This is a genomic window from Pseudomonas sp. RIT288, from assembly GCF_000631985.1.
In the GTDB taxonomy this organism is placed as follows: domain Bacteria; phylum Pseudomonadota; class Gammaproteobacteria; order Pseudomonadales; family Pseudomonadaceae; genus Aquipseudomonas.
Genome location: NZ_JFYN01000008.1, coordinates 1 through 55,603 on the forward strand (window position 1 = coordinate 1; position 55,603 = coordinate 55,603).

Annotated in this window: 58 protein-coding genes and 1 pseudogene (1 of these 59 cut by a window edge); 33 read left to right on the forward strand and 26 right to left on the reverse strand. The window is 56.2% G+C overall.

What is annotated here, in order from left to right:
* Nucleotides 1-310 precede the first annotated feature (310 nt).
* Nucleotides 311-778 (reverse strand): anti-virulence regulator CigR family protein, encoded by a 468-nt coding sequence (locus tag BW33_RS09020; protein ID WP_047598444.1) that lies wholly within the window; start codon nt 776-778, stop codon nt 311-313.
* 139 nt (nt 779-917) lie between these two features.
* Here BW33_RS09020 and BW33_RS30135 point away from each other — a divergent pair.
* A pseudogene (locus tag BW33_RS30135) lies at nt 918-1,070 on the forward strand (site-specific integrase); the annotation flags it as partial.
* A gap of 814 nt (nt 1,071-1,884) precedes the next feature.
* On the opposite strand, the gene BW33_RS09030 reads toward BW33_RS30135, so the two are convergent.
* Nucleotides 1,885-2,190: a hypothetical protein gene (locus tag BW33_RS09030; RefSeq protein WP_047598449.1), complete on the reverse strand. Its 306-nt coding sequence runs from the start codon at nt 2,188-2,190 to the stop codon at nt 1,885-1,887.
* Nucleotides 2,191-2,589: 399 nt separating this feature from the next.
* On the opposite strand from BW33_RS09030, the gene BW33_RS30075 reads away from it, so the two are divergent.
* Both BW33_RS30075 and BW33_RS30080 read left to right on the forward strand, forming a co-directional pair.
* Nucleotides 2,590-3,990: a hypothetical protein gene (locus BW33_RS30075; RefSeq protein WP_052032695.1), complete on the forward strand. Its 1,401-nt coding sequence runs from the start codon at nt 2,590-2,592 to the stop codon at nt 3,988-3,990.
* 104 nt (nt 3,991-4,094) lie between these two features.
* The gene (locus BW33_RS30080; protein ID WP_052032696.1) at nt 4,095-4,769 is read left to right on the forward strand and encodes a hypothetical protein; all 675 of its coding nucleotides are present in this window, start codon (nt 4,095-4,097) and stop codon (nt 4,767-4,769) included.
* Nucleotides 4,770-4,898: 129 nt separating this feature from the next.
* On the opposite strand, the gene BW33_RS09040 is transcribed toward BW33_RS30080, so the two are convergent.
* The 5 genes from BW33_RS09040 to BW33_RS09060 all read right to left on the reverse strand — a co-directional run bounded on the left by BW33_RS09040 (nt 4,899) and on the right by BW33_RS09060 (nt 8,493).
* The gene (locus tag BW33_RS09040; protein WP_047598450.1) at nt 4,899-5,117 is read right to left on the reverse strand and encodes a hypothetical protein; all 219 of its coding nucleotides are present in this window, start codon (nt 5,115-5,117) and stop codon (nt 4,899-4,901) included.
* 469 nt (nt 5,118-5,586) lie between these two features.
* On the reverse strand, nt 5,587-6,324 hold the full coding sequence (locus BW33_RS09045; RefSeq protein WP_047598452.1) for a hypothetical protein: 738 nt from the start codon (nt 6,322-6,324) through the stop codon (nt 5,587-5,589).
* Complete coding sequence (locus BW33_RS09050; protein ID WP_047598453.1) at nt 6,317-7,141, reverse strand: hypothetical protein; 825 nt, start codon at nt 7,139-7,141, stop codon at nt 6,317-6,319. The genes BW33_RS09045 and BW33_RS09050 overlap by 8 nt, the downstream gene beginning before the upstream one ends.
* A gap of 379 nt (nt 7,142-7,520) precedes the next feature.
* The gene (locus BW33_RS09055) at nt 7,521-7,937 is read right to left on the reverse strand and encodes a hypothetical protein (protein ID WP_047598456.1); all 417 of its coding nucleotides are present in this window, start codon (nt 7,935-7,937) and stop codon (nt 7,521-7,523) included.
* Nucleotide 7,938: 1 nt separating this feature from the next.
* On the reverse strand, nt 7,939-8,493 hold the full coding sequence (locus BW33_RS09060) for a Panacea domain-containing protein (protein ID WP_047598457.1): 555 nt from the start codon (nt 8,491-8,493) through the stop codon (nt 7,939-7,941).
* A 620-nt stretch (nt 8,494-9,113) separates the two neighbouring features.
* Between BW33_RS09060 and BW33_RS09065 the strand changes: the two genes are divergently transcribed.
* Nucleotides 9,114-10,073 carry a hypothetical protein gene (locus BW33_RS09065; RefSeq protein ID WP_047598458.1) on the forward strand — a complete coding sequence of 320 codons (960 nt, stop codon included), beginning with the start codon at nt 9,114-9,116 and terminating at the stop codon, nt 10,071-10,073.
* 152 nt (nt 10,074-10,225) lie between these two features.
* On the opposite strand, the gene BW33_RS09070 is transcribed toward BW33_RS09065, so the two are convergent.
* A complete protein-coding gene (locus tag BW33_RS09070; RefSeq protein WP_047598465.1) occupies nt 10,226-10,636 on the reverse strand; it encodes a hypothetical protein in 411 nt (136 codons plus the stop codon).
* Between the two features lie 382 nt (nt 10,637-11,018).
* Here BW33_RS09070 and BW33_RS09075 point away from each other — a divergent pair, with 382 nt between their 5' ends.
* The gene (locus BW33_RS09075; protein ID WP_047598468.1) at nt 11,019-11,333 is read left to right on the forward strand and encodes a hypothetical protein; all 315 of its coding nucleotides are present in this window, start codon (nt 11,019-11,021) and stop codon (nt 11,331-11,333) included.
* Nucleotides 11,334-11,506: 173 nt separating this feature from the next.
* The gene (locus tag BW33_RS09080) at nt 11,507-12,385 is read left to right on the forward strand and encodes a DUF2971 domain-containing protein (RefSeq protein ID WP_047598471.1); all 879 of its coding nucleotides are present in this window, start codon (nt 11,507-11,509) and stop codon (nt 12,383-12,385) included.
* Nucleotides 12,386-12,759: 374 nt separating this feature from the next.
* Here the strand turns inward: BW33_RS09080 and BW33_RS09085 are convergent, their stop codons facing one another.
* Nucleotides 12,760-13,191, reverse strand: coding sequence for a GFA family protein (locus tag BW33_RS09085; protein ID WP_047598473.1), 432 nt, complete (start codon nt 13,189-13,191; stop codon nt 12,760-12,762).
* A 104-nt stretch (nt 13,192-13,295) separates the two neighbouring features.
* Here BW33_RS09085 and BW33_RS09090 point away from each other — a divergent pair, with 104 nt between their 5' ends.
* The gene (locus tag BW33_RS09090; protein WP_047598474.1) at nt 13,296-14,186 is read left to right on the forward strand and encodes a LysR family transcriptional regulator; all 891 of its coding nucleotides are present in this window, start codon (nt 13,296-13,298) and stop codon (nt 14,184-14,186) included.
* Between the two features lie 132 nt (nt 14,187-14,318).
* A complete protein-coding gene (locus BW33_RS09095; protein WP_052032697.1) occupies nt 14,319-14,990 on the forward strand; it encodes a LysR substrate-binding domain-containing protein in 672 nt (223 codons plus the stop codon).
* Here the strand turns inward: BW33_RS09095 and BW33_RS09100 are convergent.
* Entirely contained in the window at nt 14,987-15,382 is a 396-nt protein-coding gene (locus BW33_RS09100) for a MerR family transcriptional regulator (RefSeq protein ID WP_047598476.1), read from the reverse strand. The two genes, BW33_RS09095 and BW33_RS09100, sit on opposite strands and share 4 nt — an antisense overlap.
* 72 nt (nt 15,383-15,454) lie before the next feature.
* Between BW33_RS09100 and BW33_RS09105 the strand changes: the two genes are divergently transcribed.
* Nucleotides 15,455-16,429, forward strand: coding sequence for an aldo/keto reductase (locus tag BW33_RS09105; protein WP_047598640.1), 975 nt, complete (start codon nt 15,455-15,457; stop codon nt 16,427-16,429).
* Between the two features lie 240 nt (nt 16,430-16,669).
* On the opposite strand, the gene BW33_RS09110 is transcribed toward BW33_RS09105, so the two are convergent.
* Complete coding sequence (locus BW33_RS09110) at nt 16,670-17,566, reverse strand: LysR family transcriptional regulator (RefSeq protein WP_047598641.1); 897 nt, start codon at nt 17,564-17,566, stop codon at nt 16,670-16,672.
* 135 nt (nt 17,567-17,701) lie between these two features.
* Between BW33_RS09110 and BW33_RS09115 the strand changes: the two genes are divergently transcribed.
* Nucleotides 17,702-18,448, forward strand: a complete 747-nt coding sequence (locus BW33_RS09115) for an SDR family oxidoreductase (RefSeq protein ID WP_047598477.1) — start codon at nt 17,702-17,704, stop codon at nt 18,446-18,448.
* 80 nt (nt 18,449-18,528) lie between these two features.
* Nucleotides 18,529-19,203, forward strand: a complete 675-nt coding sequence (locus tag BW33_RS09120; protein WP_047598478.1) for a glutathione S-transferase family protein — start codon at nt 18,529-18,531, stop codon at nt 19,201-19,203.
* Nucleotides 19,204-19,529: 326 nt separating this feature from the next.
* Here the strand turns inward: BW33_RS09120 and BW33_RS09125 are convergent, their stop codons facing one another.
* The 6 genes from BW33_RS09125 to BW33_RS09150 all read right to left on the reverse strand — a co-directional run bounded on the left by BW33_RS09125 (nt 19,530) and on the right by BW33_RS09150 (nt 29,805).
* Nucleotides 19,530-19,793, reverse strand: a complete 264-nt coding sequence (locus BW33_RS09125) for a PAAR domain-containing protein (protein WP_047598480.1) — start codon at nt 19,791-19,793, stop codon at nt 19,530-19,532.
* A 284-nt stretch (nt 19,794-20,077) separates the two neighbouring features.
* Nucleotides 20,078-20,539, reverse strand: a complete 462-nt coding sequence (locus BW33_RS09130; protein ID WP_047598481.1) for a hypothetical protein — start codon at nt 20,537-20,539, stop codon at nt 20,078-20,080.
* On the reverse strand, nt 20,536-25,230 hold the full coding sequence (locus BW33_RS09135) for an RHS repeat-associated core domain-containing protein (protein WP_052032698.1): 4,695 nt from the start codon (nt 25,228-25,230) through the stop codon (nt 20,536-20,538). Before BW33_RS09135 ends, BW33_RS09130 begins: the two co-directional genes overlap by 4 nt.
* Complete coding sequence (locus BW33_RS09140) at nt 25,227-28,133, reverse strand: type VI secretion system Vgr family protein (RefSeq protein ID WP_047598483.1); 2,907 nt, start codon at nt 28,131-28,133, stop codon at nt 25,227-25,229. Before BW33_RS09140 ends, BW33_RS09135 begins: the two co-directional genes overlap by 4 nt.
* A 126-nt stretch (nt 28,134-28,259) precedes the next feature.
* Entirely contained in the window at nt 28,260-28,775 is a 516-nt protein-coding gene (locus BW33_RS09145) for an Hcp family type VI secretion system effector (RefSeq protein ID WP_007949952.1), read from the reverse strand.
* 427 nt (nt 28,776-29,202) lie between these two features.
* Nucleotides 29,203-29,805, reverse strand: a complete 603-nt coding sequence (locus tag BW33_RS09150) for a hypothetical protein (protein ID WP_047598487.1) — start codon at nt 29,803-29,805, stop codon at nt 29,203-29,205.
* 221 nt (nt 29,806-30,026) lie between these two features.
* Between BW33_RS09150 and BW33_RS09155 the strand changes: the two genes are divergently transcribed.
* The gene (locus BW33_RS09155; protein WP_047598489.1) at nt 30,027-30,227 is read left to right on the forward strand and encodes a KTSC domain-containing protein; all 201 of its coding nucleotides are present in this window, start codon (nt 30,027-30,029) and stop codon (nt 30,225-30,227) included.
* 137 nt (nt 30,228-30,364) lie between these two features.
* Here the strand turns inward: BW33_RS09155 and BW33_RS09160 are convergent, their stop codons facing one another.
* From BW33_RS09160 to BW33_RS09180, 5 genes are all read right to left on the reverse strand, one after another.
* Entirely contained in the window at nt 30,365-30,697 is a 333-nt protein-coding gene (locus tag BW33_RS09160; protein ID WP_047598490.1) for a phage holin family protein, read from the reverse strand.
* Nucleotides 30,698-31,236: 539 nt separating this feature from the next.
* Nucleotides 31,237-31,596 carry a PA0613 family protein gene (locus tag BW33_RS09165; RefSeq protein WP_047598492.1) on the reverse strand — a complete coding sequence of 120 codons (360 nt, stop codon included), beginning with the start codon at nt 31,594-31,596 and terminating at the stop codon, nt 31,237-31,239.
* The gene (locus BW33_RS09170; RefSeq protein WP_047598494.1) at nt 31,589-33,808 is read right to left on the reverse strand and encodes a VapE domain-containing protein; all 2,220 of its coding nucleotides are present in this window, start codon (nt 33,806-33,808) and stop codon (nt 31,589-31,591) included. The genes BW33_RS09165 and BW33_RS09170 overlap by 8 nt, the downstream gene beginning before the upstream one ends.
* Complete coding sequence (locus tag BW33_RS09175) at nt 33,798-34,022, reverse strand: TraR/DksA family transcriptional regulator (protein ID WP_008080171.1); 225 nt, start codon at nt 34,020-34,022, stop codon at nt 33,798-33,800. The genes BW33_RS09170 and BW33_RS09175 overlap by 11 nt, the downstream gene beginning before the upstream one ends.
* Nucleotides 34,015-34,533: a phage regulatory CII family protein gene (locus BW33_RS09180; protein WP_047598496.1), complete on the reverse strand. Its 519-nt coding sequence runs from the start codon at nt 34,531-34,533 to the stop codon at nt 34,015-34,017. The genes BW33_RS09175 and BW33_RS09180 overlap by 8 nt, the downstream gene beginning before the upstream one ends.
* A gap of 661 nt (nt 34,534-35,194) precedes the next feature.
* Between BW33_RS09180 and BW33_RS09185 the strand changes: the two genes are divergently transcribed.
* The 10 genes from BW33_RS09185 (at nt 35,195) to BW33_RS09220 (ending at nt 42,694) form a co-directional block, all read left to right on the forward strand.
* Nucleotides 35,195-35,977: a S24 family peptidase gene (locus BW33_RS09185; protein WP_047598497.1), complete on the forward strand. Its 783-nt coding sequence runs from the start codon at nt 35,195-35,197 to the stop codon at nt 35,975-35,977.
* A gap of 78 nt (nt 35,978-36,055) precedes the next feature.
* Entirely contained in the window at nt 36,056-36,235 is a 180-nt protein-coding gene (locus BW33_RS28385) for a hypothetical protein (protein ID WP_081794195.1), read from the forward strand.
* Nucleotides 36,232-36,822: a hypothetical protein gene (locus BW33_RS09190; protein ID WP_047598499.1), complete on the forward strand. Its 591-nt coding sequence runs from the start codon at nt 36,232-36,234 to the stop codon at nt 36,820-36,822. Before BW33_RS28385 ends, BW33_RS09190 begins: the two co-directional genes overlap by 4 nt.
* A 9-nt stretch (nt 36,823-36,831) precedes the next feature.
* The gene (locus BW33_RS09195) at nt 36,832-37,113 is read left to right on the forward strand and encodes a phage antirepressor KilAC domain-containing protein (RefSeq protein WP_047598500.1); all 282 of its coding nucleotides are present in this window, start codon (nt 36,832-36,834) and stop codon (nt 37,111-37,113) included.
* The gene (locus BW33_RS28390; RefSeq protein WP_122707920.1) at nt 37,100-37,279 is read left to right on the forward strand and encodes a hypothetical protein; all 180 of its coding nucleotides are present in this window, start codon (nt 37,100-37,102) and stop codon (nt 37,277-37,279) included. Before BW33_RS09195 ends, BW33_RS28390 begins: the two co-directional genes overlap by 14 nt.
* Nucleotides 37,272-37,652: a pyocin activator PrtN family protein gene (locus tag BW33_RS09200; RefSeq protein ID WP_047598501.1), complete on the forward strand. Its 381-nt coding sequence runs from the start codon at nt 37,272-37,274 to the stop codon at nt 37,650-37,652. The genes BW33_RS28390 and BW33_RS09200 overlap by 8 nt, the downstream gene beginning before the upstream one ends.
* Nucleotides 37,649-38,116, forward strand: a complete 468-nt coding sequence (locus BW33_RS09205; RefSeq protein ID WP_047598502.1) for a hypothetical protein — start codon at nt 37,649-37,651, stop codon at nt 38,114-38,116. Before BW33_RS09200 ends, BW33_RS09205 begins: the two co-directional genes overlap by 4 nt.
* A 284-nt stretch (nt 38,117-38,400) precedes the next feature.
* Nucleotides 38,401-39,594: a tyrosine-type recombinase/integrase gene (locus BW33_RS09210; RefSeq protein WP_047598504.1), complete on the forward strand. Its 1,194-nt coding sequence runs from the start codon at nt 38,401-38,403 to the stop codon at nt 39,592-39,594.
* 20 nt (nt 39,595-39,614) lie between these two features.
* Nucleotides 39,615-41,201, forward strand: coding sequence for an ABC-F family ATPase (locus tag BW33_RS09215; RefSeq protein WP_027612713.1), 1,587 nt, complete (start codon nt 39,615-39,617; stop codon nt 41,199-41,201).
* A gap of 305 nt (nt 41,202-41,506) precedes the next feature.
* Nucleotides 41,507-42,694: an MFS transporter gene (locus BW33_RS09220; protein WP_047598507.1), complete on the forward strand. Its 1,188-nt coding sequence runs from the start codon at nt 41,507-41,509 to the stop codon at nt 42,692-42,694.
* 92 nt (nt 42,695-42,786) lie between these two features.
* Here BW33_RS09220 and BW33_RS09225 read toward each other — a convergent pair whose 3' ends face one another.
* Together BW33_RS09225 and BW33_RS09230 are read right to left on the reverse strand one after the other, a co-directional pair.
* On the reverse strand, nt 42,787-43,824 hold the full coding sequence (locus tag BW33_RS09225; protein ID WP_047598508.1) for an alpha/beta hydrolase family protein: 1,038 nt from the start codon (nt 43,822-43,824) through the stop codon (nt 42,787-42,789).
* A gap of 238 nt (nt 43,825-44,062) precedes the next feature.
* Nucleotides 44,063-44,674 carry an FMN-dependent NADH-azoreductase gene (locus BW33_RS09230; protein WP_047598509.1) on the reverse strand — a complete coding sequence of 204 codons (612 nt, stop codon included), beginning with the start codon at nt 44,672-44,674 and terminating at the stop codon, nt 44,063-44,065.
* A 125-nt stretch (nt 44,675-44,799) separates the two neighbouring features.
* On the opposite strand from BW33_RS09230, the gene BW33_RS09235 reads away from it, so the two are divergent.
* The gene (locus BW33_RS09235; RefSeq protein ID WP_047598510.1) at nt 44,800-45,708 is read left to right on the forward strand and encodes a LysR substrate-binding domain-containing protein; all 909 of its coding nucleotides are present in this window, start codon (nt 44,800-44,802) and stop codon (nt 45,706-45,708) included.
* Nucleotides 45,705-46,064, forward strand: coding sequence for an MmcQ/YjbR family DNA-binding protein (locus BW33_RS09240; protein ID WP_047598512.1), 360 nt, complete (start codon nt 45,705-45,707; stop codon nt 46,062-46,064). The genes BW33_RS09235 and BW33_RS09240 overlap by 4 nt, the downstream gene beginning before the upstream one ends.
* Nucleotides 46,065-46,135: 71 nt before the next feature.
* Here BW33_RS09240 and BW33_RS09245 read toward each other — a convergent pair whose 3' ends face one another.
* Both BW33_RS09245 and BW33_RS09250 read right to left on the reverse strand, forming a co-directional pair.
* Entirely contained in the window at nt 46,136-46,564 is a 429-nt protein-coding gene (locus BW33_RS09245) for a DUF1294 domain-containing protein (RefSeq protein WP_047598513.1), read from the reverse strand.
* Nucleotides 46,561-47,391 (reverse strand): undecaprenyl-diphosphate phosphatase, encoded by an 831-nt coding sequence (locus BW33_RS09250; RefSeq protein WP_047598514.1) that lies wholly within the window; start codon nt 47,389-47,391, stop codon nt 46,561-46,563. Before BW33_RS09250 ends, BW33_RS09245 begins: the two co-directional genes overlap by 4 nt.
* 304 nt (nt 47,392-47,695) lie before the next feature.
* On the opposite strand from BW33_RS09250, the gene BW33_RS09255 reads away from it, so the two are divergent.
* From BW33_RS09255 to BW33_RS09295, 9 genes are all read left to right on the forward strand, one after another.
* The gene (locus tag BW33_RS09255) at nt 47,696-49,330 is read left to right on the forward strand and encodes a methyl-accepting chemotaxis protein (RefSeq protein WP_047598515.1); all 1,635 of its coding nucleotides are present in this window, start codon (nt 47,696-47,698) and stop codon (nt 49,328-49,330) included.
* A 149-nt stretch (nt 49,331-49,479) separates the two neighbouring features.
* Nucleotides 49,480-50,043, forward strand: coding sequence for a nicotinamide riboside transporter PnuC (gene pnuC / locus BW33_RS09260; RefSeq protein ID WP_047598516.1), 564 nt, complete (start codon nt 49,480-49,482; stop codon nt 50,041-50,043).
* Nucleotides 50,040-50,564, forward strand: a complete 525-nt coding sequence (locus BW33_RS09265; RefSeq protein ID WP_047598517.1) for an AAA family ATPase — start codon at nt 50,040-50,042, stop codon at nt 50,562-50,564. The genes pnuC and BW33_RS09265 overlap by 4 nt, the downstream gene beginning before the upstream one ends.
* A gap of 335 nt (nt 50,565-50,899) precedes the next feature.
* Nucleotides 50,900-51,349, forward strand: a complete 450-nt coding sequence (locus BW33_RS09270) for a hypothetical protein (protein ID WP_047598518.1) — start codon at nt 50,900-50,902, stop codon at nt 51,347-51,349.
* A 1-nt stretch (nt 51,350) separates the two neighbouring features.
* A complete protein-coding gene (locus tag BW33_RS09275; RefSeq protein WP_047598519.1) occupies nt 51,351-51,923 on the forward strand; it encodes a hypothetical protein in 573 nt (190 codons plus the stop codon).
* A 73-nt stretch (nt 51,924-51,996) separates the two neighbouring features.
* Nucleotides 51,997-52,980, forward strand: a complete 984-nt coding sequence (locus BW33_RS09280) for a hypothetical protein (RefSeq protein ID WP_047598520.1) — start codon at nt 51,997-51,999, stop codon at nt 52,978-52,980.
* 63 nt (nt 52,981-53,043) lie between these two features.
* The gene (locus tag BW33_RS09285; RefSeq protein WP_047598521.1) at nt 53,044-53,724 is read left to right on the forward strand and encodes a C39 family peptidase; all 681 of its coding nucleotides are present in this window, start codon (nt 53,044-53,046) and stop codon (nt 53,722-53,724) included.
* 44 nt (nt 53,725-53,768) lie between these two features.
* Nucleotides 53,769-54,515 carry a hypothetical protein gene (locus BW33_RS09290; RefSeq protein WP_047598522.1) on the forward strand — a complete coding sequence of 249 codons (747 nt, stop codon included), beginning with the start codon at nt 53,769-53,771 and terminating at the stop codon, nt 54,513-54,515.
* 45 nt (nt 54,516-54,560) lie between these two features.
* Nucleotides 54,561-55,603, forward strand: partial view of a transporter gene (locus tag BW33_RS09295; RefSeq protein WP_047598523.1) — the 5' portion only. 280 nt of this gene lie beyond the right edge of the window; 1,043 of the gene's 1,323 nt are visible here — the first part of the coding sequence; the start codon lies at nt 54,561-54,563; the stop codon falls past the right edge of the window.

A 55,603-nucleotide genomic window follows, 5' to 3' on the forward strand; every position in this document is an offset into this window, starting at 1 on the left:
CCACCACCACCACCACCACCACCACCACCATCCTTGGCGTAGGCAGAGCCCATGATGGACAGTTCAGCAGGCAGTAACGGCGCAGCCGCAAACATCATTACGCAAGATACGGCAACAACGAGGTTCTTCTTTTTACAACGCATGATGGCATCCACAAGGTCTGGTTGTACTGCCATCTAAGACGCGCCTGGCTGGATCTGGTTCAACCACAAGCGACTGGCGGAAGCGAAAGAGCTCACATTTAAAGTGAGTGCGAATGTATTGCTTTTACTACCGATGAAATGCTCGAAAACGAGCGCTCCGAAACAGGCTAATCCAAAGCGCCATTGAGCACTTCGTAGATGATCCCGCTCGCGATAGCCACCAGAATCAAGTCTCCTCCCGCCTGCTGCCACTCATATCCGTCGTAGTGCGGCAGCCGCCCCAATAGTCGGCTATCCAGCTTTTTGGCGATGCCCGGCGGAAGAGGCTTTCCACGCGCCAGGTTCTTCTGAATGCCGGGAGGTAGCGAAGGACCTGGGCTCCAGTAGTCTCTATAGCCATTGACCACCCCCAGGACACCACTTCGGTCAATAACGGGGGCGTGGTCCCAGCTGCCCGCGCTGGATCCCTTGTTTTTACCACCTTGATTGCCATGCCCCTGACTGTTCTGTGGCCCACCCTTCCCGTTTCCTTTGCCATTGCCGTTGCCATTACCGGGATCGGCCAATGAGGGCACCGAACTCAACGCCAGAGCAAGGCAAGTAACAGACGCTACAAACAAGCGAGCTTTAAACATGATCGTTCTCTCGATATGGGCAATGCTTTTTGTAATGTAGACGGCATTGCTGGATTTAGCTCTATCAACGGCTCGCCTCGTTCCCGAACTGATGACCGTGTGCGGCGCCTGACAGACAGCTCCCTCGTACTGGCAGCGGGTTCGTTATCCTCCGCCATACAACTGCCGCATAACTTATGCGACAATGCGCGCAATGTCTGGCATGAATCCCGCCTTTATTGCCCAACAGCTTGGACACCGCGTCCAGAGGCTGCTCTCGACCCATGCCTGCTGGCTCTACGCCAACAGTGACCGGGCCCGGGAAGAAAACGCTTCAAAATGCCCCAATAATGGCCCAAGCGCCAAATGTGCGGCTCGCAACCCATTGATAGGTAAAGCAATTGATCTCCACAGCTAACATCACGATGCGATCTTAGATGCATCGCGATGCGGCAAAAAGCGCAATTAAATCAATCAGTTAGCGCGCATGAGATCGCACCAGAATACGCCTTCTAGCAGCTGATGGTATCAAAATTGGTATCAGCTTTAGCCCTGCAAGCTTGCCATATGCCGGCTGCTGGATAGGACGCAGGTCTGTAAAAATGGCCTAGAAACTGTTACCGGTTGCAGCTCGACACTGAATCCACTCAAGCCCACCCCTTCAGCGAAACGCCCTACGTCGGTCAGGCGGTCCAGGTGCGTCACGACTCACGTCGTGAGCGCACCGGCACCCAGCGGGCGCCTCTGCCGCCCACGCGAATCGACAACCACCAGTCGGGGCCACCCTCGACTCTGGCCACCAGGCATTCGCGCACCGCGTGTTGCTAGACCAGGCGCGCAACACCCTTTCATGAATGTCCTCGCCGATGACTGTTTGTGCTCCTGACGCCGCGCCGTGGCAGCAATGTCGAAGACTTCATACAACGCCCGATGCCCACCGCGTCCAACGCCTCGACCGTCTCCAGTCCCAGGACAAAACCTTCGGCGCGATCACTGGCGCGGAACAGATCGTCTGCCGTGTGCGCCAGGGCAATCTGCTGCAGGAGTTTCAGGGTTGTAATTTGCACAGCCTGTGGCAGGTCTAGCGCGGCCAACTCTTTCTCAGGGCTATCTGTTTGCGAATCGGGCTAGGCCGCCAGCGGCGCAAACTTCAGATCGCCGGGTTCGACGTCGATCAGCAACCAGCCGCCCAACGGTGCGTTGCAGCCATCAATGATCGGGCCTTGCACCATCCGCCCTTCGGGCAGGATGACCCGTAAGACGTTGGCATCCTTGGGGCCTTCCAAATAGCGCGCGAGTTCGACGCGGGTGCGATCCGTGCCGGCCGTTTCCAACCGTACCGGACATTCGAGTGTCGTCAACTCGGCCTGTGGCTTCCCCGCATAGCGGGCAATCACGGTGACAGTGGCCAGGCCTTCAAAGACGTGAGACATGAGTCGGGTTCCTAAGCGAGTCAGTAGACGTCGAGGAGAAAACCAGGGGAGGCATTAATGGTAGACCAGCCTTGGGAGGCCTGGTTTCCACGGCCGGGACAAAAGGCCCCCACACCGGGTTCAGGTGTGGGGGCCGATTGAACATAGGGCGGAATTATGTAAAGGCCGTCTAAAGCCGTAATCGGCCCAAAGCACATCATGGAAATTCGAGTCATCCAATTTGGCTAACCACAGCAATGACGACACTCCGCACGTCTTAATGTGCGGTAGTGGAGCCAAAAATAAAAGTTCAAGGTTGAGTTTCTTAGACTACGCTGGTCAACAGACTAACAAAAAAGATAAACATTTAAGTTAAAGATCGCGTCATCAATCATCACTAAATGATTCCAAGGACGTATCATGAAAAAACTTAAAATAAGCCTGACCAATTGTTATGGAATCCAATCCTTAGAATATGATTTCGATTTTGATACAACCAAAATCAAATCAAAGGCCTACGCAATATATGCGCCGAACGGCTCTATGAAAACTTCCTTTTCAAAAACCTTTGAAGATATCGCACAAGGTAAAAAACCAATAGAAGAAAGGTATGGACGCGAATCGCTCTATGTAATTGAGTCTGACGGCGAAGCGATTCAACAGGACTCCATATATGTTCTAAAATCCGAGATAGATATCAGAGAAGACAGCTCAGCCATAACAGACATCCTTATTAACCCCGAGAGCAAATCCAGATACGACGAACTTCTTGTAAACCTTGACAAACTAAAAGCCAACCTAACCAAATCCCTTCAAAAAAAATCAAAGATAAAACAAACAGACATTGAACAAACACTATTAAGAGACTTCAATGAAAAAAACCTCTCATCATGCATAGAACAAATAAACAAACTACCAATTGAAAGCGACTTATCCTCCTATGAATACGCTACAATTTTCGACTCAAAAGTGATGGATGTTTTAAAAAACGAAGACTTTATCTCTAAGGCCAACGAGTTCAGCAAACGCTATCAGGACTTATTCGATCAACCTGGAACAATATACGAAAAAGGTGTTTTCAACCCTATTAAAGCAGAATTATCCTTTGGAACTTTGAGCAAGCAAGGTTTTTTTGCGGGCGGTCATCGCGTTCATTTGAGAGGTGATGAAACCTCAATAGACAAAGATGAATTAGACAAAAAAATTCAAGAAATTCACGCACGCATTGACGAAGACAAAACACTAAAAACCCTGCAAAACAACCTTGCAAAAAACGCACAAACACAGGCTTTAATTGAACTTATTGAAAACCAGTCAGCATCGCAAACTGAGTTACTTCTCGGCAAACTACGACCAGAAAACCAAGAGCAACTGCGGAAGGATCTTTGGATTAACTATATCCAGAACAACACCGACGCCACTGCTTACTATGATTCGTATGCAGGTAGCAAATCTGAAATTGATTACATTGAAGCAATTGCAGCAGAGGACGCCCCTAGATGGACGCTCGCTGTAGACCTCTTCAATGATCGTTTCGTGGATATGCCTTTCACACTGTCGGTGGCGAACCAAGCAAAGGCTGCTTTAGGAAAAGAGAAAGCCCGGCTAAAGTTAACGTTCAAAGAAGGAACGGATAAGGTAGAGTGGTCGCGCCAAGAAGTAAAAACTCTGAGCCAAGGTGAAAGACGTGCACTTTATCTTCTTAACTTTATATTTGATGTTGAAGCAAGGAAAACCTCCCAAAAAGACACCCTATTCATTATCGATGACGTTGCAGATTCTTTCGACTACAAAACAAACATGCAATCATCCAATACTTAGAAGACCTAAACAAAACCCACAGCTTTCATCAGATAATCCTGACACATAACTTCGACTTTTTTCGAACACTTTCGACCAATTTCGTTCACCGCGATAGATGCCTAATGGCTAACCGCAACAAATCTTCTATCTGCCTTACCAAAGCCGAAGGGATAAATAATTATTTCATTGGCAAGTGGAAGAGAAAAGTTGCGACTGACAACTTCATTCTTTGCGCCACCATCCCATTCACCCGAAACTTGATTGAATACACAAAGGAAGATTCTGATAGCGATTACTTAACACTCACAAGCCTGCTTCACTGGAAGTGCGACACGGCCAAAATCACAATCGGTAATTATTACGACATCTATAACAGGCTATTTGGTACGACCCATGACGCCACCAACACTTCACTTGTAATAGATCTACTTTTTAAGAGCGCTGATGAGATTTGTAATTTTGCTGAGCACGACGGATTAAATCTTGAAAACAAAGTTCTGTTATCTATCGCCATACGAATTCAGGCGGAAATTTTCTTGACCTCTGAGATTCGGAGAATCAAAAATGATGAAAACTATTGGAATGAATCTAACAGTCAGTTTGGCGCATTAATTAATGAGCATTCAGATTTAGGCGCGACAGGTTCCGCTATACGCGTACTGGAGAAGGTGAGTATCACGGTCAGCTCAAACATTCACCTCAACTCGTTCATGTACGAGCCTATATTAGATCTAACAATAGAGCACCTTATATTACTTTATAAAGAGGTTCATGCTTTAAACTGCAAGGCCACCTAACGCGCGACAATACAATTTTTCTTTATGGGAGATATGTGGTCGTGCCAGCTCCCCTTCTGAGAACAAAGGCCAAGGGCGTGGAGTTGTAAGCGATAGCTTCTGGCCCATTGCTCTCAGAGGGAGACTGCCCTAGAACTGCCGTAGCCGCGTAATCGCCTCCGTAATCGCTTTCGCGTTTGTATCCAGGGTTTCCATGGCCACGACCGCGTTTTCTGCAACCGTCTCTACACCATTTTCTGAAAGCCACTTGGTGACCTCCTCTATCGCAGCCGCCAAGGCATGCTGGTTGTGCAGAAGCAGTGTCAGAGCATCTGCCGCGGCAATATTGGAATCTGAGTCAGATGGCATGGAAGTCGTCCTTAGAGTTCGGTTCGCAAAAGCCTAGCTCATCGTATCGCCGGCGAAGGTCTGTCAGCCACTGGGCGGCCTCTATTTGCGCACCAAAATAGCGCACCAGTCCCATCTCAGTCCCATATGGCCTTTTTTCGGACGCCAAAAACCACAAACCCCCGACTTTCTCTAGGAAAATCAGGGGTTTGCGCTTTCAGAATTTGGCGGTGAAGGAGAGATTCGAACTCCAAACCCCTAGCGACTATCGATATTCATCAGAACACCTTGGCAACGGCGGCTTTCGGCCATTAGCGGACGCTCACAAGCGACCGCTACCGGCCATAAGCGGCCCCTCACGAGAGCCCCCTTTCGGTCGAAGTCATTCATTCCAAGAATCTATGAAAGCGGCGTGATTAAAACAACGCGAAAAAACTCTAACCTATATAGCAAGGCTTTCACATAAACATGAGGACAAGGAGCGTGCGCATCAGTAAAGATTGTAATTAAGACCAGTTTCGATTAGGACAGCATTGAATTCTTTGTTTGATTTCAAGTAATCAGTGGATGGGAACTGCATAAATTGCGCACTCATCATTACTAGTCGCAATAGCGCGAAATCTGTGAAATTTATAAGAGTGAGATAATGAGAGGCCCTGTCTTCCAAGGAAAACCCATTAGAATCACTTAATTTCTCAGAAATCATTTTCACCATATTATAAAACACTCTGGTAACTCCGAATATTTGATCGGTAGCATCAGCATTTTCTAAGTATTCGATTGCACTATTAACCTCAGGCGAATTTTTTCTTAAAAACTCAATATCATCTTCAATTTTAATAATGGCATCAGCTCCGTACATTATCTCTAATGAACCCTCATTTTCGAATTCAATTTTTAATGTATGCAGCGAGGCCCGCTGAGAATCAATCATGTTAAAAAGCTGTACCTCGAAGGAGCGCAGTCTTTCAGATTTTCTTGTGTTGCTTATTTCATTTCTGAGGTCTTGGTTAGCTTGATTTTGCAACGTCAATGATTTGATGAGAAGCACAAGAGAGATAAAACTAAGCATGGGGTTTAGGAGACCACCAAAGTAGTCTCCCAGCTGTCCCCAGACAGCCGGGTCGTTGGATACCCCGTACCCTAGCTTAAAATGAAATTGAAGGAGGTACGAGGCGAAAACACCAAAAAGCAATAATGCCGCCGCCGCTGCGTATCTGTTAATCATTATAAAAACCTGTGACAATATATTTTACAATCTTTCCGTCTCGAAGCTTTATGGGTCTAGCAATGATTTTTAAATTCTTCCACTTGGAACTATCTATTCCATTGTTGTGATCTAGGTTTTCAGAGAACTTTTTCTTGGCCTCTAACCTAACTTCTTTATACTCAATTCCAAAACCAAAAGCCACTGTTTCGTCCGCTCCTTCAAGAAGAAGCCTGCCGTTCCCAGTGTTTATATTCAGCCTAGTAATGCTGGCAGTAATATCTGTACTCTTATCAGACTCCGTAGCCTGTAGCGCTAAAACAGTTGACTTGTTGAAACTGGCTATAACCACTTTTTCATTCAGGCTTTTTCTGTATCTAATTTTTACATCATGATCAAATTTTGTTGAAACTTTATGAAGGTTTTCCATTGAGGAAACACGCAATTTTTTTATTAAGGCTTCGGCCGAGTCGCCTAAATTATCTACGATTTTCTGAGCTTTTGCTGAGAGGTCGGCAGACTCAAGATAAAGAGACTCCTTCATAAAGTAAGACATTAACTCGACAAATGTTGTATTGCCAATCTTCTTGTATTCTCTTTGTAATTCCTCATCAGAGATTTCAACGGCGAAAACCTGCCCATAAGAACCTTTGAAGGTTCTTTTTAGTATTGTTCTCACACTGCTAACGCCTCTATGCCTTAAGGCGACTTTTCCAGTCACAAGAGTTTCTACAATGCTCAAGGTTGCCTCGGAAGCTCCTTGTAAGGTTTCTAGGCCTGCCTTCATGTCAACTTCGTAATCTACTGTTTCAATGACAATATCAAGATTTAGCGGCATATGTATCCCTGCTTACACCATTAATTTAATAGTAACCATTTCATAGAAGCAGTGACTATCAAGCGAAAAAACACCCAAACCAAGTGGCAATAGGCCATGCAAATATTTATACCCTACTGGACGTTCAGGTGCACGTGGTAAAAACTTGAGGTCAAAAAGTGCCGAAATCAGAAGCGACAAAAGAATGGCAGTGGTCAAAAATTGTAACCACAGCAGCGTAGATTGCTAATTAGCGGCTAGAGAATAGTCGGGGCAGATCACCTATCTGTGTTGCTGACCGCTAACCTTGGACCTGCATCGATCCTTCCGACCTGTCGCTTCTCACTGAACGGCTACAAACGTAGTCTCAAGCGGATCGTGCCAAGTGAGCTATGGTTGATCACGGTTGAGCCAAACTGCCGTCGATCATAGACTCTTGAGCCACGCTGATGTCATCTGAGCCCTTAGCGCAGAACTGTACATCCCGTGTGAAAGTCTCTCCCAGGTGACCGATCCTAAAAACGCCGCCGGTAGCTAACCCTTGAGTCAGATGATTCTCACTCAGCTCATAAAACTCACTCAAGCAAATCCAAGTATTCTTCTGAAAGCATTTTGAACTGGCGGGAAAGAAGAAAGCGGCAAACCTGTTGCCGCTTTGGCAGCCAAAGTCATTGCGGTAGTGGTGTCCCTGAGATGTGGTTTTGGCCACTAGGACAATCCCATTTTTCAAGTTTCCCAGCACAACCAAGTACTTGTCTTTGGCTGTGCCGTCAGAAAACACGAAATCTTTATGGAGATAGATCGTCCCTGGGGTCACATTATTTCCTTAACGTAGCGACCATATCTGCTCGATCGGCGGCGAGCCCCATAACGGCGTCCTCCTCTTGTTTACGCACAGCCATTCGGTATGGGATTTTGTGTTGCTTTCGCCCCTGAACTTCATAGATCTGATGCCAAGGCAGATTTTCTAGGTGGGTTTCCTCCACCATTTGCTCTGCATCAGAGTTTTTAAACTGATCCGCCAGGCTTTGCATAATGCGAAGCTCACGCTTCGAAAAATGCGAAGGATCGAATTTGCTTAAAGCCTCAACTCGAAACATCTGCCCCTTTGCTATTGGAATAAATTCGAATGAGCAATTACCCCCCCAATCTTGCTGAGGAGTTTTTAGCTCCTCGAAAAGCTCGGTGGGCACCGGCCCCATTGGCCACGCAAAATACTCAAGCCCGGTGACAGGTCGTCCGGTATCTCGAAAATGAGAAAAATCAAGGAAATACAGGAGCTTAAATAGCTTCGTCTTTCCCAGCTTTCGTGTGTTTTGAGCAAAAAACTTGACCGCTTCGATCAGTTTTTCACGTTCATGGTCTATTAGCATGGGTACAAGGATAGCTCACTGCGAGTTCTCGACTCCACTACGCCGGACAATTGGTTCTGCAACCGACTATCAATGCGAATAATGGTCGAGGTGCAGTCGCATTGGAGAAGCGATGAAAGCATAATTTTGGGGACGTAAGGGTGCCAATTCGGCGTATCGCAGTCTGGCATGCGTTCGTAAATGTCGTTCTGAGCCAATTCAGCTGTGATTGCCTTGTGATGATATGGAACCGATTTCGAGACAAACAAATTCTGCCAGTCACTGACAGCCTTCAGGGTCCTTTATAGGTCGAAAGCTCCCGAACCCGAACGCCTGCTGGCTCAAAACCGTTGTTCACGTACGGCATTAATAGACCCAAAGCCGCCTCTCGCAGATGGCAGGATTTATCCAGGTAGACATCACGAACGGACGCGTTAAGCTATTTTCAGTCATAGACACACTGCCGGTGTTTTTGTAGGCTCGGGCAAGGTCACGTCGCTTGTTTTATTCTGATCATGCGGCGTTTCTACCTCTTGACGCAATTGGCTCAAGAGGTTCCGACAATTAAAATTACGCGACACAGATGGCTGATAACATCACGCCTTCTTTTCGCTCACCGATTGTTAGAGCGTCTCTAGTTTATGGATATTATTGCGACCCTTCGAGGAAAGATCGATCAAGCTGGTGCGGGTGATCATACGCTTGGACTGATGGCGATGCTCGCGCACGTAGAAGTTGCTTATAAACATTTGAAGAGGGGGCAAAGGGATACCGATGATTCGGCATTCACCGATGCAGTGTATAGAACAAATCAAGCATTCGAAGGTGGCCTCAAAGAGGCTTATGGTGTTCTAGCCAAGAAAAACCTTGATAAGGCGCGAATATTTGATATTGAGCAATTCTTTAGCAAATCCAATGTATTCAGGAAGAGAGTACTGGATCAATTTACAAACTACAGACAGGAGTGGAGAAACCCATCTACTCATGATCATAAATTGGACTTCAGCGAGAGTGAAGCGTTCCTCGCCATCGTGTCGGTAACAGCGTTCTCTTGCCTTCTTGTTGACGAGATGGCCTTACAGCTGGCACGCGACCGAGAAGAGGAAGCCGCAAAGCTATTGGCGCGAACGATAAAAAGCAAGTTCAATTTTGCGGAGGGGGATCTTTTGGGGCGTGTTACTGAGGCCCTTAAATCATATTTTACTCTCCGTTCCGTGGAGGAGTTGGAAAGCAACTCGTACCCTCAGTGGCTAGGGTCGGTAGCGGGTTTTTTGTCCGCTATCTTTCCTGATGCAGAAGTGTTGTCTGAAGCTCAAATTGGCGGGGAAAAAAGGAAGCTTGTTGCAGACGTCCTAGTGAAGAGTATTGGTCAGTCAGTAGTTGTGGAGATCAAGAATAGAGTAAATATTCGCACATACGAATCGATGCTAATTCAGCTTGAGAGCGTGATCGCCAGTTCCGGGCATCGAGACGGAATCGTTTTCTATCTCCCAACAATGGTTACTTCTGGGCAGGTATTTGAACAAGATAGACTTTTCAACGGCGGAGAAGGCCGTCTTAAAGTGCTCAGCGCGGTCCCCCTAAAAACGCGTTTCGAGTGACATGTATTTTGCATCAGAACGTCGCCATTACATGCCACAAATCGATAAAAATTCATATATGTGTTAATCGAAAAGCGGCCTTACGGAGCGGCCGCTTTTGGCCGTGAGCAGCCGCTCAGGAACGTCCGCTTTTGGCCGAAAGCAGGCGGGTATTACCTTGTTTCAGCTTCGTCAGGAGGCCAGCTCTCATAGAAAGAGCCGCCTACAGGGATCGGGTTGCCATCCATATGGTATGCGGCCCATGCCAGTACGTGTGCCATGCGTTCGGCAGCAACTGGCGACAGTCCGCAAGATTCTCTGACTTCGTCTAGCCGTACTCGGCAAACATCGAGGTGGCGTCGAACCCCGGAAAATCCACCAAGATAGAGAAAGAACTCGTCGAGAAGGATACCCACGCCTGGAACACCATAGGTGCCGGCCACACCTGGTGCCTCCTCATATATGGCCTTCACATCATGGCCTTCCAAGGCCGCGATAGCGGTGAGTACCTCGCAAAAAGTATCTTTCATGCTGTTGCTGACCCAGAGGTCATAGCTGTTGCCGATAATGATGGGCGCGCCCATGAGTCTTACTCTGATGTCGATAATGGAATGCTGAAGAAGAGGCGTATTCAGCCATGTAGCCAATTTTCAATAGGCCGTCTCCGCTCCGATTATTATCTTTTGGGGCTGGAAAAGGCCATGCGTGGACGGCTGCTTTTGGCCGGTTGCTGCCGTTGCGGCTTAGGGCAAAATTAGGGCATATGGGAGGCCGCTTGAGCCCACTGTACGCCAACGGCGAAGCGCGAAAGCGCCGTTTTTGGTGGGCTAAAGCGGCCTGCAAGGAATCCAGAAGGGGTTCGAATCCCTATCCTTCGTCGTGGCCCTAGCAGTGGGAGAATAGAAAGTATCCACTGTTGTCTGTCCTGATCTACGCTAATCGGCCTCAACCCTAGGAAGTGCCTACATGTCCCTGCCGCAAACCCCGACCTACCAGCAGCGCCTCGCCGAACTACCCCTCGACGTGGCTGTACTTACCTCCGATATCGCCGCCGCCTTGCGCCCGGAACAGCAACCGCTACCCCCGGAGGATCTGGAACGTGTGCTGTTCGAGCATGCGAATGCCGTAGCGCAGAAAATCCCTTCCTGTGCCACCCGTCTAGCCGTCTGGCTCAACATCCTGGCCGATGCCAAGTTACAGGCCCTGGAGCCCCGCGAGGTGGCAGCCTTCGTTAACACGGCGGCGACATTGGGCGGTCCGTCCAGCGTGGCGCCGGCATAGGCGTCCGATACGCTAACATAGCGCCTTGAAGTTTTGCCTATGTTGCACTAACCCTGCACATGCCTTGGATTACCAGGTGTGACCGAAAGTTAGAACTGCATGGATGTCAGAAGCGCTAGACGACTTGATAGTGGTGAGCTGTTTTTGTGTGTGTGATTTCAGGAGAATCGACTGTGCCTGACGCTTTCTATAAATATATGAGTTTAAGTACGGCAAAAATCGTTCTCGAGAATCAAACTCTCCGCTGGACGACCCCCGCGACTCTAAATGATCCTTATGATATCCAATTTGATTTAAGGGTGGATTTTAATAGAGATAAGGTGATGCAGGACGCGCTAGAAAAAACTTGGAAGGTTTATACGGGAGAGTATGTAGGTGCGGAGGGCAACGGCATGAACGCCGTAATTCAAGCGTTTCGCGAAGTCTGCCCAGGCATGACGAAAAATTTTTTTATTACGGGGTTGGCCGAAGGTATCGCAGAATCCTTTAAAGTTTTGGATGAGGGGATCACTGAAGTAAATAACTTTGCCCGACGCTGTCTCTCTACTTCTAAAATATTATGCTTGACTGATTCGCCGAAAAATCAACTTATGTGGGCCTACTACGCAGACAGCAACAAGGGCGTTGTACTCAAGTTCGAGCAAGAGCATGGCGCCGATAGTCCGTACTCCACAGCGAAGCCTGTCAAATATCGAGAGGAAATTCCGAGTCTGTTCAGTGAAGATGAACTCTCAGACTTTTTAGCTGGGATGATAAGATTCGACCAGCAAAGAAGAGTCGATGACCTGATTTATACTAAGTCTGATGCTTGGGCTCATGAAAGGGAGTGGCGTATTTATTCGGGGGATGGGCGTGATAAATTGGCGCCGCACGAAGATGTTAAGTTTGGGAGTAAGGAGTTGACTGCCGTTATACTCGGTTGCCGAATGCCAGAGGCTGATCGTGTCGATTTAGCTGGTTTAGTAAAACGCTCGTATCCTCACGCCGAAATTTTACAGGCAGCCACCATGAATCATAAATATCAGCTTGAACTTAAAAAAACCGAGTACTGATCTCTTCAAAATAGGGTCGAAATTGCGCAAGTAATCACCACGCATGGCGTCGGCTCCTATCGAGAAAAAGTATAAGCCATAGTACCGGCAGTGCCCGCGTCAGGCAGTGATTGCAGCTTGCTTAGAAATTGCTACAAAGCGAAGAGGTTACAGCGGGATAGCCAAGCAGATTGGCACCTTGGTGGATGGCTACGCCCAATCCATCATCGGAGCCAGCCAGCGTCCGCTTTCGGCCAAAAGCGGACGTTCTGGAGCGACCGCTGTCGGCCAAAAGCAGCAGCTCGGGAGCGTGGTCTTTCGACCAAAAGCAGACATAGTCAACTTCACAAGCAGCCTAGCGGATGGCTACATTACTGACGAAGAAACAGGATCTATTACCCTAGTGCGGCGGCAAATGCTTCGGGCGTCGGGCTCTCATCCCATTGCGCGACAGTCCCCGACAGCACCAGCCATGGTTGCTTGCGCTTTGTCCAAATATGCGCAATCGGTTCGAAACCTTCAGAGCCTGCCAAGATGCCGGCCCGCAACACGCGCATGTCGGGCGCTGCCGTGGTCTCGTTGAACAACCGAGTGTGACAGGTACCGCAGGCGTGTTGGGTGGACGATTGAGCATGGTGTTCATGTTCAAAGGTCGCTGTTTCGCCCGTCACCTGAACAGCTGAAGCTGCTGTCAGCATGTGCAGACCGAACGCACTGCCACTCCAACGCTGGCAGTTCAAACAGTGGCAGGCATACAGTGGCGGGAACTGCTCAGCTACGATCTCAATGGTGACTTTCCCACATCGGCACTGCCCGGTGAATCTCATGTGTTGGCTCCTTATAATGACACCCGGAAAAATGTGGGCGAATGATCCCTTTTCACGGGCTCGAGCAGAAGAGCAAATTAGGAGCAACAGTTGGTTAAGAATGTATGAGCGGCATTGAATGGGAAAGTCAGCGTGTATTTCTCGCCGTGCTGCGCTCTGGCAGCCTAAGCGGCGCGGCGAAGTTGCTTGGTATCGCCCAGGCCACGGCGCGCCGACGCCTCGACCATCTAGAACACGCTCTCGGTGTGAGTCTATTCACCCGCACACCTCTTGGTCTGACGCCTACTGGCGGAGCACAACGTCTGATTGAACATGTGGAGGCCATGGATCTGGCCGCGCAGACTTTCAACCGCATGGCCAGCTCAGAAGCGTCGTTGGATCACGGTACGATTCGGCTGACCTGTGGCGAGTTGCTTGGCGTCCAAGTCCTACCCGATCTGCTCCGTTCTTTCCATTACGACCACCCGGGGCTCAGACTCGAATTGAGCATAGGCGATGCCCTTGAAGACATCGCCAGGCTGCAATCGGATATTGCAGTGCGGCTCACGCGGCCCAATGAAGCTGATATCACTGTGCGGCGTCTTGGCAGTTTGCAGATTGGCATTTATGCCAGTGCCGGGTGCTTGGAGCACTACGGTACTCCCGCTAATTTGCTAGCGTTGCGTCAGCGGCCGATGATCGGACCGGACAGGCGCTTAGCAGATTTGCGTCGGTTGGTCGACGCAGGTCTGTGTGATGCAGACCAGCATTTCACCATCGCCTCTGATAATCACCTTGCTCAGCTGGCAGCTCTGAAAGCCGGCCTAGGCTTCGGACTATGCCCAACGCAAATAGCAAGATCCCACGGCTTGTTACATGTGCTGCCACTCGACTTTGGCTTCGAGGTCGATGTGTGGATCGCAATGCATAACGACCTGCGCAAAATTAACAAGTTCGTTCAGGCTTATGAGGTGCTTGGAGAACATTTGCATCAGTATCTGTGCTTGGTCGATTAGTAGTAAGCGTGGCACCCCTTGGTTAGCCTCAACGGCAGCTATCGGCCAGAAACAGACGGTTAAAGCAAATTGGCGGGCCATTTTGCACCCGCTCGGTAACAGTGAAAAACTATTTGCCCATCTGTGGATGTCATGGACAACGCCGCCCGCGCGTTCAACCGACGCGCCAGCACGGGCGCTGGCAGCGTGCGCATCACCAGCAGTGAGCTTCTGGGTGTGGAAGTGCTGCCGCCGCTGTTGGCGGGCGTGCGCCAGGCGTTACCGCAGTTGCGCCTTGAGCTGAGCATCAGTGATCGTCTGGAGGCTCTTGCGCGGCAAGAGTCGGATATCGCCGTGCGCCTGCAGCGCCCCTCCGAGGCCAATGTTGTCACCCGTCGGGTGGGCGCATTGCGGGTGGGCCTTTACGCGACCCCGGCATGCATCAAGTGCCATGGCTTGCCGCCCTCGCTGGTCGCGCTGAAGGACATGCCGGTGATTGGCCCGGACCGCCGTCTGGTGCAAGAAGGTGCGTTCACAGCGGAGCAAACCTTCCTCATTTGTAGCGATAGCCACCTGGCGCAGTACGCCGCGTTGCGTGCTGGCCTGGGTTTCGGCCTGTGTCCGCAACAGCTGGCTGAGCCGGCGGGCCTGGTTCAGGTACTGGCGGGCGAGGTGGAAATGGAAGTTGATATATGGATTGCCATGCACCATGACCTGCGCCGGGTAAAGCGTGCGGCGACCGTGTTCGATGTGCTGTCGGGGGCGCTGGAAGACTTCCTTGCCGGCGCCGTGCGCCAGCCGCCACGCCCGGTGCATTCGCCTTAGCACGGTAGCTCGGCAAACTGCGGTGCATCGTCGGGCTGCCCATTTTCGATCCACTCCACCTTGCCTCGCAGAAACACCAATGCCGCGTCGATGGCCGTGCGTTTTTCTTCCAGGCGGGCAATCTGCTGGTTGAGGACTTCGCAGGTTCGCGCCGCCGAGCGTGCGCTGTCGCGGTATTCGGCTTGCAGCTCAGCGATCTCGCGCAAGGAATAACCCAGTGATTGCTGCAGGCGAATCATGCGGGCGGTGGTGAGGTCGGTAGCGGAAAACCGCTGGTAAGTATTTTCCCCAACCTGTTGCCCCCGTGTTGGTGCCAGCAAGCCCTTTTTGATGTAGAACCGGATGGTTTCGACGGGCAAGCCTGAGGCCCTGGAAAATTGAGAAATCAGCATGCTTGGGCTCCTTGACCCTGGAGTAAGGTCCGGTGTTAGAACGTCACCTCCAAACTGTGGGGGTAACCAATGATGCCTGCTGTTATTGCGATGACGCACCTGGGAAATCGGGGGCCGCTGGTCGGCGTGCAAGGGCTGGGTTGCATGGGCATGAGCGAGTTCTATGGGGCAACGGACGAGGCGCAGGCGCAGTCCACGCTCGAGCGCGCCTTGGAACTGGGGATCAACCTGTTCGACACCGCCGACATGTACGGCTGTGGTGCCAACGAAAAACTGTTGGCGACCTTTATCAATAAACACCGTGACCAGGCGGTGGTGGCCACCAAGTTCGGCTATGTGCGCAGTACCGCCAACCCGGATGACTGGAGCCTGAGTAACGAGCCCCATTACATCCGTGCAGCCGTTGACCGTTCGCTGCTGCGCCTTGGCCTCGACTGCATCGATCTGTATTACATGCATCGGCGCGTCAGCGATGTACCACTGGCTGACTCTGTAGGGGCGATGTCTGACCTGGTTGCCGAAGGCAAAGTGCGCTGGCTGGGTTTGAGTGAAGTCAGCGCCGAGGAACTACGCGCCGCCCACGCGGTGCATCCGATTACGGCCTTGCAGTCTGAGTGGTCGCTGTTTACCCGCCAATTAGAAAACTCGGTCATTGCGGCGGCCTCCGAACTTGGCGTGGCCCTCGTACCCTACGCACCGCTGGGCCGGGGCCTGCTCACCAGCAGCACGTTCGCCAACGGCTTATCCGAGCAGGACTCACGACTGAACTTCCCACGCTTTACAGCGGCGAACCAAACGACCAACCAGGCGCTGGTCGAACAGGTGGAGCGACTGGCGGCACAGCGTGGCATCACTGCCGCGCAACTGGCCCTGGCCTGGCTTTACAGTCGAGCGGAACAACTGCACGTTACTGCGGTGCCGATTCCCGGCACGCGCAGCCGTCATCGTCTTGAGCAAAACGCGGCTGCCTCGGGCATGCGATTGAGTGCGGCGGATATGCAGTTGCTGGATTCGATTGCGACCCACGTACAAGGCGTGGCTATTTAGGCAGTCAATACTGAAGCGCGGCAGGTGACCAGAGGGTCTCTAATTCCCCCTAACTCCAAAGAGGCTGCTTTTTCAGTATTCAAAGTCTGCACATGCAAGCGACCGCTTCTGGCCGATAGCAGTCGTTCGTGAACGACTGCTATCGGCGAAGAGCGATCGAATGGTGAGTGTTCTGCTATTTTGCCCTGGGGAGACCATGCTGGTGGTTCTCGGTTCGCATACAGGCCGTGGTCTTGGAGACTATTTAGCACGGTCATGGAATGCAGAACTCTTTGCAAATACATCCGCCATAAAATCCATGAAAACGATGGCTCGCTGGGGCAGCAGCCTATTCGCGAGGTATACGAATTGGATCGGGACAGGTGGCGCTACGTAGTCTTCAAGCAGCAATTGAAGATTGCCACTTTTCAGTCCTTCCTCGTAAAGCCATTGAGGCCCCTGCGCGATTCCCAATCCTGCGTTGACGTACTCACGTATCGCCTCAGGCGAGTTGACACGCAGTCGCCCGGAAATCGGGACATCGACATCCTTGAACCGCCAGTTGGTTCCAGTGGATAGGAGGGTATAAACAAGACAGTCGTGTTCTTTCAGGTCATCAGGTGAAGAGGGAGAACCACGTTTCTCCAGGTACGCACGGCTGGCAACGCACACACGCTCGAACCACGCCAGTGGCCGGGCTCGCATTGCACTGTCCTCCAGGTGCCCAATACGAATCGCAAGTTCTGCGCCCTCGTCGACGAGATTTACATAGCGATCATTGATTTGAAGATCAAGTGACAAATCGGGATAGTGCCCTAGAAAGCTCGCGACGTGCGGTACGATGAAGGTGTGGGCCAAGGCGGTCGGGCAAGCCACGCGCAGTAGTCCAGACGGCACTACGTTTCCTCTCAGTGAAGACTCTGACTGTTCTACTGAGTCTAGGATACGCCGCGCATCTGCGTAGTACCGTTCACCCTCGGGCGTGAGCATCAGCTTTCGTGTGGAGCGGTGAAGCAGCCTGGTTTGCAAATGGTCTTCAAGAGCAGCAACGTAACGACTGACGCTCGGTTGCCCTAGTCCTAGATCACGTCCCGCAGCGGAAAAACTACCTGTCTCGACAGCGCGAACAAAACAGCTCATCAGTAACAACCGATCCATCACGCCCCTTTTCATGCGGATTTCGCATGAGATCTATTCTATTTATTCATCTTATCAGCGCGACGGCATGAATACATAGTTGCTCTGAGTAGGTCAGCCGTCCCGGCTGGCCGTCCTTAACGAGAGTAAATTTATATGTCCCGTCTACTAGGCAAGCGCACCCTCATCACTGGCGGCACAAGCGGCATCGGTCTGGAAACCGCCAAACAATTTCTCGCCGAAGGCGCACGCGTGATCGTCACAGGTGTTAATCCTGAATCCATAGCAAATGCTCAAGCTATTTTAGGTAGTGAAGTCCTGGTGCTGCGAGCCGACTCTGCGAGTGTCGCAGCTCAGAAAGAGCTGGCGCAGGCTGTCCAGTCTCATTACGGGCAGCTCGACGTAACCTTCCTCAACGCCGGCGTATCCGTCTGGATGCCAATCGAAGACTGGACCGAGGAGATGTTCGATCGTTCCTTTGACATCAATGTCAAAGGTCCTTACTTCCTCCTGCAAGCACTGCTACCAGTTTTTTCTAATCCTGCATCGGTGATTCTTAATACCTCGGTCAGTGCGCACCTGGGCGACGCGCGCTCATCCGTTTATGCTGCAACGAAGGCTGCGTTTCTGAACATGTCGAAAACGCTTTCTGGCGAGCTTCTCCCGCGTGGTGTTCGAGTAAACGCCGTCAGCCCTGGCCCGATCGATACACCGCTGTACGACAAGCTGGGCATCCCCGATGCGTACCGTGAGCAAGTCAACAAAGATATCGCCGCGACCATCCCTTTCGGCCGTTTCGGTACGCCTGAAGAAGTAGCTAAAGCGGTTCTGTACCTTGCATCGGACGAGTCTCGTTGGACGGTCGGAACGGAGATTATCGTTGATGGTGGGCGCTCGCTGTAGTCGGCTAGTCACGACTTCGCGTCTTCACAGCCCGCTTCCTAATTGGAAGCGGGGTTATCGAAATAATATCGGATATTCGAATGTCTCAATCTCAGCTCACGCTTGTCAGCCACGGGCTTTGTCCGTTTGTACAGCGAGTGGCAATTATGCTCTTTGAAAAAGAGGTTCCATTTCATCGTATCGACGTGGATTTAAAGGTCAGGCCCGACTGGTTTCTGGCCATATCTCCAACAGGAAAAGTCCCACTCTTAAAGATGCAAAACGGGGCCGCGGAGGCGAAGGTGCTCTTCGAGAGCGTAGCAATCTGTGAATATATCGAAGAGGCGTATCCGAACCCTGCTTTGCACCCGGAAGTTAAAATCACTCGAGCTCAGCACCGTGCCTGGATCGAGTTCGCCACTGCTATGCTTGCTGATGCGTGGGGATATCTGAACGCAGCGGATCCGCAGACAGCACTTGGTAAGTCTTCATCGCTTAGGGGAAAGCTGGAGAGACTAGATGATGAAAAGACAAGGGGGCCGTACTTCGCTGGCGAAACTTTCAGCATGGTAGATGTTGCTGTAGCCCCAGTTTTTCGCTACTTCGACATACTGGGATTCGAAACAATCCATCCATTGTTTGATGGTCTTGGTCGCATTGCTGAATGGCGGCATGCGCTGGCCAACCGAGCTAGCGTTCAGGCTGCTGTCGCCGAGGATTATGCAGACCGGTTCCTCAAGCATCTAGTCGAGATGAAGGCCATTTTAGTCAGCTGAGTCATGTATATAAATAACTCGTATGGTGCCACTTGGCCTGGTGCGATCGTGTATCCGTGTTTCCGTTTGCAAATATGCAAGAGGCCACCATCCAATTTTTCAGGAATATGCCTAATCAATGGAAAGCGATGCTTCGTCTTCGTTGACGCTCTAAGTCTACTTTTGGCCGGTAGCGGTCGCTTGTGAGCATCCGCTAATGGCCGAAAGCCGCCCCTCAAGCCAAACTCAGAGAGTCGATCAATGATGCAGGAGAGGCGCATTGTCAACTCGGAATGAAACAGTTAGTCGCATACCGAGGCAATGGGGCCAAAGATGAAATCAGATGATCAACTGATCACTGCGCCTTTCGGGCCGCTGGCAATCAGCGCAGCGCCACAGGCGGTCTTCATGCCGTCGAGCGCGATGGGCACGCCATCGACGGCATAGGTGCTGCTGCCCTCGGCAATCGGGAAAATCCCCTTGCACAGCGGACAACTGACCTTGTGCCCGACCCCAGCAATCGGCTTGCCGTTGAGGTCGGTCCGGGAGAACGCTTCAAGGACCTTACCACCGTGAGTGGTGGAGTCGCCCAAGCGAATGACGTCTTTCACTTTGCATTTCCTTGATCAGAAGTGATCGCCATAAAATGAAACGTTTTCAGCTGAAGTGGTGTCGTCGGACACCAGCTTGCATTCATAACTCATTGCAAAAACAAATCCGCCCCCACTATTGTCCAACCTGCATTGTGTATTTGTCCGGGGTTGTTTTTGAGCCTTGCGATTAAAATTTCTCATGAACCGATTGCACTATTTTTGTAGTTTTGGGCCTGAGTAATGCTGGAGAGTCTCTCTCCAGCCATTATTATCTGAGCCCGACAAAAAAAACAGAGAATGGCTTAGCTGCGCCCTCCAAGGAATCGATTAAAACTACTAATAAAATCTTTCCTCAGACCCGGCAATATTTTTTTCAGGATCAAAAAGTAAAGATAGATAGGGGTTGGACCATCCCCCTCCTCTTCCCAAACCTCCTCTGTCCCATAGCAATAGAGCACACCTCGGATGAAATTTGCAAAATCTTCATCTTCCTTGCGACTTTGCTGCTCCATTTTCCAGAGATCGACAGTGAGCTTCTTTCGAAGTACCTCATCACTTTCGATACGCTCGCGCAAGATGGCCTCTTTCAGGAACGGCACCAACTTCTCCAACTTGCTGGCAGCAATAGTTTTTAATTCACCTCTTTGGATAAGACCCATTAGATAACTAGCGTACTCACGCGTCATCTCGCTATAAGAAACATTCGCATCAAGCAACTGCTCCTCCAGATCATCAAACTCTTTAACTTCTAAACTATCAATCATTGTATGGCTCCATCTTCCATTTCTAGCCTACCCATAACTTGTTTACATGACTTACAAAATGGCTTCAAAACGCCATCATTCCTGTGCGTCGTTGATCTGCCACCTTTAGTTAGAGCCTTCAACTCATCGACTGTCTGAACGTTGTGTTTTTTCGCAATATTGCTAAGGGCGTCCGCCTCGCCGCAATCACCATGAAAGACAGAACGATCGTCAATATGAACATCCTCATAAAGTTCAGCCACTACTGGATGATGGATACCATTGCCTAGAGCACGCTTGCTGAAACCTATCTCAGTTTGTGGAAGGTTGTCACTTTCTACGGTTGTGCGGGTTCCCTTATTATTCGGCGTTATCCCCTTAACACGAGCCAACCCAAGTGGATCCACCCATTGGATAGGATTTGGCGCGTAGGCATAAAAATTCAGCCCTCCTGCCCAGCGGGCAGGGTCTTTACTTATAAACCGCCCAACGCTTGGGTCGTAATACCGATGCCTGTTGTAATGCAGCCCTGTCTCATGATCGTGATACTGCCCCTGGAACCGTATCGGATTCGTCACACCATGCTGCCGCGCCCATTCTGAACGCTGTTCCGTCACCTGCCCCCACGCCTTGTACTGCGCGGTCCACGCCATGTTGCCGTGCGAGTCCGTCAGTTCCTGCGGCGTTCCCAAGTGATCGCACTGGTACCAGGCCAACGCATCAAACGGTAATGCCGTTGCCTTGTGATTCCACACAGGATCTTCATCAAGGCTGTATTCACCGCTGTAATCCGGTAGCCCAATCAGATTGATCGGCGCATGCCGTACAGCCTGCGCAACTGGGACAAAAGTGCCCGGCTCGAAAACATAGTGCACCGTGCGTCCCGGCTCGCCATCGCTCTGCGCCGGGCTGCTTTCCCAAGCGAGGTTGTCGCCATCCCAGCCGTATAAGGTAAAGCCGCAGCCGAGTTCGCGCTGCTTGCGGGCGTGTTCGTTTCTGTTCCAGAGGGAACCTGCTTCAGGCCGCTGTTTGTAGTGGGCGCGGGAGTTTTTGTGCAGGCGGCGTCCCAGTGCGTCGTAGGCGAAATCCACGCTCAGGAGCGGGTCCTCAAAATGCACCAGTCGATCAAACAGGTCCCAGCGCATATCGGAGCGTTGGCCGTTTTGCCAGCACTGGATCTGGTTGCCGCGTTCGTCGTAGTCGTAATGCGTGCCGGCGTATTCGCGCAGCAGGTTGTCGACCAGTTTGCTGCGCGGTGGCGTCAGATCCAGTGGACGACGGATTTCGGCAGTCTTGTCATCCAGCAGGTTGCTGGCCGGGTCGAAGGCGAAGGTTTCCACGCCTTGGCGGGTGGTGGCGCTGAGCAGTCGACCGACCGGATCATAGCGATACGCGAGCGGGCCGCGACGACTGTCGTTGATGTCAGTCAGTTGGCCGGCAGCGTCGTATTTGTATTCGCGCTTGAGCAGAGTGCTTTTGTCATCGCTGCGCCCCAGCAGTTGCTCCTGCAAGCGTCCGGCCGGGTCCCAGCTTCGAGTTTGCAGCAGGTGATTGCCTTGATGGCGGGCGATTTCGCGGTGCAGGTCGTCGCGTTCGTAGCCGATCAGTTCATGTTCATCCAGGCGCATGCCCAGCAGGTGGCCGCTGCCGTAAGTGAGCCAACTGACGCGGTGGCCGTCGGGGCGAACGGTGGCGACACGTTGGTTGAGCACGTCGTACTCGTGCTGCCAGATCGCGACGGTGGGCTTTTCCAGTCCAAGGTAATGTTGGTGTTCGCGCAGCAGATTGCCGGCCGGGTCGTGGAACCATTGCAGGCGGCTGTCGGCATTGTCGGCCAGCACCATGTTGCCGTTGCTATCGTAGGCGAAGGTTTCGCTTTGCGACTGCTCGCCCAGGGTGGCGCGACGCTCGGTCAACCGACCCATCGGGTCGAAGCTCACCGAGATGATGCGTTGGCCATTGATCGATCGGGCAAGGCGACCCGTTTGAGCATCGTATTGATAGCGCGTGGTGCGGCCGTCGAAGCCGCGCTCTTCCAACAGGCGTCCGACCGGGTCGTAGTGGAAGTGTGCTCGTTGTTCGTTTTCGTTTTCCAGGGCGGTTAACCGTCCGAGGCGATCCCAGCGATAGCGCAGGGTTTGCTCGGCGGCATCGACACGTTCGGCGATCAAACCGGCAGCGCTGTAGCTCCAGGTGGTGCAGCGATCAAGACCGTCGACATGCGTCAACAGCCGGCCTTCGGCGTCGCGTTCAAAGCGTTCTTCAGTCTTGTCCGGGTGCTTGATCAGCACCAGTTGGCCAGCCTTGTATTCGAATTCGGTGGCGTTCCCGGCAGCGTCCGTGAAGCAGATCATCTGCCCCAGTTCGTTGTATTCCCAGGCGCTGGTCTTGCCTGAGCAGTCGACGTACTCGACCAGTTGCCCGGCGTCGTTGTAGTCCAACGTCTTTTCGTTGCCGTTGGCGTCCTTGATCGCGGTGGGCTGACCGGATTTGTTGTAGGCGTATTCGGTTTTGTTGCCCAGCGGATCGAGCGCTTCGACCAGGTTGCCTTGGTCGTCATAGGCGCGTTGCCACTGACCGCCCTCGGCGTCGCTGATTTTGATCAGCATGTCTTGGTCATCGTAGGCGTAATGCATCACCGTGTGATCGGCGCGGATGTGTTCGAGCAGGTTGCTACGTTCATCGTAGCTGTAGCGATCGGTGCTGCCATCGGCATTGACGCGGCGTACGATGTTCTTGGCCTCGTCGCGGAAGAACCATTCCGAACGCTCGTCCGCGTAACGTATGCGGTAGGTGTAGCCAAGGATGTCGTAGTAGTGCCAGGTCTCGTTGCCGAGGGCATCGGTGACGTAGGTCAGACGAATGTTTTCGTCCCACTCCAGTCGCGAGTCGAAGCTGCCGTCATCGGCCCATTCGCGAATGGCTTTGGCCTTGGCGCCCGGACCGTCCCACTGCAGGTTCATGCCGCGCCCGGTGCGGTCGGTGTAGCGGGTGATCAGGTGATGCTCGAACTGATACGACCAGACTGCGCCGTTCTCGTCCTGCGCTTGAACCAAGTCGCCATAGGTGTCGTATTGGTACGCACAAAGTTGTCGAAACGGTTCGCCATCAACGATCTGCCAGAGGCCGATAAACCGGCCGTGATCGTCGATCATCGTGCCGAGGTGCAGGTGGACTTTGCTGGTGTCGTTTTCCTGATAGGTGATCAGGTCGGAGAGCACCGAGTGTTCGCCGTAGCGATGCTCGTAATGCAGCATGATTCCGGCGCCGTTGCGCAGCGAGATGTTGGTCAGTACATAACGCTGGCCACGGCGGATGTAGGTTTCCTTGCGTTCGAAACCACGGCACAGCAACAGCTGATCTTCGCTGGCACGAACCAAGGTGATGTTTTCGATGGCGTCGTAGTGAAACAGGCCGACTTTGGGTAACGGATAGCTGTGGTCACGACCGTCGGCGTCGTAGAAGGTCAGGCCATCGTCCACGCAGTCGAAACGCGTAGTGAACTCGCTGATCCAACGGGCGCCGAGTTCGCTCTGATCGTAGGCGTCGAGGCGTGAGTTGTAAGTGCGTGTCCATTCGATCGGGAATGGGCCGGGCAAGCTGAAATCGCTATGGCTGAGGCTTTCCGAACCCAAGGCGAAATTGATGCTGAAGTCCGTGGCACATTTGCAAGGGCCTTTCTTTGGATTGGGCGCGCCTTTCGCCGGTGCCTGTTGGCCGTGGGCGGCCAACTGCCCCTCAGATGCCGTACGCTTCGCCTGTCCGGTCTTCTCCGGATGGACGGCGGCGTTCTGGCCATGGGCATTGCGCTTGCGCCACAACGTCACGGCGCTGGAAAGAATCAGCAGCAACCAACCGATGGAGTTCTGAACGGACTCGTCGTCCAGCTTGCTCAACTGGGTGCGCAGCTCCGGACCCATCGCCCGCAGTTTCGCGGTTTCCGTGGCAACCCGCTTCTTCACCTCATCGGGCAGCAGGTGATCGGCCGCACTGTTGGCCAAGCCTTTGCCTGCGGCCTTATAAGCGCTGCACGCGGCGCCGAAGATGTTTCCGAACGATGCAAGGGGATCATTCTTGAATTGATCGACCGCCGCACTCGCTTGTGCGCCAGCCGCGTTTAGGTCGCCCTTGGCATCAAGCTTGCCATTGGCCACCGTCTCGAGGCCTTTGGCAATCTCGTTGACGACGTCTTCGCCCAGCTTGCCAGCGTCCGCCAAAATGCCCGGCAGCTTGCCTTTGGCCTGTTCAACAAAATCATCCAGCGTGCCGATAATCGAGGCGTTCAGGTGACCTACCAGCACCTCGATCACGGAGGTGCTGAGCAACAACTTGCTGCTGGCCCTCATCTCCTGACGCACCAGAAACAGCGTCGGGCGCAGGGTCATTCGGGCTGCCGCCATCGCCGGTGGCAACGGCAAAACACCGATCAGGTTGATGCCCAGACTGGCCCAGGCGAGCAGATCACGCTTCTGCGCATTCGACAACGTGACGATGTCACCCAGCGCATCGACCAGTGCCATGATGTTGCCCACCACGGGTAAGGCGCCGGCGACGTTCTTGATCCGATCTAGGGTGACCACGCCGCCACTGGCCGATTGCAGCCAGGCATCGAAAGTCGCCGCACCGCTGGCGACGTCCTGAATGTCGATGGCATTCAGGGGAACAATGGCAACCTGAGGTTCACGTTTTACAACAGCATTTTCAGTCGTCATGACAGCATCTCACCCGCCAGCAGGCCCGGGGTTTTCAAGGAAGTTTTTGGAAGTGACGGCGCCGGCAGACTCGGCAACTTGCCCGCCTTGCTCGCTGCGCCGAGGATCCCCGACGCACTCGGCATCGCCGCACTCGCCAGTTTCGGCAGCCCGGCCACCCCGCCCTGCACAACGCCCTTCACCTGCTGCGCCGTTTGCATAGCGCCTTGTGCGGTCTGCATTGCACCCATCCCTGTCTGTGCCAATTCCTTGCCCCTCTCCAACATCTCCCAGCTCTTGCTCGGCAGCGCCTGCGCGACCATGGCCTGCACCTGGCTCGGAATGTCTTCCGCACCCGGCGGATTCAACGGCCATTCTGGTTTGCCGATGTAGCTGCCATCGCTCCAGGTGTCCGCCGGGTCCTTGCCGAACAGCACGCGCGCCGGGCCCGGTGCGGCGCCGGCGACGCTGGCGAAGCCCTTGCCGTCGAGCTTGCCCTTGATGCTTTTGCCGAGGGCATCGATGACTTCGTAATCGCCGTCCTTGATGCCCTGACGCCCGGCGTATTGGTTGAACAGTTCGAGGCTGCCCTTGCCCGGTTTCGGCGGTTCCGGGAACACGCCCGCCAGGGATTTCGCCCCGGTGTAGGCGAAGTTCGCCGCGTGGGCGGTGTACGGGCCGCTGGTGGCGTGGGTGATGCCGCCGGCGTTGTAGGTGGTGGCGCTGCCGCCGCCCTGGATCACCAGTTCGGTTTTCGCGGTGATGGTGATGCGGTCGGCGTTGGCGGTGATGTTGAGCTTGGCCAGCAGGTTGATGCTGTCCTTCAGCGCACGCACGTCGATATCGCCGGACGCTGCGACCAGCCGCCAACCCATGCTTTGCACGAACAGGCGCATGCCCCGACTGGCGCTGGCCAGCAGGCGTTTGCCGATCGACAGGCTGGTGTGGCCGGTGCTGCTCAGCGCCAGGTGTTCGCCGGTGGCGATGTGGCTGGAACGCGGCGTGGTCAGGGCAATGCCGGCGGGACTCGCCAATACCAGATGCGGTTCGGTGAATTCGGGGAATTCATTGGCGGTGAGGTTCGCCGGACCTGAGCCGAGCACGCCTTGATGCTGGGCGTGCAGCGCTTTGGCCACGTCGTCCTGGTCGCCCGCCTCTTGGGCTTGCAACTCTTTGGCTTGAACGGCAAAACCGTCTTGCTGATCGCTGGCAGTGGCGAGGCGTTCGGCAGTTTCCGGCAGGTCCTTGTGGTGCTTGGATTCGTTCGGACGCGGTTCGGTGGTGATCAGCAAACCGGCGGCGGCACGCACTGCGCCGTGGCGGTCGGTGCGTAACTCAAAACCTTCACCGCGCGGCTGACCACCGCTAGGGCGCGGATGGGTCAGATAACCGAGGTTAATCGCACTCGCACCGTGGTCGCTGCGCAGCGCAATGCTGATCTCGCTGGTGGTGTCGTCGATGCGTAATTCGTTGGCGCGACTGCCCTTGTATTCCTTGCTCTTGACCGTGGCCAGGGTCTTGAAGTCCGGCAGCTTGTACGGCGGCAGATTGGCGCCGTGGTACAGGCAACCGGTGATCAGCGGCTGATCAGGATCGCCCTCCAGAAAGGTGATCAACACCTCCATGCCGACCCGTGGAATATTGATCGAGCCAAAGGTCTCGGCCGCCCAGCTCGATGCGACGCGCATCCAGCAACTGGTCATGTCGTCGTGCTTGCCTTCGCGGTCCCAGAAGAACTGCACCTTCACCCGGCCGTATTGGTCGCAGTAGATCTCTTCACCTTCAGGGCCGCAGACCACCGCGCTCTGCGTGCCGAGGACTTTCGGTTTCGGGTGATCGAGCGGCGGACGGTACGGCACGTCCCACGGAATCGCGCTGAAGCGGTTGCGGTAGCCCTGGTGGAAATCGTCCTTGAGGTCGGTGGTGTCGCTGGTCACCGACTCTTCCAGCACCTGCGGCTGTTTGCCCTCGTGGAAAATTTCGGTGAGCAGCCACAAGTCATTCCAGGTCGGATTGGCGTGGTCGGTCAGGGCGAGGAAATGCCCGCTGACCAGAATCGGCTGATCGCTGTTGCCCTCGGCCAGACGGTAGTCGCTGCGATGACGTTCCAGTGCGCGATTGGCCAGATGCTTGCCACGCTCGCGATCGACGAAACGGCCCGGGTAATCGTAGTCTTCGAGGTCCGGTTGCGCGCTGCTTTTGGCATCGCTTTCCAGCTCGATCTTCGGTTTGACGAAGTCGTAATCGCGCCGCGTGGTGCGGCTGGTGCGGGTGGCCAAACGCAGGCCGAAGCGCTTGACCACCGGTTTGTCGGCGACCAGTCCGGAGTCCTGCTGATAGGCCACCGGCGCCAATTTCGGGAACACCGTCTGGTCATCACCGAATGTCAGCTTGTGGCCGCTGGACGTGTGCTGGAAGTGGTAGTGAATACCTTCTTCCTCGCACAGCCGCTGGATGAAATCCAGGTCCGACTCGTCGTACTGCACGCAGTAGATGCGTTCGGGGTAAATCGCGCTGAGTTGGAAGTGGTAATCGCTGGCAAGGATGCCGTGTTCTTCCAGCACCTGGCTGATGATCTGCTGCACGGTCATCTGCTGGAAAATGCGCTGATTGACCCGGTGCGCGAGGTACGCCAGTTGTGGGCGCAGGGAGATCTTGTAGCGCGTCAGGCGCTTGCCCGCCTCGCCCTGGGCGATGCTGTAGACCAACCCGTGGATCCCGCTGCCGCTGGGCGACAGCTGAAGAAACGCCAGTTTGTGCAGCACGCTTTCGAGGTTGATCGAGGCCTTTTCGCTGACCAGTTCCAGCTCGAATTCGAACGGCGTGTTGAGGGCCTCACGACCGGTGAACGACAGCACCTGGAAGTCGCTGTCGATGCCATCGACGGTCAGGTTGAAATGAGGCTGGTTGGCCGGTGAGAACATTCCCTTGTCCCTCGCGCAGTGCTGCAACGCGCCTCAGGGTGCAAGAGCCTGAGGCGAAGAATTCCTTGATCGAACAGTGAACTCGACCAGTCAGACTGGTCGAGTCGGTATCACTATCAGCCGCGATTAAACGACTGGAGCACGCCAGTCATCGGAACCCGAAGTACCGGAGACTTCGTGGGTCCAGGTGATTTTGCGGTAGGTGAACTGCACTTCTTCCAGGTGGGTGAAGTGCGCGTTGCCTGGGTCTTGGCAGTTGTGCATTTTGTTGTTGATGGCGACGATGATCGCGTCTTCCAGTTTAGTGGTGTAGTAGTGCTCTTGGGTGCCTTGCGCCGAAGTGCGGTACCACTGGATAACGATTTCGCTCATGCGCTCGCCGGAAGTCAGCGCCGCTTGCAGCAGAGGCGAAGCCTTGTCGTAGACCTTGGTGATGACCACTGGCTTGTGCACGCGCTGACCGGTTGGCTGACCGGATTGTGGGTCACGCGGGATGATCACGTCGTGGGTGAAAGCCTGAACCATAACCTGGTCTTCGTGGCCTTCCTGGTAGGTGTTGCCTACGGAGTCAGCGGTGAAAGCGCCTGCAGTGATCAGGCCTTGTTTTTCGCCGGTAACCGACATGTACGCGGGTGTTGCCATGGGATGCTCTCCTTGCTGGATCAGTGGGTGCGTCATAGGTGAAATCACCTAAGAGGCGGCCATCTGCCATCAAATAACATGCCAACTTTTTTAGAGCCTTGTAAATCGGGGGTCAGAGAAGAGTTTCTTCGCAGATTCAGTGAGAACTCAGTATGAATTCATTGAGAGGTGCGCAAGAAGTTGCGCAGTGGTGTGCAAGAAGTTGCGCACTTGGCTAGAGACCACGACGTACTTGGGCTGCAGCGATTTATCGATGCGGAATATCCGGAACAAGTGCGCAAGAAGTTGCGCACTTTCAAAAAAGGCCGCCCCAACACATCACCGGCTGAAATTGTGATGGTGCCAGGTCATGACTGCACTTCAAGGCGGCCAAATATCAGAAGTACGACTTTCCACAAACCATAACAACTCCTAAGCCAGGCAATTCTCAGCACTCGCTCAATACGACGCCAAAATCGTCGCTGGACACTTGAGCCGCTTCGTTGAGCCGTTGACGTAGTGCAGCGGTCAGCTGTCGTTCCACTTCCCATGGATCCGACAGCGCAGCCAAATGCGGCGCCAATTGAGGCGACAAGCTCATCAGCGATTGGTTGAGCGAACGTGCCGTCTCATAGGCAGCCTTCTGCACGAAGCTGATCTCGACCAGTTCACCCTGCGCCTTGCGAAACTCCATCTCAGCCATCCGCGCCAGGTAATGCTCTCGATGCGCTCGTGCTTTCTGAAAGTCCGGAGTCTGCCCCTGAGCAGGGTCAACGGGCGGCGGCGCAGCCATGTTAGTCGGCTCGGATTTGTCTGCGACGTGACTGTACACATCACGCTGAAGCCGGTCCTGTTGGTGGCGAGCAGCGACGGCAGCCTTGCTTGGGTCGGCGGTTTCGCGGATCAACGCTTCAGTGGCCAGCACGTCGACCTGCTTGCCGTTGGGTGACAGAACCAGCCGGCCATTCTCTTTCAGCCAGGTGATATAGCTCGGTGATCGGCCGATGTGCGCAGCGAAGGCGCTCTTTGTCAGGTACGTAGCTGTGCTCATAAGCCCTCCTTTTCAGCGGCTTTTCAATGAATCCTTTCAAGATTTCAGTGGATTGAAATTTCAGTAAGCTGGCGGGCCTCCCACTAACACGATCCCGCGGGTTTCCGACCCCGTGTCCTTTGAAAGTCCTCAGGGTCCCCGGCGACTTTTCGGTGGCCTGGGCTGCAGATCCGCCTCGCTCGACTAGCATCAGTGGACGATCCGTCATAGGGAGAGATGTCATGGACATGATTGCCGTGCGTTCCAGTGCGATGACCGCCGTTGGCTATGACCCAGCAACGAGACGAATGAGGATCCGCTTTGAACAGGGTCACCCTTACGATTTCTGCGGCGTCCCATCGGCCATACACAATGGCTTGATGGCCGCGGTGTCCAAAGGCGCCTATTACAACCAGCACATCCGTGATCGTTATCAGTGCTGAGGCCCGTACTCCACTTGGAAAGACGGACATCCCTGCGAAGGTTTCAGCTAGAGAGATTCCGCGAGTTCGATAACCCGTGTAGGGGGCGGCCCTCAGGGAGGACCCGTGAAATTTTCGCCCCGTCCGGCCTCCTCGGCTCATGCCTTCGGCTCGGCCTCGTTCAGGTCCAACCGCTTGGCGACCCAGCGTTCGTACAAGCCGATGGCGACATCGGCGCCGGCCATCGCGGTCAGGCATCCCAGGGCGCCCGCCGTCCAGATCGACAGGCCCGCACCGAACAGCAACATCATCGCCGACACGCCGCAGACGATGCAGGCACCGGAGCGAAGTGCTAGGCGGCGCAGTAACGCCCAACCTCGTGCTCCGTCCTTGTCAGCGCGCCACATCTCGCCGGATACACCGCCCACCAATGACAGGGCAATCACCAACCAGATCGGCATCTCTGCCAGCGCCTGTTGCTCGTTCGTCATTGCCCTGCCCCTTAAACAAAAAGACCCGGCGCTATGGCCGGGTCAGGTAGTGGGTGGCCTGCCGCGCTTGGCGGTCGCACCCATCGAAGATGGCCCCTTTTTACAGGTCGATTCTGGTGGCAGCAAGACCGTTTTAATGCCCTCCGGTGAATGTGTGGGTGACGCCCGGTGAACGGCTGGCGAATGTCGGTGAATATCTCAACCCGGCTGGCTTCTGCTTCTGGTGTTTCGGCGGCGTCCCATGTGTCCCACCTCTGTAAAACAAGGTGGGACGTCTGAAAGCCCCGCAGATTGGGGCTTTGCCCCACCGTCCTACTTTTCTTTCTCTTTTCTCGTGTATAGAGAGAAATTTAAAAAGCACGCGTGCGCGTAAACGCGCGTACCTGTACCCGCTACGCACACACGGGCGGGAGGCATGAAAAAGGTGGGACGGTGGGACAGCCCAACAACGACGGGGCCTGCGCCCGTCCCACCACTGCAAAAAGCAGTGGGACGGAGGCGGGCCGGTGGGACGGCGTGAGCCAGAGGGATACCCACGATCAAGCCGCTTCCCCCAGGAGGAAGTGCTCGACCACGATGTGAGCGTCATGCAGGCGCTGGTAGTAGAGGTTGCGTGTGCAGCCACTCTCGGCCAGACGTGCCGCCAACGGCGCATCAGGCTGAAAGTAATGCACCCGGACCACCGTCATCAACTCGGGATCAAGGCGTTTCTTGACGATGCGCTCGATGTCCAGCGAGGCTTCCAGCGGCACCTTGCTCCCGCGTCTGCCGCGCACGAGCTGGCCACCGCTCTCCATCATCATCGCGACCATGTTGCCGCCCGAATAACCGGCGGCGACCTCGTCGCTGTGCAGCTCCTGCGCCCATTGCTTGAGGGCCATGTCGATCGCTTTAATCATCGAAGCACGGCTCCTCGAACTGAGGTTGCTCCAGCGCAGGTGCCCTGCCCCAACCCTCAGGTTTCTTGTACGCCCAAGGCCGCTGGCCGCTCTTGCTCAAGGCACCCAGACGGAACCGTCGCCAGCCCAGTCGATGCAGAATCGCGCCCACACGCATCTGCTCGGGTTTGCCCCAATGACCGGGATCGAGCTTGAGCGCCTGACTCATCACCTCACTGCCGGTGGTGGTCTCGCCGATCTGCGACTCTTCGAGCCAGGTCAGGATCGGCGTTTCCCATTCGTCCACGACGAAGCGTTCGTCCTGCTCCTCGCTGAACATCGGCGCTTCCTCTCGCGTTACCCACCAGAGATCGCCGGCCTCAAAACAGAACATTGCTTCGGCCCACAGCTGGTCGCGGATCTCGCGCAGCAACGCCACATCGACCTTGGTACAGGCCACCGGCCAATAGCGACGGTTGCCGGTGGCGTCCTTAAGGTACTCGTCCTGGTTGGTAGTACCGACGAAGACACACTGGCGTGGCACGTCCAGCGTTCTGCGGCCATAGCTTTCGCGGTAGGTGTCGGTGGACGCCGAAAAGAACTGCTTGGCCTTGGTGCTCTCGGCCTTGTTGAAGCTGTCCAGCTCGCCGAGCTCGACAATCCACTTGCCGCGAATCGCCTGAAAGCCGTCCTTGTCACCGAGGGCGAAAGGCGTATCCATAAACCACTCACCGCCGAGCACGCTCATCGCGGTCGACTTACCGGCGCCTTGTACGCCTTCGAGGATCATCACCGAGTCGGCCTTGCAGCCCGGCTTCATCACCCGCGCCACGGCGGAGATCATCCAGCGCTTGCCGACCTTGGAGGTGTAATCCGTTGCCTTCACCCCCATGACATCCGTCAGCCAACGCTCCAGGCGCGGCACACGATCCCATTCGAGTTTTTTCAGGTACTCACGCACCGGATGAAACGCGTGGTCGTGGGCCACGACGCTGACCGCTTCGATCACGTGCGAGGATTTCACACGCAGGTTGTACTGCTGTGCGAGCCACTTCATGACGCGCACGTCGTCGATGTCGGCCCACTCCCCGGTGCCACCGCCATAAGGCGCCGCACGCAGCTTGACGATCTTCGAGCTGAAAGCGCAGTAGCTGATCACCCCGGCCCAGCGTTCGTCGTGAGCGAGGATCAGTTCGACGTTCTGCATGTGCGCGATCAGGGCGCCGCTCTCGCTGCGGGCCAGTTGATCTTTCCAGCCTCCGGCCGCCGGCGGACGGACCACCGCGAGCACTTGTCGACGCACCGCGTCCAAACCCTCAGCGACGTGCAGGTCGTTGAAGTCGGTCCACTTGTCGTGACGCTCGAGCGCGAAGATCGGTGCAACGACCTGGGCACCAACGATCAGCGCGGCATTGCTCGCCTTCTCTTCGCCGGGGTTCCAGGCATCGCCGTTGGGCTTGGTGGTTTTCCAGTCGTCGTCGCGGCAGATGATCAGCGGGCAGCCGGCAAAGCGCTCGCGCATGACCTTGCACACGGCCAACAGGTTGCCCGCATCGAAGGCCACGGCCACGGCGAGCGACGTCGCCATGTGCAGGCTGGCGCCGGTAGCGTAACCCTCACAAACCAGCACCGGTTCGCCCGGCACCGGATGCGGGCCGAGCAGGTGAAAGGTGCCCTCCTTTGCCATCCCGTAAGGCCAGTAAGATTTGTCGCGGCCGGTGTCTTCCTGTTTGTTCGGGAAGATCACCTGCAGGCCCATGATCTGATCACGGGCGTTCTTCATTGGGACCAGCACGGCACCGGTGCGCGGCGCGTAACGCACATTGATGCCAACGATCTGTTTGCGGTCCAGGTAATCGCTGCGCCCGGTGGTCGGCATGCGCTCGAACAAACCCTGCGCCCTTTTCGCGGCCCGCCGCGCAGCGTTGTTCGCGATTTCGGCGGCGCGGCGCTTGGCTTCTTCCTGACGGGCGCGCATCACTTCGCGTTCTTCCGGCGACATGCGGCCGGCCTTGACCTTGATCTTCTGCGTCTCGCCCGAACGCCAGTCACCGAAAGCGCCGAAGATCAGCGTGTCGCCCTTCTCCGTGCGCTGCTCGTGGACCACGTACCAGCCGTTCTTTTCCTTGCCCTTGTCCTGCGATGTCTTGCAGCGGGTCAGCTTGCCGAACACCAGTGGTTGCGCTGGCTCCAGACCGTAATCGGCGAATTGGCCCAATACCTCATCGAGCATGCTGAATCCCCCGCTCAGAGAGGGACTGGCAGCTGATGCATTGCGAGCAACCCGGCTGGGCCAGACGACGGGCTTCCGGGATCGGATCGTCACAGGCTTCGCAGAACAGCAAGGAATGGGCAGCGCTTTCGGCCTTGGCAGCGCTGCGCGCGGCCATGGCCTGATCGATACGTTCCTGCACCAGATCGTTGGCGAAATCGGCGATGTCAGCCACGGTCAGCACCTCGCGTCGTCTGGTTGACGTAGGTGGCGCGGTTGAACAAACCCAGCAGCCCCTGAATGCCCCGGAACACCTGCAGACGAATAGCCGCGAGTTCCTGATCGGTGACGACACCGTCGCCGATGCTCTTGGCCCAGGTCTCGGCGAGATCCGCGACCTGGCGGAAGTATTCAGCGATACCCGAGGTCAGGGTCTCGGGCATGTCGTTGGTGTAGGTGTCGGCCAGCTCCTGCCAGATCGTGTCACCGACCAGCGCATGCACCGCATCGAGAATGCGGCGATCCTTGGTCAGTTCGAGGATCTCGCCGAATTCCTGAATGTTGATGGAGTGGCTCGGGTGGGTCGGCGACAGTTTGTGTTGCAGCGTGGTCGGGTTACGACCGGTCGTGGCAGCGATGGCAGCAGCGCCGCCCGGGTAATCGCGAGCGGCGTGGTACAGCGCTAAATCGAGCGGCAGGATTTCCCGCTGCGCCCGTTCCAGAGAACTGAGAGCGATACGGCTCATGGCATTAATCCTAAAAGTTGCCAGTGCCGCGCGACAGAAGTTGGTGATACATTTGCCGCGTGGTCTGGAGAGGCCCAAAGCCGGCTAGGTTCGTAAGACCAACACCGGCACCGTGCCGGGGCGAACAATCCGTTGTTCCCCCCTGGCGCAACAGCTGCCAGCTCTGTGGTAAGAACGGCAGCAACGCCAAGGCTTCCGAGCCTTGGAAACGCGGTGAAAGTCGGCGGCATGTGGTGTGCTCGCCTTCCGACATCGCGACCCGACTGCGTTGTGGTGATGCTGTCGGGAGAAACTGGGCGACCCTAGGGTCGCCTTTTTTCTATGCAGCTTGTATTTCAGCGTCGGATTCGGCTGGGAATATCTCGGGTAAATCCGGCCTAAGCTGATGAGGTAGCAGCGCTCCAGAAAGTGCTTTCGATAGATGTCGAACCTGTGCGACTGGAATACCTCGCCGACGCCAATTGAAGAATCTCTGAGGGCTGATTTTGCACTCTCGCGAAAGCTGGGAAGGGCTTTTGCCGGAGGCCTCAGCAACCTGCAGTACTAAATCGAATATCTGAGCAGGTGTACTCATGACGTCATCCATACCAAACATTTTGAGCGGCAAGACCAAACAATACGTTTGTTATCATCTGAATGCAAGCGCTGTAACATTCTGTTTATGAGTAAACAAACGCAAAACCTCAAAGGCCAACGCTTCCGTGAAGCGCTCGAAAACTCCGGATTGACGGGGGCCCAGCTCGCTCGAATTCTCGATCTCGAGAACGACCAGAACATCACGAACTGGAAAGCTAGGGGCGTCCCCGCTTATATGGTCGGCGAAGTTGCGCTGACACTTGTCGTGGAGCGCGAGTGGCTAGAAGGGAAGGATGTACCAATGCGGACCAAGAGCACTGAGCGAAACCCATTACGCCCGGCTGCTAACGATTCGCCGCTTTACGTGCTGGAGCCAATGGCTCCTTGGGATTCAGAAACACCAATAGACAATGACGAGGTGGAGCTAAGGTTGTACAAGGAAGTGGAATTATCCTCTGGACCTGGAAAGGTTGCGCGTACAGAGGTGCAGGAGATCGCTGGGCCGAAGCTTCGTTTTTCACGAGCTACGATGAGGACTTGCGGAGTAGATCCCTCAAACGCTGTATTTGCCACCAACAGCGGGAACAGTAATCACCCACTGATTCTTTCGGGAGCGACAGTCGGCATTGATACGGGAATGACACGAATCGTTGACGGCGAAATGTACGCAATCGACCACGACGGGCATTTTCGGATTAAATTTCTTCAACGTACTGCCAACGGCATCAAGATGAGGAGCTTCAATTCACAGGAATACGCTGACGAAGACTATGACTTCGATCAGATCATGGCTCAGCGGGTGGTAATTCTTGGCCGCATATTTTGGTGGTCATCAATACGTCCATTGAAAGGCCCATCTCTGATCTGACACCAAACAAAATGTGTTGACCAAAAACCAAACAGATTGTTTACTTGCCTCACTCTCCAGCCACAGTGAGGCATCACCATGCGCGCCACCGCATCCCTACATGTCCATCCGGCATGCGTCAGCAATCGCAAACTGATCGAACAGCTGCAGCTCGCCACGGGCTGTCTGGTCGTCATTCATAACAGCAAACCCAAGCTTGTTGCCAAGTCCTGCCAGCCCTCTCCTATCGATCCGAACGGTGGAGGGCATGCGGCATGATCAAGTACAAGATCGACAACCGCACCCTGCAGTTGCTCAACGCCCAGGTCAACCTGACCGAAACCTTCAACCACGTCCTGCGAACAGCACCGAAACGTGAATGCCTGGCGTTTCGCCTCAAGGCTGAGCGCGGCACAGTGGAAAGCACTTTTGTCGTCGAACTCGGTAGCGAACGCCACACGCTGACCCTGCAGAACGACAAGAAGATGCACCTCAAACTCGCCGACTTCATCGAAGAGATTGCCAACGGTCCGTTCGACGCGAGCAACTCCAGCGACCTGGTGCATCGCCCGCATGCCGATCGTCAATACGGCCGTTTTGATGTCCAGGACAAGCAGCGCGTGTTCGAACTGGTGCACACCGGCGGCGTGCTTAGCCTCGACATGGGTTTTCAACTTCCCCTGCATGTGGCGCTGCATCGCACCCATTCGCGCCGCGGCGTCACCGCTATCTTGAGCATCGGCAACAAGAGCCCGCATACGCGCTGCTTCACCTTGTACGACTCCGATGCCGAGATCTACGCAAAGGTCATTGAGTCCATCAACCACCTTGCTGCAGCGGCCACTCCAGCTGCGCACGCAGCATAGGAGGACGTTATGGAACGCACCCTCGCCCAAGCAGCCGCTCAACTCGGCCTCACTCGCCCCAAACTGATCGCTCTCATGCGAGAAAAAGGTTTGCTCAAGAGAAACCTGCCGGCGGCCCCGAAGCGCGACAAAGCGTACCTGCGAGTCAAGGACAGTCCCTGGTATGACGAGAAACACGGAATGCAGTACAGCCAGTCGACTCGGGTGAAGCAGGCCGGTATCCGCTGGCTGGCCGAGCAGTTGGACATCGACCTTCCTGCCATCCCGGCAGATCGCCGTGACGTGGCCTAGGGAGTACGCCCGCCAGATCGTTGCCATGCGCACACGCGAGGAGCGCAACGCCGCGCTCCTCGAAGTGCCCGAACATCTGCGCGAGCTGACCAGACGCCACTGCCTGAACGCCTGGAACCACCCGGCACGACAACAACGCAAGGAGGCTCGACAAGGCCATGAGTAACGCTGCACAGAATCCGCTTCGCCTGCATCCGGCGCCCGAATCGGCCACCGTTGAACTGCTGTATCGCATCTTCGGTGATGTCCTGATCCCGCTGGAAAAAGTCCGCGAGCAGTACTTTCGCAATCTCAACGAGCAATCGTTCGTGACGGAGATCAACAGCGGCCGGATCCAGCTCCCGATCACCACGCTGGACACCAGCCGCAAGGCCCTGAAGTACGCGCACATACGCCATGTTGCCTCACTGATCGACATCCGCGCCTACAAGGCTGATGAAGACATGCAGCGACAGCAGGACGGCCAACGCCAAGCGGCCCCCACACCACTGACGGCTGTCACCACCAGCCAACGACAATCCCGGGAGCACACCACATGATGACCCCAATACAAATCGGTGCACTGATCATCCTGATAGCTTTGGCCGCCCTGCTGCTCTGGGGCGGTTACATCATGGGCCGCAGCGATGGCCTGGAGACCGGCCAGCGCGAGGGTGAAGACATCCAGCGCGCCGCAAGCGCCAAAACCATCCGCGAGCTCCAGGCCTCCCTGCAGTTCATCCGAGCCGATCACACGCGCTTGGCACACACCTGCAAACGATTTGAAGCAGGTCCGCTCTTCGGCCCGGCCGAGCACCAGACGCTGGTCGATATCGGCGAGCTGCTGCGGATCGCCGCCGAGACCTTCAGCGCCTTTCGTACCGGCAAGAAGCTCGAGCGTGATGCCCGATCGCTGCGCGAACAGGCGCTTGCAATGGCTGCGCAGCTGCAAACAGGAATCCAGGGCAGCTTAGTAAGACAACCACTTGGCACCGCCAACCAATTTACTGTGGAGGCTACGTGATGTGGTTACTTTTCCCTCAGACACAACGGACGGAACGTCCGGCCCCGGGCTCATTGGAAGAAGCACCTAACTCACATCGAAGGGAGGGTTAAGGAAATGACTAATAGCAGTTTGGAATCCGTACCTCACCCTGACGTAGATAAGGTGTCGGAGGAAGTTATGGCCCATTTCCTAGGCATTTCGTCTAGGGCTCTTGCGACGCGCCGCGCACGCAAACAGATACCCGAAGGGGTCTGGAACAAGCAGGGACATCGCATTATGTATAGCAAAAGAAGGTACGAGGAATGGCAAGAAGCACAATGGATTTGCCCAGTGGAGTGGAACTCTTCCGCAAATCCCTCAGGATTCGTTTTACTTGGAACGGGGTCCGCAGATGCGAAACGCTCCCCTACCCCGCGACGCAGAAAGGCATTAAAGCTGCATCCCAACTACGCGATCAAGTAAAAAGCCTGATCAAGCTCGGTCTTTTGGATGATACCAAGTACGCCGAGCTGTTCCCCGGCTCAGCCGTTCTGCTGAACAGCATTCCAACCTTTCACGAATACGCACAGCTTTGGCTTGATGGTCGAGTCATCACAACCGGCACGCGCAACAACTACAAAGGTGCACTGAATCTGTACTGGATTCCGCCACTGGCACTGATTCGCATAGATCAAATCACCACCACACTCCTTCGCCGCATCATTGCGGCCACGGAGTGGACATCGCCAGGTGTTCGGCGTAACGCCCTGGTCAAACTGTCGACGATTCTGGAAGCAGCAGTAGCTGAAGAATTGATCAAGAAGAACCCGGCCGCGACGATAGACCGACCCAAGCGATCGCGAAAGGAGATCAGCCCGTTCTCCTTGGATGAAGCGAACCGCATCATTGCCCACTTGTACCAGACAACGCACTGGCCCAGCGGTATCTATGCCGCATTCTTTGAGTTCGCATTCTTCACGGGGCTTCGGCTGTCGGAGATCGCGGCGTTGCGCTGGGATGCTGTCGACCTGGTGAAACGCCAGGTACATGTCTGCCGCACCGTAGCGCTTGGCCTCGTCGAGGAGCGAACCAAGACCAACAAGGACCGCTTTGTTCTGCTAAATGAACGAGCGCTGCACGCGCTCGAGTTCGCCCGTCAATACGCAGAGCGTCGTGCAAACGGCATCGGCAAGATCAAAACAACGCCTTACGTGTTCCCGCCTTCGAAGAACAGCGAGTACATCAAACAGACGTCGGACCTGCACAAACAGTGGAGGCCAGCGCTGAAGGCTTTAGCGCTGCCTCATCGGCCGCCGTACAACTGCCGTCATACTTATGCGACAATATGCTTAATGTCCAACATGAACCCCGCATTCATCGCTCAGCAGCTTGGCCACAGCGTCCAAATGTTGCTGACGACGTATGCGCGTTGGCTCAACTCAAGCTCAGACTGGGGGGAGCTGGAAAAGCTCCAGATTGGTATCAAATCGGTATCAGGCAAAAAAGACCAGCTCTAACCCATTGATAGGTAAGGTAATTGATCTCCACAGCTAACATCACGATGCAGTTCGGCGCCAAGCCGCTCTTCGAAAACGTTTCGGTCAAATTCGGCGCGGGCAACCGCTACGGCCTGATCGGCGCCAACGGTTGCGGCAAGTCGACCTTCATGAAAATCCTCGGCGGCGACCTCGATCCGTCCGGCGGTCAGGTCATGCTTGAGCCGAACGTGCGTCTGGGTAAATTGCGCCAGGATCAGTTCGCCTACGAAGAATTCACCGTGATCGATACCGTGATCATGGGTCACGAAGAGCTGTGGAAGGTCAAGGCCGAGCGCGATCGCATCTACTCGCTGGCGGAAATGAGCGAAGAAGACGGCATGGCCGTGGCCGAGCTGGAAACCGAGTTCGCCGAGATGGACGGCTACACCGCCGAATCCCGTGCCGGTGAACTGCTGCTGGGTCTGGGTATTCCGCTGGAACAGCATTTTGGCCCGATGAGCGAAGTCTCGCCAGGCTGGAAACTGCGCGTATTGCTGGCGCAGGCGCTGTTCTCCGATCCGGAAGTGCTGTTGCTCGACGAACCGACCAACCACCTGGACATCAACACCATTCGCTGGCTGGAAAACGTTCTGACCCAGCGTAACAGCCTGATGATCATCATCTCTCACGACCGTCACTTCCTGAACAGCGTGTGCACGCACATGGCTGACCTGGATTACGGCGAGCTGCGCCTGTTCCCGGGCAACTACGACGAGTACATGACCGTGGCGACCCAGTCCCGCGAACAATTGCTGTCGGACAACGCCAAGAAGAAAGCGCAGATTTCCGAGCTGCAATCGTTCGTCAGCCGCTTCTCGGCCAACGCCTCGAAAGCCAAACAGGCCACTTCCCGCGCCAAGGCGATCGACAAGATCCAGCTGGCCGAGGTCAAGCCTTCCAGCCGCGTGAGCCCGTTCATCCGCTTCGAGCAGAACAAAAAGCTGCACCGCCAGGCGGTCATGGTCGAAAAAATGGCCAAAGGTTTCGACGGCAAGCCACTGTTCAAAGACTTCAGCTTCCAGGTTGAAGCGGGCGAGCGCGTAGCGATCATCGGCCCGAACGGTATCGGCAAAACCACCCTGCTGCGTACCCTGGTCAACGAACTGACCCCGGATGCCGGTAGCGTCAAGTGGACCGACGCTGCGGAACTGGGCTACTACGCTCAGGACCATGCGCACGACTTCGAAGACGACGTGACGCTGTTCGACTGGATGGGTCAGTGGACGCAGGGCGAGCAGATGATTCGCGGTACTTTGGGCCGCATGCTGTTCTCCAACGACGAGATCCTCAAGTCGGTCAAAGTGATTTCCGGTGGTGAGCAAGGCCGCATGCTGTTCGGCAAACTGATCCTGCAAAAGCCGAACGTGCTGATCATGGACGAACCGACCAACCACCTGGACATGGAATCGATCGAGGCGTTGAACCTGGCTCTGGAAAACTACCCGGGCACGCTGATCTTCGTCAGCCACGACCGTGAGTTCGTGTCGTCCCTGGCCACGCGCATCATCGAGCTGAGCGCCAATGGCGTGACTGACTTCAGCGGCACTTACGATGACTACCTGCGTAGTCAGGGTGTGGTGTTCTAAAAGTAGCTACGAGCCTCCAGCTCCAAGCTCCAAGCTCCAAGCTCCAAGCTCCAAGCTTCAAGCGAAAGCCCTGTCGGCGTGACAGGGCTTTTTGCATTTCAAGGGATAGTGATTTTGTGCTGCGAAGCCCTTCGCGAGCAGGCTCGCTCCCACAGGAAACGCATTCCAAATGTGGGAGCGAGCCTGCTCGCGAAGAGGCACTCAAAAACACCACCGACTCCAGTAAATTAGTTAGCCTGCTTCCTTTTATTTCAACGCCAAGCCATGATGCCGACTCTCCCACCGCCGCCCGCGAACGAGTTCACATGCCTGCGCAGCAACCGCCTCCGCAAAGCTCCATGGCGATCACCCTGCAGATCGTCTCCATCGTGTTCTACACCTTTGTCGCCTTCCTGTGCATCGGCCTGCCGATTGCGGTGTTGCCCGGTTATGTTCACGAACAACTGGGTTTCAGCGCCATTATTGCGGGGCTGGTGATCGGCTCGCAGTATCTGGCCACCCTGCTCAGTCGGCCGATGGCCGGACGCATGTCAGATACGCTGGGCACCAAACGGGCGATTGTTTTTGGCTTGTCGGGGATCGTGCTCAGCGGGTTGCTGACGCTGATTTCGACGCTGTTGCAGGCCTTCCCGCTGCCGAGCCTGATCATTCTGATCATCGGTCGACTGCTGCTCGGCGTCGCGCAGGGCCTGATCGGCGTCGGCACCATCAGCTGGTGCATGGGCCAGGTCGGCGTCGAACACACGGCAAGGTCGATCGGCTGGAACGGCATTGCCTCCTATGGCGCGATTGCGATTGGCGCGCCACTGGGCGTGGTGATGGTCGCCGACTACGGCTTTGCCAGCCTGGGCATTGCCTTGTCGATATTAGCCGCGGGCGCCCTGGTGTTGATCCGCAATAAACCTTCGGTGCCGGTGGTGCGCGGCGAACGGCTGCCTTTTTGGGCTGTCTTCGGGCGGATTGCACCGTATGGGGCCAGTTTGAGTCTGGCGTCGATCGGTTACGGCACGCTGACCACCTTCATCACCCTTTATTACCTCAACCGAGGCTGGAGCGGCGCGGCGTATTGCCTGACGGTATTCGGCGTGTGTTTCATCGTGTCGCGGCTGTTGTTCATTTCGGCGATCAGCCGCTTTGGCGGCTTCAATTCGGCGATTGCTTGCATGAGCATCGAGACCGTCGGGCTGGTGTTGTTGTGGCTGGCACCCTCCACCGCATTCGCCTTGATCGGCGCGGGACTGGCGGGGTTTGGCTTGTCGCTGGTGTATCCGGCGCTGGGGGTCGAGGCGATCAAGCAGGTGCCCAGTTCCAGCCGTGGTTCGGGGCTGGGGGCTTATGCGGTGTTCTTTGATCTGGCACTGGCGATTGCCGGGCCGCTGATGGGCGCGGTGGCGTTGAACCTGGGGTATGCGTGGATTTTCTTCAGTGCGGCGCTGTTGTCGGTGATCGGGCTGGGGTTGACCTTGCTGCTCAAGCGCTGGGCGATGAGCTGAAAAACCAAATCAAAAGATCAAAGTTCAAAAGATCGCAGCCTTCGACAGCTCCTACAAAAATCCAATGTAGGAGCTGCCGAAGGCTGCGATCTTTATTGATCTGCAGTCTGCATTCCCGCCCGGCTCGGCTTGCCTAGCGTGCGCGAGAAGAACTGTCCGGCTTCGGAAATCAGGTTGCGGTGAATGTCTTCGCGATCCACGCCATCGGCGTCGGTGCACAGCGCCGGCATGGCGCGGATCTGCTCTTCGTTGCACGGCGCCATGAACACGAAGTGCCCTGCCCCGGCCAACAACTTGAAGTCCGGCGCGGTCGGCAGTTTGCGCGCCAGAGCGGCGGCGTTTTTGTCGAAGGCCACCAGTTTGTCGCCATCGCCGCTGTACAGCAGCACCGGCACATGCACGTCCGCCAGGGTGCTACGGCCGAATTTCAGGCTCAGCGGCGCCATCAGCAACAGCGCATGCACGCGCGGATCGGCCACTGGCTGCAAGTCATCGCGGTCGACGATCAACTCCCCCTGGGTGTTGCAGGCATCATGGTCGTCCGGGCGCTCCTGGCAGTAACGGCGCAGGCGATCCAGATCCGGCTGCGCGCCGGAGAGGATCAACGCGGTTTCGCCACCGGCCGAATAACCAATGACCCCGACCTGGTCAGCGTTGACGAACGGCGAGAGCATCGGGTCGCCGAGGGTGGCGGTGATCGCTTCGGAAATCTGGATCGGCCGCCCATACAGATTGCTCAGAGTGCCGAGGCGGCTGTGGTCTTTGGAGTTGTCGCCGGGATGAATCACCGCGACCACCACATAGCCTTTGCGCGCCAACGAGGTAGCGAGGTCATGCAGCGCCAGCGGCGTGCCGGTGTTGCCGTGGGACAGCATCAGCATCGGGAAGCGGCCGATCGCTACCTTGGTGTCAGCGCCGGCCTCGACGGTATAACCCTCAAGCAGGCTGCTGTGTTCGCGGTCGCTGGAGGGATAGAAGGCGATGGCGCGCATCGGTTGCAGATCCAGCGGATCGAGGAATGTCATTTCGTGGTAACCGACACTCCAGACAGGGTGTCGCCCGGGCGCGGCATGCACTGAACCGAGGCTGCCGAGCAGGCAAATCAGTAACGTTGCACAAAGACGCATCATGGGATGGCCCACCCTGTGTTACTCAATCGAAAGATCCTTTGTGCTCCGACAGGCCCGAAACCCGGTGGCTCGGTAATCCGGCGCGGCGTTGCACTCAGAAGTTGATCGTTTGACTGCATAACCCGGGCCAGACTATGCAATAGTCAGAAACAAAAAACTCCGCATCTGGCCCTTGCAGAACCAGAATACAGAGTTTTTTGAGCGGCTACCTGAACGGCAGCTGGTCTTTACGCAATGCTTACGCGGCGGCGAACAATTGCTCGCTGATCTTCGCCTGAGCAGCGCTCATCGCGTTGTTGCGCACTTCATCACCGTAGGCCAGGCCTTCGGCACGGACGATTTCGATGTCGGTGATACCGAGGAAGCCCAGAACCAGCTTCAGATATTCTTCGTGAGCAATGCCGCTCGCTTGACCGGCATGAATGCCGCCTGCGGTGGAGACGATTACCACTTTCTTGCCACCGCAAAGGCCTTCAGGGCCGGCTTCGGTGTAACGGAAAGTCTGGCCGGCAACGGCGACGCGGTCGATCCAGGCCTTGAGCTGGGTCGGAACGGTGAAGTTGTACATCGGCGCGGCGATGACGATGGCGTCGGCAGCGATGAATTCTGCCAGGGTCGAGGCGCTCAGTTCGGCTTCGTGCTGTTGTGCGGCGTTGCGCAGTTCAGCGGTAGTGCCGGCAGCCACCAGGGTGGTCGACGAGAAGTGGCTGATGGCGTCGGCGGCCAGGTCGCGGTAGGTGACCACGGCTGTTGGCTCGGCGGCTTGCCAGGCTTTGACGACTTGGCTGCTCAGCTGACGGGAAGCGGAGTTGTCGCCCAGAATGCTCGAATCGATGTGCAGCAGTTTCATGTGGAATCTCCTGGAAAGAATCGCCGGCGGCGACGGAATGGAGACAATCCTACGGAAGAAACCAATAGCTGATTAGCCGCCGACAATGCGATAGTTCGTCCCACTGATAGAACGGTGGACTTTTCATGCAGGATCTCAACGATCTCTACTATTTCGCCAAGGTGGTCGAGGCCGGTGGCTTCGCCGCAGCCGGGCGTTTGCTGGGTATTCCCAAGTCCCGCCTGTCACGGCGCATTGCCGAACTCGAAGAGCGCCTCGGCGCTCGTCTGCTGCAACGCACCACCCGCCAGCTGAACCTGACCGCTGTTGGCGAGCGCTACTTGCGTCACTGTCAGGCGATGTTGCTGGAAGCGGAGATGGCCGACGAAGCGGTCGCCAGCATGTCCAGCGAGCCGCGTGGCCGCTTGCGCGTGTCCTGTCCCACCGGTCTGGCGCGGGAAATGTTGCCGTGGGTGATCAGTGAATTCCTCGGCAAATTCCCTCAGGTGCAACTGGAGGTAGTGCTGCTCAATCGCCGCGTGGATCTGGTTGCCGAAGGTTTCGACGTTGCGTTGCGTGTGCGCGAACTCGGTGACGAAGATCCGTTGCTGGTCACCCGCCGTCTGCGCCAGGCGCAAATGGTCGTGGTGGCCAGCCCGGCCTTTGTCCAAGGCAAAACCATCAGCCACCCGCAAGACCTGAAGTCGCTGCCGGTGCTCGGCGCGCTGGAAGCCGACCGCATGGTGCATGTGCGCTTGCTGGACGAGCAAGGCAATAGCGTCGAACTGAACATGGAGGCGCGGCTGGGCATTGATGATTTCATCGTGCGCAAGGCCTGTGTGCTGGCCGGCCAGGGTTTCACTCTGCTGCCGATGATGTATTGCGAAGCCGACCTTGAGATCGGCGCGCTGGTGCAACTGTTGCCCGAGTGGTCGTTGCCCGGCGGCTGGTTGCAGGCGGTGTATCCGCATCGACGCGGGGTGATGCCGGCGGTGCGGGCGTGGATCGATCATCTGGTCGAATCGTTCAATGCGTGTGGGGAGCGGTTGTTATGAACAAGGGAAAAATGAACGAAGCGGATGTCGCCGCCTTCTGCCTCGCCTTGCCGGGCGCGCGGGAGGATTACAAATGGGGCGGCGTGCGGGTGTTCTCGATTGCCGGCAACAAGATGTTCGCCCTGCAAGGTCTGCGCGGGGATTCATTGGCGTTCAAAGTCGACAAAGACCTGTTTCTCGGCCATTGCGACCGCCCGGGGATTCACCCGGCGCCGTATCTGGCGCGGGCGCAGTGGATCATCATGCACCCGCCCTACCCGCTGGGCGCGGAGGAACTGCAAGGATTGCTGCAGCGTTCGCATCAGTTGGTGGTGAGCAAGTTGCCCAAGAAAACCCAAATCGGATTACTGCTCTAAACCCGCCCATTGTAGGAGCTGCCGAACGCGGCCCGAGCCTGCGGCAGCTCCTACAGGGGATTCGTGGTGATTCAGAGCAGGGAAAGCAGGTTCGACCCCAGAAACAACTGGTCGATCCAGAACACCTGATGCAGCGCCACGATCACCCAGAACAGAATCTGAAACGACACCTTGCGCGTCTTGTGCCGGAACACCTGTTGGGCGATCAGCGCACCGGGCCAGCCGCCAGCCAGTTCCAGCGCATGCAGGATGTTCTCCGGCGTGCGCCATGCATCGGCGCGGGCCTTGCGCTTGTCTGCCCAGTACATGAAAAACGCCAGCACGCTGACCACGCCATAAGCAGTCAACGGCACCAGCGAGATGCCGCGCAGCCACATCGACAGCGAGCCGAACAGCGGCAGCGCGCAGACGATCAGCAGCACCGCCAGTTTCAATTTCAGATGTTGAATGCCGCCACCGGACGGGCGTCCATCCGGGCGGCGCGTGCGGGAATCATTCATGGCTTGACCGCCGACCAGTCCACCCAGCCGAACTGCCAGGTCGCCAGAATCACCAGACCGAAGACGATTCGGTACCAGGCGAATGCCGCGTAACTGTGGCTGGCGATGAACTTGAGCAGACCGCGCACGGCGATCATGGCGAAGATGAACGCAGTGATGAAACCGATGGCGAACACCGGAAAATCCGCCGGCACGAACAAATGGCGATACTTGTAACCGGAGTACACCGCCGCACCGACCATGGTCGGCATCGCCAGGAAGAACGAGAACTCGGTCGCGGTCTTGCGCGACAGGCCGAACAGCAGACCACCGATGATCGTCGAGCCGGAACGCGAGGTGCCGGGAATCATCGCCAGACACTGGGCGAACCCGACTTTCAGGGCGTCCTTCCAGGTGATCTCGTCCACGGTTTCGGCATGCACTTCATGTTGCCGACGCTCGGCCCACAACATGATCACACCGCCCACCACCAGCGCGGTCGCGACGGTGATCGGGTTGAACAGGTATTGGTGAATCAGGTCGGCAAAAATCACCCCCAACACCACCGCCGGCAGAAACGCGATCAACAGGTTGGCCGTAAAACGCCGCGCACTCGGCTGCGTCGGCAAGCCAATCACCACGTCGAGAATCTTGCGGCGAAACTCCCAGACCACCGCGAGGATCGCGCCGAGCTGAATAATGATGTTGAACGCCATGGCCCGTTCGCCGCCGAAGTCGAGCAAGTCGGCAACAATGATCTGGTGTCCGGTACTGGAAATGGGCAAAAACTCCGTCAGCCCCTCTACAACTCCAAGAATCAGTGCCTGCAAGGCGGTCCAAAGATCCATCAGTCCCCCAAAGAGCGATGCACAACGGCATGCCCCGATAGTATTTTTTTACGTTCACTGCGATCAGCGTAGCTGTTTGTAGCTGTATCGATTCCGCGCGCACAGGATCCACACGAAACGGTCAAAATTCCGTGAAATATCAATTTGGATTCAGGTTTTCACGCGCGGGGCCGAAATCCTAACAGACAAGCCTTAATAGTGCTGCGGCGTTATTCGACTTGGGTCGCGTATGCCTGACCACCCAAACGTGGTTGGATGCTGGCGTTGATTTATTACAAGAACAAGAAATCGGAGTGACAGCGTTATGAACAGCTTGCGCAGTGTGTCGATCAGCCGACGCTTGTGGCTCATTTTGATTGTGGCCGTGGTCATGTTGTTGACCTTGGGCGTGTTGATGCTCAAGCAGATCCACGATGACCTGTACCACGCCAAGGCGCAGAAAACCCAGCATGTGGTGCAGACCGCCAGCGGCCTGCTGACCTACTACCACGAACTGGAAACCGCCGGCACCCTCTCCCGCGACGCCGCACAGAAACAGGCGCTGACCGCGATTCGCGGCCTGCGCTACGACCAGAGCGACTATTTCTGGATCAACGACCTCACGCCTGTGATGGTTATGCACCCGACCAACCCCAAGCTCGAAGGCCAGAACCTCTCGGCGATCCGTGACCCGGACGGTTTCGCGGTGTTCAATGAAATGGTCGCGATCGCCAAAAACAAAGGCGCGGGCATGGTCGATTACCGGTGGCCGAAGCCTGGCGCCAGCGAGCCGGTCGCGAAAACCTCCTACGTGAAACTGTTCGAGCCGTGGGGCTGGGTGCTCGGCTCCGGGGTTTACGTCGATGATGTGCAGAGCGAGTTCCGGGGGCAGTTGATCAAGGCTTCGGTGATCGGCCTGGTGATTGCGCTGATCATGGCCCTGCTGGTGATTTTGATTGCCCGCAGCATCGTCCGACCGTTGCAGGAAACGGTGAACGCCATGGCCAACATCGCCAGCGGCGAGAGCGACCTGACCCGCAGCCTCGATACCCACGGCCAGGATGAAGTCACACAGTTGGCGCATCACTTCAACGCCTTCACCGCCAAGTTGCGCCGGGTCATCGGTGACTTGCAGGTTTCGGCCAGTGCGCTGGGCCAGTCGTCCAGTGAACTGGGCAACGATGCGACCCAGGCCCAGCAGCGCAGCCAGCAGCAATCGCAGCAGATGGAGCTGGTCGCGACAGCGATCAACGAAGTCACCTACGGCGTACAGGACGTGGCGAAGAACGCCGAACATGCTGCCGCTGAAATGCGCGATGCCGAAGCTCAGGCGCAGCAGGGTCAGATCAACATCGACGGCAGCCTGCAACAGATCGACAAATTGTCCGGAACCATTGACCAGGCAGTTGAGGTGATTCGCACCTTGGCAGCAGAGAGCACGCAGATCGGCAGTGTGCTGGAGGTAATCCGTTCGATTGCCGAGCAGACCAATCTGCTGGCACTCAACGCGGCTATCGAAGCGGCCCGCGCTGGTGAACAGGGCCGGGGCTTTGCGGTGGTGGCCGATGAAGTGCGGTTGTTGGCGCAACGCACGCAAAAGTCGACGGCGGAAATCCAGGCCATGATCGAACGCTTGCAGAATCATTCCGAAGCCGCGGTGAAAGTCATTGGTGACAGCAGCAAGGCCTCGCAACTGACCATCGAACAAGCGGGATTGGCCGGCGCGAGCCTGAATGCCATCGGCCAGGCACTGCGCAACCTCAATGGTCTGAACGCCTCGATTGCCAGCGCTACGTTGCAACAGGCGCACGTGGTCGAGGACATCAATCAGAACGTCACGCAGGCGGCCGGTCTGTCTCACAGCACGGCGCTGGCGGCGGAGCAGTCGAGTGCGGCGAGCGTCAAGCTTGGGCAGTTGAGCGAGCAGTTGAATCAGCTTCTGCGCCAGTTCCGCGTCTGACACCCCACACCTGCAGGAGCGAGCCTGCTCGCGAAGGCGTAATTTCAGTCAGAATCTGCATTGCTGACACACCGCTATCGCGAGCAGGCTCACTCCTACAGGTTTTTGGGTACAATCCGCTCCCTCGTCAATTCCCCCAAGGAACCCCCATGTCCGGGCTTGAACTGTTTGCCGCCGCCCTCGGTGTGATCGCCGTCTGGCTGACGGTCAAACAGAATCCGTGGTGCTGGCCGATCGGCCTGGTCATGGTGTTGCTGTACAGCTGGATCTTCTATGACGTGAAGCTGTACTCGGACATGTTGCTGCAAGTGATTTACGCCGCGCTGCAAGTCTACGGCTGGTGGCAATGGACCCGCGCCGGGACGATGCATGACGGCCGTGAAGTCACGCGTCTGGATCGACGCTCGATCCTGCTCGGCCTGAGTGTTGGCGCGCTCGGTAGCCTGCTGCTGGGCGCGGCCATGGCGCACTGGACCGACGCGGCGCAGCCGTGGCTCGATGCGGCGCTGACGGCGTTCAGCCTGGTTGCGCAATTGTGGATGGCGCAGAAACGTCTGCAATGCTGGGCGCTGTGGTTCGTGCTGGATGTTATTTTCGTCGGCCTGTTCCTTTATAAAGGCCTGTACCTCACCGCCGCGCTGTATGCCCTGTTCACCCTGATTGCGCTGCAAGGCTGGCGCGAGTGGCGCGCCGATCCGGCATTGCAGCGATGAAGGTGGTTGTCCTCACCGGCCCGGAATCCACCGGCAAGAGCTGGCTGGCCGCAGGCCTTCAGGAGCGCTTCGGCGGCCTGCGGGTGGACGAATACGTGCGCTGGTTCATCGAGCAGAATCCACGCGATACCTGCCTCAACGACATCCCCGACATCGCCCGCGGGCAGTTGCAATGGGAAGATCAGGCACGGGCGCAGCAACCGCAATTGCTGATTCTCGACACCCATTTGCTGAGCAACATCCTGTGGAGTCAGACCCTGTTTGACGCCTGCCCGACGTGGCTGGAACCCGAGTTGCTGGCCCGGCATTACGACTTGCACCTGCTGTTGTCGCCGGAGCAGATCGACTGGACCGACGACGGCCAACGCTGCCAGCCGCAACTCAGCGAACGCATGGCGTTCTTTCAGGCCACCCGCGACTGGCTGGAACAGCACGGGCAACCGCTGCAGATCATTCAGGGCGATTGGGATCAACGCCGCATCCAGGCCTTTGACGCCGTCGCGCGGTTATTGGCTGATTGATCCATCGAATAGCTCCGCTCAGGGCGAAAGTGTCCATTCCTGAAACACCTCCCTCAGCGCAAAGCGGCCAATTCAATGGCCTTCATCGTTTTGTCAGAACATCTGTTACGTCAGTGAAACAGTCTTCGGCAAACCCCTGTTCCAGAGCTTTGCGCCGCCCTTGACCGTGTGGCTGCCTGCGCGACTGTTTCAATGCTGAAACAGCTTTTGTATCAGCGCTGCACGGCGCATCGCCAACCCGTTGAAAATCAACAAAAACTCAAAAGCGGCACAGCTTTCGCTCTCTCCTTCCCAACGCTGACAAGAGCCAGCCCACTGAAGAAGGAATTGCCGCCGTGGGGAATATCAATAAAGGCCTGACCTGCCTTCTGCTGATTGGATCAGCAGCCAGCACATTCATCAGTTTCAACGTTCAGGCCGAAGGCAATGGCGTGATCGTCCTCAACCGCGACGTCCAGCCCATTCCCATCGGGCGCAGCGGTGGCAAAGACCCCTACCCCACCACGGTTAACGCCAACCCTTCGGCTCGCATCAATCAGGCGATGACCAGCACCGAGCTCGATGACGGTGAATTTGCCAGTGTAGCCAGTGGCTCTTCGATTCGCGGCAATATCACCACGCCCACCGCCAACATGCCTGGCATGAATACCCTGACCAATCCCAACGGCCTGCCCGGCATGGGCGGCGGTCACGGTGGTGGCGCGGGCGGTTCGATTTCCAACACGGTCAACCGTGCAATGAGTTCCGGTCTTGCTCCACTGACCCGCATGGCCGGAGGTCAATGAGATGAATCGTTCCCTTCTGCTGCTTGCCCTCTTCGGCTGCGCCAGCGCCATGGCCGATCCAGGCTCCGTGAATAACGCCGACATCCAGAACAGTGGCATGCAGTACCGCGGCAACTTCAACGTCAACCAGGCCGCCGGCGACCAGATGCAACAGACCAACACCAAGGCGGTCGCCATTGGCACCAATGCCAGCGCCACGACCATTGTCAGGCAAAAGCTGGATACCCCCGCCAACCCTTCGATGAACGCCAGCGCCACCATCGGCGGTAACTCTTTCAGTAATGGCAACGGGATCCTGGGCGTGAACCAGGGTGCCGGGGCCAATAACCAGATGGCCAACGTGACGCGCGTCAGCATCAGTGCTGCCCCGCAAAGCGTTGACGACAGCGCCCTGTCGCAACAGAACGTGGCGCTTTTACCGAGCTCAGGAGCAACTGGCACCTCACCCGGCAGTCGCCAGGTCACGACAAGTGATCAGGCCTTCACCGGCAGCCGAGGGGTGATTCAGGTGAACCAGAGTGCCGGGGTGGGGAACCGTATGGCTAACACCCTGAGCATCCGGGTCGCTGACTGACCCAAACAACAAAAGCAGTGCAATTAGAAAGTACCAACACTTAACCAACTAATAAGCACGATGGAGAAACACCATGAAACCTACAATGGCTCTCAAACCACTGGTTTTCGCACTTGCAGCAGTAATGGCAATGGCGGCTCAGGCAGGCGGCAATGATCATGGTAACGGGCACGGCAATGGCCATGGCAACCATGGACCAAAAGGCCCAACCCTCGAACAGCTTCTGCAGATCGGCGCAGGTGCCGGGGCGGCAGTGCTCGACGAACAAAACAGCGATGGCAACGTGGTGAAAAACCAGGGCACTCTCAACAACGCCAACGCCAGCGACTCGCTCAATGGCTCTAACGGCAACATGGGCGCCAACGTTGCTGCCGGCGACGGCAACCAACAAGACAACGCCGCCGCCTTGGCTACCGCCGATGAAAGCTTCATTTTCGGCACTGCAGTTGCTGCCTCCAGCGCAACTCAAGTCAACAACAACAACTATGTGAAAAACTCGTCGACCTTCAATAACGCTACGCTCAACAACGCAGGCAACAATGGTTCCGGCAACATCGGCATCAACGTGTCCTCCGGCAACTTCAACCAGCAGAAAAACAACCTGGCGATCGCCGTATCCGGTGGCCGTGTAGCCACTGCCGCCGCGTCCGCCAATCAGTCCTCCACTGGTCTGGTTGTAGAAAACAAAGGCGTGCAGGCCTACAAAACCGACACCCTTACCGGCACCTACGCGGCCGCTGGCGTGTTTAAAGCCAAAGGCACTGCAACCATCGAAGACGACAACCACGGCGGTTGGGATAACCGTGGCGGCGGCCACGGCGGCAACGATGACCAGAAAGCCAAGTTCGAAGCCGTGGGTACCTTTGGCCTCGCTGGCGTCACCACTCAGCAAGTGCTGACCAAAGATGGCTGGAAAACGCCTGTCGTCAACAATGCCAACATGACCAACTCGATGAACAACTTCTCCGGCAACGGCGGAGCCAACGTCTCGGCGGGTGTGGGCAACCAACAAAGCAACTCGCTGTCCATCGCTGCAGGTTGCAAAGCCTGCATGTAATCGCGATCGAAACGAAAGCCCCGGAAACGGGGCTTTTCCTCAGTCCGCAAAGGCGTATCGATCATGCGTAAGACTGCCCTTCTCGCTCTGCTTTGCCTGTCCGGCCTGACTCAGGCTGCCCAGATGCCAGTGGCCGCCCTGCCGGGTGGCGTGTTGGTCTATAAGGACGTGCAAAGCATTCGTGAGCGCAAGTTTGCCGACATCGTCGAACAGAAAACCGATTTCAGTTGCGGCGCCGCCGCACTGGCCACGGTATTGCGCCAGGCCTATTGGCTCGACGTCGATGAGGAGCACATCATCAAAGGCATGCTGGTCAACGCTGACCAGGACCTTGTTCGTACTCAAGGGTTTTCCATGCTGGACATGAAGCGCTACGTAGAAAGCATCGGCATGCGCGCCAGGGGTTACAAGATTCCGCCGGAGAAACTCGAAGCAGTCACGATTCCGGTGGTGGTACTGATGGAAATTCGCGGCTACAAGCATTTCGTGGTGCTGCAGCGATCGGACAAGGACTGGGTTTATATCGGAGATCCCGTCTTAGGCCACAAACGCTACGCCCATGATGACTTTGTCAAAGGCTGGAACGGCATTGTCTTCGCCATCGTCGGCCCCGGATACGACAAGGCCAATGCCTTGCGCAGCCCGCCGAATCCGCTGACGGCCAAGAACAAGCTGGATGGCTTCAACCCGGTCAAAGATGCTGAATTGATGGACTTCGGATTCATACAGAGCGACTTCTTTTAATCGCCGATTATAAAGAATGGGGCTGGATGTCCCGGGAGCAGCAGATGAAAACCTCATACTGGCTGGCCGCCGCCTGCCTGGCAGCGAGCGCGTCAGGCTATGCCAATGCAGGATTCAAACCCATCGAAATCAAGGACCAGGAGCTCGCCGAGCTGCGTGGTCGTTACGTCATGCCGGGGCGGATCATCAGCTTCGGCATTGTCATGAGCAGTACCTGGCGCAATGCCAGCGGTGATCTGATCGGCGCTGCGACGTCGATGCAAATCCAGGCCGCCACAATCAAACCGGAATTTTATGTCTCGACCATCAAGGAACAGGGCAACGGCAGCACCCCGACTCCGGGCACTGGCAATGTCATTGGTGGTGCGGCACTCAACAGCAGCCAGGGCGTGACCCAAAGCGTACGCGCCGCCGGCGACGGCAACACCGCCAGCAACAACGTGGCGATCAACGTCAAAGAAGCCAGCACCCCTCCGCCACTGGCCCCCGCACAAGGCCAGGCCCTGATGGCCGGACAGACCATCGGTGCCAGCAATGCCGCCGGCAGCGTCGCCGTTTCGGCCAGCAACAGTGGCGTGCAAATGGCCATTCAGGCCTCGGGCAATCAAGGCACCGCCCTGCAACAAGTGGCCCAGGGTGGCCTGCTGCAGAACACCCGTCTGCTCGGCAGCGCCAACGTGGTCAACAACATGACCCAACTCAATGTTGTGCTTAACAATAACGGCATCAGCCCCGGCGCACTGGACTGCAACCTGACTCAACTCAGGGCACTACGCAATATTGGATATTGAACTACGCTGAGTCTCGATCATTGGGCTTAAAGGGACGGCTTATTCATGTATCGATCAGTATCACTGCGTGCCGCTGTATGTTTGAGCACTCTTCTACCCGCGGCGATGCTGCAAGCAGCACCCGACGCAGATGTGGAGACCCTGAAACAGGAACTTCTGGAGCTGAAGCAACGATACGAAGTACAACAAAAAGCCCTGGCGGTGCTCGAACAACGGGTCCGTCAGGTCGAAGATCAACCGGCAGCCCCGCAACCCAAACGCCTGGCCAAGTCGCCAGCCGACATGAAGGGCAATCCAAAAGTCGCTACCAGTACCGGAGCGCCTGGTACCGGTGCCGCAGCAGCGTCGGGGGGCGCGGCCGGGGGGAGTGGCGCTTCCTATGGACAGTCGCTGGCCGATGATTCGCAACCGGCACAGAGTGTGTCCAACCTCTACGACGAGGCCAGCGGCTTCTTCGGCGGCGGTAAATTCAGCTTTGAAACTGGTGTGACCTACTCGCGTTACGACACCCGGCAGCTGATCCTCAACGGCTTCCTCGCGCTGGACTCGATCTTTCTGGGCAACATCAACCTCGACCGGATCAAGGCCGACACCTGGACGCTGGACCTGACCGGGCGCTACAACTTCGACAACCGTTGGCAGTTCGACGTGAACGTGCCGGTGGTTTACCGCGAATCGACCTACCAGTCCGGTGGCGGCAACGGTGGTGCGTCCAACGTCACGACGGAACAGGATGTTTCGCGTGATCCGACCATCGGCGACGTCAACTTCGGTATTGCCTACAAGTTCCTCGACGAGTCGGTCAACACCCCGGACGCCGTGGTCACCCTGCGAGTCAAGGCACCTACCGGCAAGGACCCATTCGGGATCAAGCTGCGTCAGACGGACGCCAACTCCAACCTGTTCGTACCTGACACGCTGCCAACCGGTAACGGTGTCTGGTCGATCACACCCGGGGTTTCGCTGGTCAAGACGTTCGACCCGGCAGTGCTGTTCGGCAGCTTGTCCTACACCCACAACCTGGAGGAGTCGTTCGACGACATCAGTTCGACCGTCAACCAGAAAACCCCGGGCAAGGTGAAGATTGG

Excerpts from the sequence above, each read along its gene's own strand:
- BW33_RS09020 (WP_047598444.1), bottom strand. The coding sequence starts at position 778 with ATGTTTAAAGCTCGCTTGTTTGTAGCGTCTGTTACTTGCCTTGCTCTG.
- BW33_RS09030 (WP_047598449.1), bottom strand. The coding sequence starts at position 2,190 with ATGTCTCACGTCTTTGAAGGCCTGGCCACTGTCACCGTGATTGCCCGC.
- BW33_RS30075 (WP_052032695.1), top strand. The coding sequence starts at position 2,590 with ATGAAAAAACTTAAAATAAGCCTGACCAATTGTTATGGAATCCAATCC.
- BW33_RS30080 (WP_052032696.1), top strand. The coding sequence starts at position 4,095 with ATGGCTAACCGCAACAAATCTTCTATCTGCCTTACCAAAGCCGAAGGG.
- BW33_RS09040 (WP_047598450.1), bottom strand. The coding sequence starts at position 5,117 with ATGCCATCTGACTCAGATTCCAATATTGCCGCGGCAGATGCTCTGACA.
- BW33_RS09045 (WP_047598452.1), bottom strand. The coding sequence starts at position 6,324 with ATGATTAACAGATACGCAGCGGCGGCGGCATTATTGCTTTTTGGTGTT.
- BW33_RS09050 (WP_047598453.1), bottom strand. The coding sequence starts at position 7,141 with ATGCCGCTAAATCTTGATATTGTCATTGAAACAGTAGATTACGAAGTT.
- BW33_RS09060 (WP_047598457.1), bottom strand. The coding sequence starts at position 8,493 with ATGCTAATAGACCATGAACGTGAAAAACTGATCGAAGCGGTCAAGTTT.
- BW33_RS09065 (WP_047598458.1), top strand. The coding sequence starts at position 9,114 with ATGGATATTATTGCGACCCTTCGAGGAAAGATCGATCAAGCTGGTGCG.
- BW33_RS09070 (WP_047598465.1), bottom strand. The coding sequence starts at position 10,636 with ATGGGCGCGCCCATCATTATCGGCAACAGCTATGACCTCTGGGTCAGC.
- BW33_RS09075 (WP_047598468.1), top strand. The coding sequence starts at position 11,019 with ATGTCCCTGCCGCAAACCCCGACCTACCAGCAGCGCCTCGCCGAACTA.
- BW33_RS09085 (WP_047598473.1), bottom strand. The coding sequence starts at position 13,191 with ATGAGATTCACCGGGCAGTGCCGATGTGGGAAAGTCACCATTGAGATC.
- BW33_RS09090 (WP_047598474.1), top strand. The coding sequence starts at position 13,296 with ATGAGCGGCATTGAATGGGAAAGTCAGCGTGTATTTCTCGCCGTGCTG.
- BW33_RS09095 (WP_052032697.1), top strand. The coding sequence starts at position 14,319 with ATGGACAACGCCGCCCGCGCGTTCAACCGACGCGCCAGCACGGGCGCT.
- BW33_RS09100 (WP_047598476.1), bottom strand. The coding sequence starts at position 15,382 with ATGCTGATTTCTCAATTTTCCAGGGCCTCAGGCTTGCCCGTCGAAACC.
- BW33_RS09105 (WP_047598640.1), top strand. The coding sequence starts at position 15,455 with ATGCCTGCTGTTATTGCGATGACGCACCTGGGAAATCGGGGGCCGCTG.
- BW33_RS09110 (WP_047598641.1), bottom strand. The coding sequence starts at position 17,566 with ATGGATCGGTTGTTACTGATGAGCTGTTTTGTTCGCGCTGTCGAGACA.
- BW33_RS09115 (WP_047598477.1), top strand. The coding sequence starts at position 17,702 with ATGTCCCGTCTACTAGGCAAGCGCACCCTCATCACTGGCGGCACAAGC.
- BW33_RS09120 (WP_047598478.1), top strand. The coding sequence starts at position 18,529 with ATGTCTCAATCTCAGCTCACGCTTGTCAGCCACGGGCTTTGTCCGTTT.
- BW33_RS09130 (WP_047598481.1), bottom strand. The coding sequence starts at position 20,539 with ATGATTGATAGTTTAGAAGTTAAAGAGTTTGATGATCTGGAGGAGCAG.
- BW33_RS09135 (WP_052032698.1), bottom strand. The coding sequence starts at position 25,230 with ATGACGACTGAAAATGCTGTTGTAAAACGTGAACCTCAGGTTGCCATT.
- BW33_RS09140 (WP_047598483.1), bottom strand. The coding sequence starts at position 28,133 with ATGTTCTCACCGGCCAACCAGCCTCATTTCAACCTGACCGTCGATGGC.
- BW33_RS09145 (WP_007949952.1), bottom strand. The coding sequence starts at position 28,775 with ATGGCAACACCCGCGTACATGTCGGTTACCGGCGAAAAACAAGGCCTG.
- BW33_RS09150 (WP_047598487.1), bottom strand. The coding sequence starts at position 29,805 with ATGAGCACAGCTACGTACCTGACAAAGAGCGCCTTCGCTGCGCACATC.
- BW33_RS09155 (WP_047598489.1), top strand. The coding sequence starts at position 30,027 with ATGGACATGATTGCCGTGCGTTCCAGTGCGATGACCGCCGTTGGCTAT.
- BW33_RS09160 (WP_047598490.1), bottom strand. The coding sequence starts at position 30,697 with ATGACGAACGAGCAACAGGCGCTGGCAGAGATGCCGATCTGGTTGGTG.
- BW33_RS09165 (WP_047598492.1), bottom strand. The coding sequence starts at position 31,596 with ATGATTAAAGCGATCGACATGGCCCTCAAGCAATGGGCGCAGGAGCTG.
- BW33_RS09170 (WP_047598494.1), bottom strand. The coding sequence starts at position 33,808 with ATGCTCGATGAGGTATTGGGCCAATTCGCCGATTACGGTCTGGAGCCA.
- BW33_RS09180 (WP_047598496.1), bottom strand. The coding sequence starts at position 34,533 with ATGAGCCGTATCGCTCTCAGTTCTCTGGAACGGGCGCAGCGGGAAATC.
- BW33_RS09185 (WP_047598497.1), top strand. The coding sequence starts at position 35,195 with ATGAGTAAACAAACGCAAAACCTCAAAGGCCAACGCTTCCGTGAAGCG.
- BW33_RS28385 (WP_081794195.1), top strand. The coding sequence starts at position 36,056 with ATGCGCGCCACCGCATCCCTACATGTCCATCCGGCATGCGTCAGCAAT.
- BW33_RS09190 (WP_047598499.1), top strand. The coding sequence starts at position 36,232 with ATGATCAAGTACAAGATCGACAACCGCACCCTGCAGTTGCTCAACGCC.
- BW33_RS09195 (WP_047598500.1), top strand. The coding sequence starts at position 36,832 with ATGGAACGCACCCTCGCCCAAGCAGCCGCTCAACTCGGCCTCACTCGC.
- BW33_RS09200 (WP_047598501.1), top strand. The coding sequence starts at position 37,272 with ATGAGTAACGCTGCACAGAATCCGCTTCGCCTGCATCCGGCGCCCGAA.
- BW33_RS09205 (WP_047598502.1), top strand. The coding sequence starts at position 37,649 with ATGATGACCCCAATACAAATCGGTGCACTGATCATCCTGATAGCTTTG.
- BW33_RS09210 (WP_047598504.1), top strand. The coding sequence starts at position 38,401 with ATGGCAAGAAGCACAATGGATTTGCCCAGTGGAGTGGAACTCTTCCGC.
- BW33_RS09220 (WP_047598507.1), top strand. The coding sequence starts at position 41,507 with ATGCCTGCGCAGCAACCGCCTCCGCAAAGCTCCATGGCGATCACCCTG.
- BW33_RS09225 (WP_047598508.1), bottom strand. The coding sequence starts at position 43,824 with ATGATGCGTCTTTGTGCAACGTTACTGATTTGCCTGCTCGGCAGCCTC.
- BW33_RS09230 (WP_047598509.1), bottom strand. The coding sequence starts at position 44,674 with ATGAAACTGCTGCACATCGATTCGAGCATTCTGGGCGACAACTCCGCT.
- BW33_RS09235 (WP_047598510.1), top strand. The coding sequence starts at position 44,800 with ATGCAGGATCTCAACGATCTCTACTATTTCGCCAAGGTGGTCGAGGCC.
- BW33_RS09240 (WP_047598512.1), top strand. The coding sequence starts at position 45,705 with ATGAACAAGGGAAAAATGAACGAAGCGGATGTCGCCGCCTTCTGCCTC.
- BW33_RS09245 (WP_047598513.1), bottom strand. The coding sequence starts at position 46,564 with ATGAATGATTCCCGCACGCGCCGCCCGGATGGACGCCCGTCCGGTGGC.
- BW33_RS09250 (WP_047598514.1), bottom strand. The coding sequence starts at position 47,391 with ATGGATCTTTGGACCGCCTTGCAGGCACTGATTCTTGGAGTTGTAGAG.
- BW33_RS09255 (WP_047598515.1), top strand. The coding sequence starts at position 47,696 with ATGAACAGCTTGCGCAGTGTGTCGATCAGCCGACGCTTGTGGCTCATT.
- pnuC (WP_047598516.1), top strand. The coding sequence starts at position 49,480 with ATGTCCGGGCTTGAACTGTTTGCCGCCGCCCTCGGTGTGATCGCCGTC.
- BW33_RS09265 (WP_047598517.1), top strand. The coding sequence starts at position 50,040 with ATGAAGGTGGTTGTCCTCACCGGCCCGGAATCCACCGGCAAGAGCTGG.
- BW33_RS09275 (WP_047598519.1), top strand. The coding sequence starts at position 51,351 with ATGAATCGTTCCCTTCTGCTGCTTGCCCTCTTCGGCTGCGCCAGCGCC.
- BW33_RS09280 (WP_047598520.1), top strand. The coding sequence starts at position 51,997 with ATGAAACCTACAATGGCTCTCAAACCACTGGTTTTCGCACTTGCAGCA.
- BW33_RS09285 (WP_047598521.1), top strand. The coding sequence starts at position 53,044 with ATGCGTAAGACTGCCCTTCTCGCTCTGCTTTGCCTGTCCGGCCTGACT.
- BW33_RS09290 (WP_047598522.1), top strand. The coding sequence starts at position 53,769 with ATGAAAACCTCATACTGGCTGGCCGCCGCCTGCCTGGCAGCGAGCGCG.